This window comes from Oceanobacillus kimchii X50, assembly GCF_000340475.1.
Taxonomy (GTDB): Bacteria; Bacillota; Bacilli; order Bacillales; family Amphibacillaceae; genus Oceanobacillus; species Oceanobacillus kimchii.
The window spans coordinates 2,538,264-2,595,934 of the sequence record NZ_CM001792.1; the positions used below are offsets into that span (position 1 = coordinate 2,538,264).

Below are 57,671 nucleotides of genomic sequence, written 5' to 3' on the forward strand. Positions count from 1 at the left end.
AGCGATGGACCCAAAATCGCTACAATCGCTATTGCTAATAGAATACTAGGAAACGCAAGTAAAATATCAAAAATACGAGATATAATCATATCAATCCATTTCCCAAAAAATCCCGCTACAATACCAAGTAAAGTTCCAAAAAAAAGCGCACCCGTAACAGCATAAAAACCTACCTGTAGTGAAACAGAAGCCCCGTATATAATTCGTGTAGCTATATCTCGACCAATATGATCCGTACCGAGTATGTGTTCATTTGATGGAGGCTGAAGTCTATTCGTAAGGTCTTGTTCTGCATAATCATACGGCGTTAACAAGGGACCTATAATTGCAATTACTAAAAATAGAAACAATATAATAATACCGATCATTGCTAACCGACTTCTAAATAAACTAGAAAGTGTCTCCTTCCAAGGGCTAATTTCTTCTATATGATCTTGTTGTAATTGTCCTACAAGAGATGGATTAGCAGTTTGCTGTTCTGCATGTGAATTTTTGCTCGCCATTATATTCCATCCCCCTTAATAATTAATCCTTGGATCGATTTTCTTATACAGAATATCTACAATTAGATTAATGATGACAAACAAAAATGCAATTACTAAAATACCCGATTGAATAACAGGATAATCTCGGAAACTAATTGCTTCATACACATATCTTCCTATTCCAGGCCAACTAAATATAGTTTCTGTTAATATTGCTCCACCTAATAACACTCCGGTTTGTAGTCCAATAACAGTAATTACAGGGATAATCGCATTTTTTAATGCATGTTTATAAACGACTAAAAATTGTCCTGAACCTTTTGCTCTTACTGTTCTAATATAATCCGATTTCATTACTTCTAACATACTCGATCTGGTCATTCGAGCAATAATTGCCATTGGTATAGTTCCTAAAGCAATACTAGGTAACACTAAATGCTTTAAAATAGTTAATGTACGTTGAAAATCAAGGTGTATTAATGAATCAAGAACATAGAAATGAGTTATGGCGGCTATTGGATCTCTTGGGTTCTGCCTACTATTTGCAGGTAACCACCCGAGTTCTTGTGCAAATACCCATTGTTCCATAAGCGCTAGCCAAAATACTGGCATTGATACCCCTATTAATGCAAACAACATTGCAAGAAAATCAAACCAGGAGTTTTGCTTCCAAGCACTAATAATTCCTGCATTTACTCCGATTACAATCGCAAAAAGCATGGCAAAAAGAGTCAGTTCAAATGTAGCAGCGATATATGGCCAAATTTCGTTTGAAATATCTGCCTTAGTACGTAATGACGTACCTAAATCTCCTTGTACCAAATCACCAAGATAGCGAGTATACTGTACAAGATAAGGTTCATTTAATCCCATAGATTCTTCTAGACTCTTAATTGATTGTTCCGTAGCTGTTTCTCCTAGAATAACCTTAGCTGGATTACCAGGAATTAAATGAACAATGGAAAAGGTTATAATCGTCATCCCGAGCAAAACTGGTATGAGCATTAATAATCTACGACCTATGTATGCTAGCATTTCATCACCTCAGACTATAATGGTTTTCAGTTTGTTCTAAGTATTAAAGGTCCATAGATAATCAAAATAGATGGATATTATTTTTTCTCCCTTATTCCTGCAGTTATTTAGCAAACACAAAACCCCATATGTCTACTTCCTATATCTCCAACTAAATGAAAATGGTAGAGTGCTTGTTCGAATCTAAACATTTTACGTTTATATAGTAAGGAAAAGAGATTGAGACAAAAGTATATACCCAAATAAATACCGAATGAATTTGTTTATAATCCGCCTCAGTAATATACTTTGCTTATCCAACGGCAGCTGGTGAGCGCCCGGATGCTTATGCATCGGGGTCTCGCCTTTGCCTCACTCCCATAGGACAAGGAAGACCTCGACAGCATTGCATCGCACGTAGAAAATCGATTTTTGATTTTCAAGGAGTCTCCGTATATTTCTTACGGTTAATTTAATGATCATTCGTCTTTTTGACCAAAACTTATCGTTGTGTCCCAACCTCTTTCCTTTATTCTCCTAACTGTACTTCTGCTAACGATTCACTCGTTGATGGGTGAGGTACATAATTTTGTACATTTGATGAAATAGCCATGACTGGTGTTGAGTGTACAAGTGTCACCATTGGTGCATCTTCAGATATTAGTTCTTGTGCCTGCATGTATAAATCAGCACGTTCTTCTTGATCAACAGCACGTTTAGCCTGATTCAGTAAATCATCCACTTCAGTGTTTTCATAGAACGTATTATTACTACTTCCTATATTTGTACTATGCAATAAGCTACTTAGGAAGTAATCTGGATCACCATTTGTACCAGACCACCCTAAAATGTACATTTGGTGTTCTCCTTGTTCTGTTAACTCTAAATACGGAGCCCATTCGTGTGAGGTAATTGTTAATTCAATACCTACTTCAGATAAATTTTCTTGTACAATTTGAGCCACTGTTTCAGGATCTGGCATGTAAGGACGAGCAGTTGGAGAAATCATTAATTCAATTTCAAGACCATCTGCATATCCCGCTTCTTCTAACAATTCTCTCGCCCGATCTGGATTATATTCATACCCCTCTACCCCATCGTTATATCCCAGATAACTTGGTGGCAGTGGATTCTTTGCTGTAGTTGCATAACCTGCATATAATGCATCAGCGATTGCTTGTTTATCGATCGCATAGCTAATCGCTTGTCTCACTTCTTTTTGATCAACTGGTTCTTTTTGGGTATGGAATCCTACATATCCAAAGTTATTTTCTCCACGAGTTAATAATTCAATTCCTTCTTCCCCTTCTAGACCAGCAGCATCATCTGGATTTAATCCATCCATCATATCAATTTCACCTGACTGTAAAGCAATTAAACGTGCTGAATTATCAGGTATCACTTGGAAAATAACTTGATCTAGCTTAGGTTGATCCTCAACTCGATAATCTTCAAACTTGTCTAATACTATGGAGTCATTTTTACTCCAACTATTAAATTTAAACGGTCCCGTACCCACTGGGTTTTCAGTAATATCTGGGCCATATTCCTCTAATGCAGCAGGAGAAGTTATCGCAAAATAAGACATCGCTAGATTTTGTAAGAAGAATCCTAATGGTTCTTTTAATACGAACTCAATTTCATGATCACTTACAGCATTAATTTCGTCTATTACATGTCCTTCATCACCTTCAAACCCACCAAACATTGTTCCGTAAATATTGTACACAAATCCTTCATCAGTAAATGCATACTCATGATTTGGGTCTGCCCAGCGTTCAAAATTCGTTTTTACAGCTTCAGCATTAAAATCTGTTCCATCATGGAAAGTAACCCCCTCTTCTAAATAGAAGGTGTATGTGAGACCATCTTCTGATATATCCCAATCATGTGCTAAACCTGGTTTTATCTCGAACGAATCTTTATCAAAATCAAGTAAACTTTCTAGAATTTGTCTGGTTACTCTTGAGGATTCTCCATCGGTTGTACTTCCAGGATCTAAACTCTCGGAATCTCCACCTCTGGCAAATACAAGCACTTGATCTTCAGAAGCTGAAGCATCAGATCCATTATCTTCTGTCCCTGCACTATCATCTGCAGCATCTTCCGGATTTGCTCCACCATCACCAGAACATGCAGCCATTATCAATACCACAAGCGTAAGTATTAACAAAATCAGATATTTCTTTTTCATACTAGTTCCCCCTCTTTTTGTTTTGATAAATGTTGTTGCTCATCATTATATAAATGACATGCTACAACATGATTATCCTCAACTGGTAAAAACTCTGGTAATTCTTTTTTACAGATGTCCATTGCCACGGGACATCTTGTATGGAATGGACAGCCACTAGGTGGATCTTGTGGACTTGGAACGTCTCCTTCTAAAATGATCCTCTCTCGCTGAATATCGGGATCAGGATCTGGCACAGCAGATAACAACGCTTGAGTGTACGGGTGTTTCGCATTATCGTATAGTTGGTCTTTAGGTGCAATCTCTACCATTTTCCCTAAATACATCACACCTACACGATCACTAATATGCTTTACTACACTTAAATCATGGGCTATAAATATGTACGTCAGCTGGAATTCATCACGAAGATTCTCCATTAAATTTAATACTTGAGATTGTACGGAAACATCCAGTGCAGATACAGGTTCATCACATATTATTAGTTTTGGATTATTAGCAAGTGCTCGTGCAATCCCGATACGCTGCCTCTGTCCACCGCTAAATTGGTGCGGATAACGTGAAGCATGATAGGAACTAAGCCCAACAACTTCTAATAATTCTTTTATCCTTTCTTTTCTTTCCGCTTTTTTTGCATCGGTATGAATCATTAATGGTTCATTAATGATTTTCTCCACAGTATGTCTAGGATTTAATGATGCATAAGGATCTTGAAAAATAATCTGCATATCCTTCCTCAATAACCTCATTTGCTCAGCGTTCAGTTTCGTAATATCATTTCCTTGAAAAAGAACTTCTCCTTCAGTCGGTTCGATTAATCGTAAAATTGATTTCCCGGTTGTTGATTTACCACAACCTGACTCACCAACTATTCCCAAAATCTCCCCAGGATATACTTCAAAGCTTACATTATCAACTGCTTTCACTTCTCCTACCGAGCGTCCCAAGACGCCACCTTTAACAGGAAAGTATTTCTTAAGATTTCTAACCTCCAAGAGGGGTTGATTGTCTTGAATCATTTGGCAGAGCTCCCCCTTCTTTTTCATCTTGAAGAAAACATCTACTAGTTCTACCTTCACCAATATCATATAAATCTGGGTTCTCTTTAAAGCAACGCTCATAAGCAAATTCACATCTAGGTGCGAACCTGCATCCAACATGATTAAGATTTGGTTTAGCAACTGTTCCTGGTATAGAATATAATTGCTGTTCTTTTTTCCGTAGATTTGGTAGAGAGCGGATAAGTCCTTTAGTATAAGGATGCTTCGGATCTTTTAATACTTCGCGCTTTGTTCCTTGTTCAACGACTTGTCCAGAATACATCACTACTACACGATCACATATATCAGCTACTACCCCTAAATCATGCGTAATTAATAAAATTGCTGTACCTTGTTCATCATTCAAGCTTTTCATTAAGTCTAGAATTTGTGCTTGAATCGTTACATCCAATGCTGTTGTTGGTTCATCCGCTATCAATAAATCTGGATTACAAGCCATTGACATGGCAATCATAACTCTTTGTCTCATACCTCCAGAAAGTTGATGCGGATATTCATTAACAATAGATTCTGCTCTTGCTATACCTACTAATTTAAGCATTTCTACAGATTTCTCAATTGCCTTTTTCTTTTTCATCTTATGGTGTAAACGAATTGCTTCACACATCTGATTACCAATCGTAAATAATGGATTCAAAGAAGTCATCGGCTCTTGAAATATCATCGAAATTTCATTACCACGTATTTTCTTCATTTTTTTCTCTGTTGTCTTTGTTAAATCTACCCCTTTAAACATAATCTCCCCTTCCACAATTTCTCCTGGAGGGTTAGGTACTAATTTCATTATTGATAGCGATGTTACACTTTTCCCGGAACCAGATTCACCTACAATGCCAACTACCTCTCCTTTTTTTATTTGCAAACTCACACGATCGACAGCGGGAACCTTTTCCTTCTTCGTCGTAAAGTGTGTACTGAGATTCTTTAATTCAAGAATAACTTCAGACAAAGATTCTCCCCCTTTTTAATTTTCTATATTGAACAGAGTTTCTTATAATATACTGAAAATTATTTAAAATTGCAACATATATATTATTTAGTATGTTACTAAAATTTTGTACTATTTTATTTTTATTAGAAATTCTTATATACTGAGATAGTGTTTTTAAGTTTACAATTTGAGGTGTTCATATTGATTGAGGTATATACAGATGGAGCAACATTAGGAAATCCCGGCGTTGGCGGGGCGGGAATTTATATAAAAGTTGGTAAACAAAGTTATCAATATTCCATTCCACTTCCAACCATGTCAAATCATGAAGCAGAATTCCATGCGATTATTCATGGATTAGAAATATGTAAGAAACATTTTCCTAATGAGATATTGTCGTTTCGTACAGATTCCAAAGTTGCAGCGGACTCAATTGAAAAAGGATATACTAAAAATAAAATGTTTCAATCTTTCTTACGTACAATAAATCAAATTTCATCAGAGTTTCCATTCTTCTTCATCAAATGGATTCCAGAAAAGCAAAATTATCATGCGGATAAACTCGCAAAAAAAGCCATTCAGGATCACTCATAAAATTCGTGCAAACTATCATATATTCCATTATACTAGCGTAAAGATCGTATGTAGGAGGAACAACATGGGGAAGTTTCCATTAAGAGAACAAAGTATAGTTTTAATAGGTTTTATGGGAGTTGGAAAAACTACTATCGGTAAAACCGTAGCAAAGAAATTATTCCGTGATTTTATAGACATAGATGAAAAAATCGAAAAAAGATTTGAGATGCCAGCCAAAGATATTTTTCGACTATATGGAGAAGAAACATTCCGTAAAGCGGAAAAAGATATTATATCTGAAATATGTCAACAGCGACTCAAAGTTGTATCTTTAGGCGGAGGGGCATTTTTACAAAAAGAAATACAAGATATATGTCTAAATTCTAGTATTATATTTTATCTGGATTTATCTTGGGAACGTTGGAAAGACCGTATCGAACTATTAATGGAAAGTCGACCTGTACTTCAAGGTAAGACGATGAAGGAAATGAAACAATTATATGAAGACAGAAGACCAATATATGAGCAACATCATTCAAGAATAGATACCGACTACCATGAGATAGAAGAAGTTGCCGATTATATCGTCGAATCTTTAAAATTAGCATGGGATATATATGAACCTACTTCATGAGAAAAAAGAAGAGCTAATGCCAAATAAAGCGGTTATTGCTCTTTTTTATATTGCATGAATCTTATCGCAAAAGCGCTATATATCCTGAATAATAGTGAAGGTTCAATCCTACTATCAGTCCACTTGGATTTATGAAGCAAATGAATTTAATAAAAATATGGTTAAATGAAAAATACTTATGTAATTTCAAATAAAATCGAGATTAATAGAGCGAATCCTCCACTAACCATTAAGGGAACGTTAGTAGAGAGATGACAGTACATCTCTCTCTATATATTTTTATAAAACACATTATGAAAATGATATCTATCACTATTCTGCAGCTAACCAAGGTGTTAATTGTAGTGACACATCACTCGTATTAATTACTTGACCTACATTAAAATTGGTTAAATTTTGAGACCTGAAGTTAATTGGTGCTACTTCTTGAACACTCCCAAATCCAGCTACTTTTCCGGCTATCGCTGAACCATTGACTTGATTATATATTGCTAAATAATAGCTTGAATCATCATTTAAGACAATTGATGAAAGTAATGGTAATGTTATTAACCCACTTGACACGGTTGTAACTACATCCGTGATAGCTATGACAGTAGTCGTAATATTCGTATCCGGCTCCAAAATGGCCATTTGAAAATCTCCAGTTGCAGCTCCATTTTGAATTATATACACCGTCATTTCCGTGACTGTTATTTCTTCTTGTATAAATACTAATGCTCCTAAAGCTTGATTATTTCCTCCACCTTGGTCAAACGATATCTCTGAGTCAACGGTCCCTAGTGTTGTAGTTTGAACAAAAAAAGGAGTTGCTCCCGTTGGACCTGCTTCTCCTGTTGCTCCCGTTGGGCCTGCTTCTCCCGTTGCTCCCGTTGGACCTGCTTCTCCTGTTGCTCCTGCTGGACCCGCTTCTCCTGTTGCTCCCGTTTGGCCTGCTTCTCCCGTTGCTCCTGCTGGGCCTGCTTCTCCCGTTGCTCCCGTTGGGCCTGCTTCTCCTGTAGAGCCAGTTACTCCATTTGCTTCATTACCACAATTAATGATAATTTGTGGATTACAATAATCTTTTACACAAGTACATTTTTTACAATACTTATCTTTATTGTGACAAATAAATTGCGAATCATTATTAACCGGATATTTACATCTTTTACTAAAGTATCTACTCATAACACATTAGCACACCTTCCATTCCCAAAAATCTATATATATTAATTAATAGTATTAAGAATAGTAATTCTCGTATAAACAGATGTCATATATTTTTATAAGTTTATAAAATAAAAAATCAAAAAATCCCTCAGTTGAGAAATTATCTTGACGGAAATATTGTTTATTTACTAGGTAGTTTCTCTCTCATCGTTTCGGCCTTTGCTGAAAATACTAAGAAAAACTTGGATTTACAGAAGAAATAAGGAAACGATTGATTAAAGGGAAATTTATTGTGTATAAAATTCAAATAGTAAGAGATAAAGTCGAAGCATTTCATTTCATTCAGAGGATACAGATGAAATGACATTTGAATCTTACCAAGAAGCGGAAGTCTATAAACTTAAAGCTGAGAAAAATTGCTCGTTATCAGATAAATTCAAATTACAAATTGAAAAGGATAAATTAATATAGTCCTTTTGTTAAAGTAAAATAAAGCCCTCACTGGGAGGGCTCTGTTTTAGTAATATCTGTTACAACAATAACAGAATTTCTTCTTACTACACTTTCTATGATAGTTATCATCTCGATATCTATCATGAAATCGATTATCATAGTTGTCATTTTCTCTAAAACAACCACAATGATTCTCTTTTTTCTTGTAGCAGTGACATTTACAACATTTTTTGTGTTTCTTTCTACACTTATCATCATAATAACACATAGTTTTATCACTCCTTTCATAATCAACATACGCAATTAATAAAAAGGAGATTGGACAAATCTAATAGTAGATAACACATTTTATTTAAAGCCCTCGCTAGGAAGGCTTTTTTAATTTTAAATTCCCTGCATTAAGCCTACGTTAATTTTCCTTCTTCTATTTGCCTAACCTGTTAATTTCGCAAAAGAAAAGGCCTCCTTTAAGAGACCAATAAATCAATATTTTTAGTAGTACCTGTTCTTTATCTAACATTAAAGCTAATAGTACCACTAGATGTTACCGTTCCGGTAACTACATCTCCATAGTATGTCCCAGGTAACATGTTGGTAAAAGTTCTGGTCAAGCTTGGCTGCCTTAATGGACCAAACCCAGTACAATTTCCGGATGCTGCATTGCATAAACGAACCATTGGGTCTCCAGTAAAGTTCAACTTCCTTACAGTCACCGTAACGTCTGCACCTCCAGATGGAACTACTAATTGTCCATCCCACTGCCCATCTTTTGTTTTAAATTTGTATGGTCCGAATGTTTTCAAAAGAGTCGAATCATCTATAGCGGTGACTTCAGAAGCATATGATGTGTTTCCAAATAAAAAAGCGGACATAGCAATTACTAGAACTAAAGACGTTTACGATAACGGCTCTATCATCCCAGTATTAGCAGTATTGTACCCACACAATGAATGGGCAATAATTTCTACATACGCTTGACCTTTACTCCCTCCAAACTTTTTCTTTAATCCAAAGTGTGATGCAATAGCTTTTGCTAAGTCTTTTCTGTTTTAATACGCTACTACAACGCATCTTTTAATGTCAGTCGTTGACTCCATAAATCCATCCTCAATAAGAATCGCAGACATTGCTAATTCACGTAACATATGAAAAATTAAATTTCGAAATATTATTTCGAAACACGAAGGTTCGCAATTCGTTTGCATCAAGTATTTTTCAAATAAAAAAGACAAGGGAAGTATTTTCTTACTCCCTTGTCATTATTGCTTTTGAGTGATGCGCCCGGAGGGATTCGAACCCCCGGCAAACCTGGTACCGGAAACCAGTGCTCTATCCAACTGAGCTACGGGCGCAAATATAAAATTTTGAAGACACATCCATTATTATACAAGCGTTCTTAGAGAGAAACAAGGATTTTTTAATGCTTTTATAAAAAAAGGAATACGTTTATAATTAAATAAATGGGGAATCATGGAAATGGTTATTAATTAGTTAAACTTTTCGTTTGACCTTTATTGACCAATGAGCTATGATAAGTTTATACACATTCCATGGAAGAACTATTTCACTTGGAAATTAAAGGAGGATGTATGATGAATTTAGTACCTACAGTTATTGAACAAACTAACCGTGGAGAGCGCGCATATGATATTTACTCTCGTTTACTTAAAGATCGTATTATCTTATTAGGAAGCGGCATTGATGATAATGTCTCGAATTCTATTGTAGCACAGCTACTTTTCTTAGAAGCCGAAGACCCAGATAAAGATATCTCCTTATATATTAATTCACCTGGTGGATCAATTACGGCTGGGATGGCAATTTATGATACAATGAATTTCATTAAACCTAACGTATCCACTATTTGTATCGGTATGGCAGCATCTATGGGTGCTTTCCTACTTACAGCTGGTGAAAAAGGTAAACGATTTGCTTTACCAAATAGTGAAATCATGATTCACCAACCATTAGGTGGTACACAAGGTCAAGCAACTGATATTGAAATTCATGCAAAACGTATTATTGATATTAAACGTCGTATGAATGAAATCATGGCTGAGAAGACAGGTCAACCTCTTGAGGTTATTGAGCGTGATACAGAACGTGATAATTTCATGACAGCTGATCAGTCTGTTGAATATGGCTTGATAGATAAAATTCTAGAACGTAAATAGTCATAAAAAATGTTGAGCTTACTCAAGCTCAACATTTTTTATGTCCTTTAAAATTAATATTCTTTGCAGCCGCCCACGGTTATATCGTTGAAGAATAATTATAGGGAAATTAAACAAACAAGCATATAATACCATTTAATAAAAGTAACTAATTATATCTATATCCAAATTTATGTGTATAAATCTCTTTCTAAATGTTGCTTTGTTAGCATTAAAAATATAATTAATATTACTTCAAATCCATTTGTGATTGCTCCACTATCAATAGGAAATGATACGATACTACCAATTGTCATTAAACTAGCCCCAACTAACAACCATACCCATTTGTCAAATATCCATAAAAGCACACCTGTCAATAGAAGTATAAGGGTAACAATTAGAATCATTATAGGTGGTCCAGAAGAAGTTTCTATAGGTACATAACGTAAAACACCAAATTCCCACTGTGGTTGTAACATTAAATTTATTAGTTCGGTTTGTACTTCAACTACAATTAACAAAACTGTGATTAATGTAGCTCCATATAGAGCAGTTTTTCTTATGGAAATATATTTAGACCCTTCTAAAGCTCCAATACAGTATAAAACTAATGTTGGTGTTAAAAATGCATGACTCCAGTAACGAAGGTAATTTAGGTTTTCTAATAAAGCTCCTTCTCCTATGAATCTACCTATTGCAACAATTGCATTATCTACTATAAGTCCAACAATAACTAAATAAATAAATGACCGACGTGAAAAATAGGAATCGATCTTTTTTTGATTTAAAGAAAAGATTAATATACCAATATAAATTAGTGTATAGATAAAGTATAAATAACTATCCATTTATTTCCCTCCTTACATTGGTTTATAGATTATGTAACTATTCATTATTTACCCAATCTAAAATAGACTCTATGACGATGTGTTGCTGCTCAACTACCGAAATTGTCGCCTCACCATCACCCTTTTGTTTACCATAAACACCAAATTGAGAGTGATTTCCTCCCCTTATCTCTTTCATTACCGTGTTATCAGATAGTAAATTACCCGTTTCATCTATTTTATCGAGTGTAGTAAGGCCATCTTTATCTGCAAACAAAGATAAGGTTGATATGGAAGAGTTACTGAAATCATTATTATCACTTGGAAAAGAACCCAAGAAAAAAACACCTGTGATTATATCTGAATGTTCTTTTGCATAGCTTGATGCAGCAACGCCGCCTAATGAATGACCTCCAATAAACCAATCTTCCGCAGTAGCATATTTATCAATGATTTCTTCCGCTTTATCAACTTCTAAAATCGGTAAATTTAATCGAACATTAGGTATTGCTACTAAATATCCACGTTTAGATAATTCTTGACCGTAATAGCTGTATGCTTCTGGCTCTACTTTAGCTCCTGGATATATTATGATTCCACCTTTAGTTTGTCCTTCTCCCTTTGAGTCAAAGACTAGCCAATCTTCGAAATATGTTATCTCATCTTCATCCACTAATTTAGTTAATGTACTAGATGGCGAATAGGTTTGTTGAGTCCAATAATAAAAGGCTAAACCGCTTACGATAATTAATAAAAGCAATACTAGTAAAATAATTTTTGATACTTTTTTCATATAAATCTCTCTTTCACTGTTATTAAAAGCTAATTTCTTTATAACACAATGAGGTTTACTTATCAATTGATAAGTAAACCTCATAAAAAAAGAGATTAAGGCAAAAGTTATTAACTAGATGAATTCAAATTTGAAATCTAAAAGCTCTCTTCTAAATTAAATATTTGGTCTGCCTTAACCTCTTAAGATTTATATACTATGAATTTACAGTACCGTGAAGGATAAAATCAACAAGCAAATCATACTGAGTGGATAATGAATGAGTGTTATTAGTCCAAGTTGATATTGTTTGTCCCATCGTTAACAAACAAAATCTTGCAGCTTCTTCGGGGGCAATATGTTTTCTTAGTTTACCTCTCTCTTTCAATTCTTCAAATACGTTAATAAAAGGTTCTAAGTATGCTCCTCTCCACAATAAATAAATTTTATGTTTGTTCTCATGTTTAAATTCAACGGAAATATCATGAACCATTATCATAATACTAGTAGGATGTTCATCCGCTAAGATTTCCAGCATTAATCGCAGTCGTTGTTCCAAAGGTTCATCAGATATCACATTTAATTTAGATTTAATTCTCTTTACAAATCTTGTTAACATTGCAATATATAATGATTCCTTATCTGGGTAATGATAATATAATGCAGGCTGAGATATCTTACATTTAGCTGAGATTTCACGAGTAGTAACAGAGCGATACCCTTTCTTCATAAACAATTCTTCAGCAAACTGTAAAATTCGTTCTTTTGAATCTTCATCTTTATTGCGAGGCATTTTTAATCTTACTCCTTTAAAATTGTTATACTTTATTTTATCTAGAACGTTTGTGTATTTTAAAGGAGACTGTATATCATATACATAAAATCAGCTACCATTAACCTTTCATATTGGTAATATAGTAGCCTTTTAAAGATATAGTAACTATCTACAAAATTGATATTTTAATCTTCTTCGTTATATACATATTTTTCTAAATGTTTTATTGCTGTATCCTCATCAGGTCCCTCAGCAATCAATTTTATTTTTTCTCCTTTTGTAATCGCTAAACTCATTAATCCCATTATACTTTTAGCATTTATTTTCTTATCATCTTTTTCCAAAAAGATATGGGATGAAAAACGATTTGCTTCTTGAACAAATTGTGCTGCCGGTCTAGCTTGTAATCCGGTTTCTAATTCAACCGTTACAAATTTTTCTACCAATACTCTCATCCTCCCCTAAAATTCGAAAACGCTATCATATGTTTTCTGATAGAGAATCCTCTATCAGAAAATCACTTAATTAAATTATAAATATTATGAAATTAATCGTATTATATCATAATACTCTATTTACCGCATTACTTGTCTAAGATAAGGTTTCTCCTCGTTTAATCTTTTCAGCGAACTCATCGATTTTTTTCAGTCGGTGGTTCACACCAGATTTTGAGATCGTACCACTGGTCACCAGTTCACCTAGTTCTTTTAATGAAACATCTTCATACTGAACCCGAAGTTTTGCTATTTCTTGTAATTTATCAGGCAATTGATCCAGTCCAACGGTTCGCTCTATTAATTTTATGTTTTCAATCTGTCGAAAGGCCGCTCCTATTGTTTTATTCAAGTTAGCTGTTTCACAATTCACAAGTCGATTAACAGAATTTCTCATATCTCTAACAATTCGTACGTCTTCAAATTTAAATAATGCTTTATGTGCTCCAATTATACTTAGGAATTCCGTAATCTTTTCCGCTTCCTTCATATATACGATGTAGCCATTTTTTCGTTCTAATAATCGCGCATGAAGGCCATACGAGTTCAGTAATTTCTGTAAGGATTCAGCATGCTCCTCATAATAATTAAAGATTTCTAAATGATAGGAAGATGTTTCAGGATTATTCATCGATCCTCCTGCTAAAAAAGCCCCTCTTAAATAAGACTTTTGACAGCATTCTTTTTCCAAGTACTTATTTGAGATTGTCCGAACAATTGTATATTGGTTTTCAATTAAATCTAGATCTTCTAAAAGTAATTGTACTTCCTCTTTTAATCGTACAATATAAACATTATTCTTTTTTAATTTCATTTTTTTACGGACGAGTAATTCCACTGCTATCGAATAGTTCTCCTTAATCAATGTATAGATGCGTCTCGCTATTGCTGCATTCTCAGTCTGAACATCTAGAGAATAGCCTTGGCGTGAAATAGAAATTGCTCCGTTCATCCTGACCAAGGCTGCAAGTTCTGCTAGTTGACAACACTTGTCTGATTCTATCGCTGTCAATTCTTTTTTAATTTCCGATGCGAAAGACATGTTACTCCCCCCTTTTTCTATCATATTCAAATCAACTAAACAAAATCAAATAGTAAAGATGCTATCTTTTCATTATCATGTCGTAAAGTTCCATTTGATTCAGCTAAAATATTCCCAGCAATTACATGTAAGCCCATCTTGTTTAATCTTTTTTCATCAAACGTTACTGGTGTTGCGTTCTCACTTTTGTACAGAGCCTGAATTTTATCTGGAATTATCTTATTATGAACAACTATTGCATCTATACATGGTTCACCAATATGATCATGAATAGCTTTTACATGGTCAGCAGCTGAGTAATTCGTTGTTTCACCGTCCTGTGTCATTGCATTACATACGTAGACTACTTTTGCTTTTGAAGAAGCGATTGCTTCTTTTACTTGTGGAACAATTAAATTAGGCATTATCGAAGTGTATAAACTACCAGGAGAAATCACTATAAGATCCGCGGATTTAATTGCTCTAACAGCATTTGGCAATGGCTTAACAGGCTGAGGTTCAAGAAATACTCTCTTTATTTTCTTTTGAGCTAGTGGAATATTTGACTCTCCTGATACAATTTCTCCGTCTACCATTTCTGCGTGTAAAGACATATTTTCATTGGATATTGGATAGATTTTTCCTTTTACGTTTAAAACTCGAGAAATTTCTTTAATTCCATTGTTAAAGTTGCCAGTAACTGAAGTCATTGCCGCTAACAAAAGATTCCCCATAGAATGCCCGGACAATCCATTTCCTTGTGTAAAACGATGTTGGAATAACTCTAATAGCATTGGTTCAGCATCAGAAAGTGCAGCAATCACATTCCGAATATCTCCTGGTGCAGGTATTTCCATTTCGTTACGAATTCTACCAGTGCTACCACCGTCATCCGCTACAGTAACAATTGCTGTTAAATCAATAGGTAGTTTTTTCAAACCTCTTAATAATACAGGCATTCCTGTTCCTCCACCAATTGCTACTACTTTTGGATTGCTTACTGTCCCCATATTATAAAACCTTCCTTTTATCTATATCACGATGGCTAACATGAGTTGTATAATCATTACTTAACATCTTAGAGAAATGCTCTGATAATGCTACAGAACGATGCTGTCCACCTGTACAACCAATTGCTACTACAAGTTGTGATTTTCCTTCTTTTTTATATTGAGGGAGCATAAATTTAAGTAAATCTGTGACTTTATCAATAAATGTTTGTGTGTCCGTCCATTTGAATACATATGAAGATACATCTGGATTTAATCCCGTTAGCGGCTGTAAGTTCGCGACATAATGAGGGTTTGGTAAGAATCTCACATCAAATACGAGGTCGGCATCAATAGGAAGCCCATACTTAAAACCAAAAGATAAAAAGTGTACGGAAAATACTTCTTGCTTTTCTTCTTTATACACTTTCAATATTTTCTCTCGTAAATTTCTCGGCTTTAAATTTGTTGTATCAATAATTCGTTGAGCTCTTCCTCTAAGTTCGTCCAAGATTTCTCTTTCCTGTTTTATTCCATCTAATGGCAAACCATCGGTAGCTAACGGGTGAGAACGTCTTGTCTCTTTGTAGCGTGTTACTAAAGCTTCGTCTTTTGCATCTAAAAATAAAATGTGACCTTCAAGCCAATTCTCTTTCGCTAAAACATCTAGGGCTTCAAAAAGTGAATCAAAAAATTCTCTGCCACGTAGATCCATGACTAATGCAACCTTTTGAATATTATTTGTTGCATCTCTCATCAATTCTAAAAATTTTGGAAGTAATGCAGGAGGTAAATTATCAACGCAATAATATCCTAAATCCTCAAAGCTCTGGATAGCCACTGTTTTCCCTGCACCTGACATTCCAGTAATGATTACGAGCTTCGTTTCTTGTTCTTGACTCAATATCCTCGCCCCTTTATTACTTTCGTTTATATAGATTAGGTATTTAAATTTTTAACTCTACTTATATTATACAATGAAGCAATTCACCACAACAAGCAATTAAAAGAACTTCGAATACACGACAAAACAGGACAAGTTATAGCAAAAAAAAGCACAGGTTATAACAACCTGTGCAAAATAACTAATCTATCTATTAAAAGGGGGTCAATTAGTTATTTATAGTGTACCCCATAAATGTTTCGTGCGTATTACAACAGGATTAAAAAGTAGTTACTATTGGTAAATTTTTCTATAAATTACTCTAAGATTGCTTACTTTTTAACTTTTCTTCTAAATCTTCGACATATTTTATTGCAGCCTCTGCAGCAATGCTTCCATCTCCAGTTGCTGTAACAATTTGTCGAAGTTCTTTGTCTCGAATATCCCCAGCAGCAAAAATTCCAGGAATTGATGTTTCCATATTTTCATTCGTTGCAATATATCCCTCATCATTCGTAATTCCTAATGAAAGAAATGCTTCATTTAATGGAACCATTCCGATATAAATGAAAACACCATCTGCATCAAAATCATTTACTTCATTTGTTTTTGTGTTTTTTAATGTGACACTACTTACTTTTCCATCAGTGCCATTAATGGTTTCTGCAACAGTATCCCAAATAAAATCAATTTTTTCATTATCAAAGGCACGATCTTGTATTATTTTTTGCGCACGAAGGTTATCTCTGCGATGCACTATAGTCACTTTATTGGCAAACCGTGTAAGATAAATACCTTCTTCAACTGCTGAATCGCCTCCACCAATTACTACAAGATTACGATTCTTAAAGAATGCACCATCACATACTGCACAATATGATACACCTCTACCGCTAAGTGATTCTTCACCTTCGATACCTAGCTTTTTATATTGAGCTCCAGTTGCAATAATTAAAGCACGAGTATGATACTCTTTATTCCCTGCTTTTATTAACTTATAATCACCGTGATCTTCTACTTCTTTGATATCACCATATGCATATTCAGCACCAAATTTTTTGGCATGTTCAAACATTTTATTAGATAAATCCGGACCTAATATATTATCAAAACCTGGGTAGTTCTCTACGTCTTCTGTATTAGCCATTTGACCACCAGGTATTCCTCTTTCTAACATTAATGTCTCTAGATTTGCACGTGATGCATATACTGCTGCTGTCATTCCTGCTGGACCTGCTCCAGCAATAATAACATCATACATTTTTTGTTCGGACATATAAATCGCCCCCGTATTCTATTTAATTCCAACATCTAGTTTAATTAATCGATTGTTTTACGTCTATCTTTTTGCTCATTACTTATTTATTATTCCAAGGACCTTCTTCATCAGATAATCGTGGATGTTTTTTGCAGCCTTCTTCCCAAATATCCAGGGCTTTTCCTGGATCTCCACAATTATATGCACAAATGCTATACCATTTATAATATGATAGATGAGTTTTCACTGGTTCTTTTGCAAGTTGTTTAAATCTATTATACGCTTCTTCTGAATTCCCCGTTCGTGCCAATGTTACTGCAACACGCAGTTTTTGCTGCACATGTATTGGATATATATTTAGTAATGCCTGAATATGCTTTTCATATGCAGGGTTCTTTTGTTCATAATAAAATAAAGCTAAATTCATATGGCTGTACAAAGAATTTGGATCTTCTTCCAAAATATCCTTCTCAATCTTAATAGCTTCATTTTGCTTTCCTGTATAAAAAATCGCTTGTGCGTAATCATGTTTTGCTAAAATATGATCTGGGAACAAATCAATCATTTCTTCAATAATAGGAATAGCTTTTGTCCATTCACTATTTTCCATATGATAAAATGCGGTTTCTTGATAAATGAGTAATTCATCTTCATCCTCTAAATCCAAGTCATCAATATCTTCATCGATTTGAATTAATTCAAGTAATCTATTCGCATCCTCACTAAAATCTCCGTCTGGTTCTTTATCTAAATAGAACTGAGCATATTTTCTTGCATCATACAACAGACCAAGATGGGCGTAATTATTTGCAATCAAATAATAGCAATCTATATAATCACTAGATTGCAAGACTTCGGTTAATAATTGATTCGCTTTATGATAAGATCCTACTTCGGTATATATAATAGATAATTGGCATTTATATAAAGGGTCTTTAGGTTTTTGTTCCATGGCTTTCTTCATCCATTTAATAGCGATGTCGAATTTACGTTTTTTAAACGCTTCAACACCTTTTGTATAATAAAAATCTCCTTCAGGGATAAAAGGGATCACCTTATTATATTCAGCTTTTTTACCTTTAGATTGCATGTGTATCCCCCTATTTTCTAAACATTCGTCCAAAGTATATCACACTATATATGATATCACCATAGTGTCTACTCACATTGCAAAATTTGTTCGAATTTTAGAAGCTAAATCATTAAACTCTCAAGTAAAGAGATTGAGATAAAAGCATTCCCACAAAAGATAATCCCAATGATTGGCTTTTGAATACCCGCTTCAGCAATATACTCCGCTTATCCTTAGGCAACTGGTGAGCCTCCGGATGCTCTGCGTTCCGGGGTCTCGCCTAGACCTAATCTCCGTATATTTCTTAGGCTTATTCTAGCTATTATCCATCTTTTGAATGCTAATTTTTGTTATATTCCAACCCGTTACCTCTATTATATGATAAAAAGCACCTCCTAATCGCCGTTACAGCTTCACGACTTTGGAGATGCTTTCTTTACTCTATTTAATAGGTAGAAACTTAAACAGAAGTCTTCAACTGCATCAGTAATTAATGTGCAGTTATACCATTTACTTTAAGAAGCATTATTTAGCAGGATGAGTTGTTTCGTATAACAATTCTTTTAGTTGCGTTGTATATTCATTATACTGCTCATCTGTATATTGTAATTTCTCTTTCATATATGGAAGTACTTTATCCATATGTGCTTCTACCCAAGGGCGCTGGAAGAATAATGCACCAGTTCGACGTATAAAGAAGTCTACAGGTTTGTATGCAAGTTCGTACTCTATTGCATATACCAATTCAGTAAATACGGTATGGTCAATATTATACTTGTTTGCTTCTTCTTTTTGGTTTTTATAGATATCTAATACAATTTCTATATTTGAACCATAACGTTGGATCAATTGAAGCGCTTCTTCTTCTGAAAGACCTAATTGAACAGCTTCTTTTAGTTTATCTTTTTTGTAAGCTTCAAACCCTTTAGATCCTCCAACATCTCCACCAGATATTGGTAAGTGCTTTGTTTGACTATCGGTATAAAGAATATTTTCTTCTTCTTTTAACTGTTTAGTCACTAAATCCACTGCGTGTTGAGCCATTTTTCGATATCCAGTTAATTTTCCACCTGCCATTGATAATAATCCCGAATCAGATTGGAATATCTCATCTTTACGTGAAATTTCACTTGGACTTGTCGCACCCTCTTGAGCAATTAATGGACGTAATCCTGCCCAACTTGATTCTACATCTTCTGGTTTTAACTGTAGAGAAGGGAACATATAAGCAATAGCTTTTAATAAATACTCACGATCATCCTCAGTCACAACTGGATGAGCAATATCACCTTCATAGGTTGTATCAGTTGTACCAACATACGTTTTTCCATCGCGTGGAATGGCGAAAATCATACGCCCATCAGGTGAATCAAAGTATACTGCTTGTTGTAAAGGAAATGTTGTATGATCGAAAACAAGATGGACACCTTTTGTTAAGTGAAGCGTCTTACCTTTTTTAGAACCATCTAATTCACGTACATCATCAACCCATGGTCCACCAGCATTTATTATTTTTTTCGCATAAATTTTGTGTTGTTCACCTGTAATTAAATCTTCTGCAATAACACCAACCACTTTACTGTCTTCATAGATAAAGTTAACGGCTTTGGTGTAGTTTATAGCATGTACACCTTCTTCTACAGCTTTCTTCATAACTTCAATCGTTAAACGGGCGTCATCTGTTTTATATTCAACATAGTATCCGCCGCCGCGTAATTCATCTTGTTTTATTAATGGTTCACGTTCAATTACTTCTTTTGGTTTGAACATTACTCTACGTTCGTCTTTTTTAACACCTGCTAAAAAGTCATATACTCTTAATCCAATATTTGAAGTCAATGGTCCTAGTGTACTTCCTTTGTGGAATGGAAGTAGCATCCATTCAGGTGTCGTTACATGTGGACCATTTTCATAGACGATCGCTCTTTCTTTACCAACTTCAGCAACCATCTTCACTTCAAATTGTTGTAAATAACGCAGTCCACCGTGAACCAACTTAGTAGATCGACTTGACGTACCAGCTGCAAAGTCTTGCATTTCAATTAAGCCTGTATTTAACCCACGTGTTGTAGCGTCTAAAGAAATACCTGCTCCAGTAATACCTCCGCCAATCACTAGTAAGTCTAACTTTTCCTTTTGTAAAGCATCTAATGTATCTTTTCTTTTATAGCTTGAAAATTGATTCATTCTTATAACACTCCCCGTTTAATAGTTATTCTTATAATCACTTTACCCGTTTTTAATATAATCATGTAGAGAAAAAGAAAAAACCGCAAAATCACTGGTGTATACACTACCAGTAAATTGCGGTTTTCTCCTAAATTCTCCGTCCATCATTATTAACTTAACCTAAGTTTAACATACCTCTCGGGCAATGTACAGAGGTTAATTCCGTTCTTTTGAAAAAGATTGAGTTACAGCTTTCATAATTGCTTGTTTTTCTTTCCCCATCCCAGCTTCAACTGCTGCCACATAGGCACCCTCGACTATTGGTGCCTCAATAAGTTCCACATTATCCACTTCGGTCATTTCTATTGCCATTTCTGCATTCATTTTTGCGCTACCAATATCATATAAAAGGAGAACTCCATCATCGTTGTTCGCCTTGTTAATTGCTCTGAGGATTTTATCAATACTTGTTCCAATCTCTCCCTCATCGGTCCCGCCTGCTACCTCAATAGAAACATCTTTCATTACTTGCTGTACTAACTCTTTTGTACCTTCTGCTATTTTTACACTGTGCGAAATAAGCACAATCCCAACTTGTCCCATGTTATCTACGCTCCTTGTAAAGAAGTTGATAGTGCTGAGAATATATAATAAGAAGAGGCTGATCCAGGATCAATATTACCGATTGATTTTTCTTTAAAATAGGACGCTCTCCCTTTTGTAGCTTTTAAATCCTTGGTATTATTCATTGCTTGCTTTGCTGTTTCTTCAATTAAAGAAGGGTCAGTAATATCATTTTCACTAAATAACTGTACAACAGGATCCCAAACATCAATCATCGTTTTCTCACCTGAAGTTGCTTTTCCTCGCTGTTTAATCCCATCTAGGCTAGCTTGTAATCCATCTTTAATATCATTTACCTGAATTTCGCTTTTATTTTTCCAAGCCATCGATAATATAAGGAAAGCAGTACCATAAAGTGGTCCAGCTGCCCCTCCCACCTTAGACATTAATGTCATCGCAACATCTTTTAACATATCTGATGGTGTCGAGTAGGATTGATCTTGAATCTTTGTTATAACTTCTTGAAAACCTCTTGCCATATTTATTCCATGATCGCTGTCACCAATAGCTTGGTCCAATTCTGTGAGATAGGACTTATTCTCTTGAATAAGTTGGTTTGATAAATTCATCCAATTTCTTATATCGTTTACCTGTAATTTCAATGAATATTCTCCTTTCTTTAGACGCGAAATGCTGTAGCTTCACTTTTTGCTTCTAAAAGTGATTTTAATTGATTGTCCACTTTTAATAGTGTAACCGAACACCCTGTCATTTCTAGGGATGTCATAAATTCACCTACATACGTACGAAAAACAGATAAATTATTGTCCTTAAGCAATTGATTCACATGTTGTTGTAGAATAAATAGCTCCATTTCTGGAGTTGCACCTAACCCATTAATCATCACTGCAACCTCATCACCTGATTGCAATTGAAGATCATCAAGTACTTTTTGGGTAAGCTCATTGGCAATATTTTCAGCTGATGTTATCGGTTTTCTCTCAATACCTGCTTCTCCATGAATTCCAATACCAATTTCCATTTCATTATCTTCTAATTGAAAACTTGGTTTACCTGCAGCAGGTACTGTACATGGAGTAAGTGCCATTCCCATCGATCTTACATGTGTAATTGTTTTTTCAGCAACTTCCTTTACTTCATTTAATGTTGCTCCTGTTTCAGCCATTGCTCCAGCAATTTTGTGCACAAACACTGTACCAGCAATTCCTCTACGACCGGTAGTAAAATCACTATCTTCTACAGCTACATCGTCATTAACAATAACTTGTTCTACCTTTATTCCCTCAGACTCGGCCAATTCACTCGCCATATCGAAGTTCATAACATCTCCTGTATAGTTTTTTACGATTAAAAGAACTCCATGCCCAGTGTCAACGGCTTTTATTGCTGCCAAGATTTGATCAGGGGTAGGTGAAGTAAATACTTCTCCTGCAACTGCTGCATCTAACATTCCTTTACCAACATATCCAGCATGGGCAGGTTCGTGGCCACTTCCTCCACCACTAACAAGACCAACTTTATTTGAAGATAATTCCTTACGTTTAATTATCATTGTTCCATCTATTTGTTCTAGTTTTTCTGGAAAAGCTTGTATCATCCCAGAGACCATATCCGACACAACATCATTTGGATTATTAATGATTTTTTTCATAAGTATTATCTCTCCTTTTTCATAATTTAGGAATAAAATTATAGCAACGGAATAGAAACTCGTGAGTTGGAGTATTCAGCAAGTCTTCTATATCGTAGGTCGCTTTCATGAAATCTCCTAGTATCTGTAGCCTACACTGGACAATTCTATCTACAAACGATATCAAGTCCATATTTATATACTTCCTTAATCTTTGTACAAGAAAACTGCCTCTTAATCGAGACAGTTCTCTTTTTTATTATGATTCAAATTTAAATGAACGAGTAGCTTCAACGGCCTTTTGCCATCCTTTATAAAGATGTGCACTTTCTTCTTCATCCATTTTATTTTCAAATGTCTTTTCATTTAACCATTGTTTTGCAATTTCATCTTTATCTTTCCAGAATCCTACTGCTAATCCTGCTAAATAAGCCGAACCAAGTGCAGTGGTTTCTTGAACGACAGGTCTTTCAACAGTTACACCTAGAATATCACTCTGGAACTGCATCAGTAAATTATTTTTAACTGCTCCGCCATCGACGCGCAATGTCTTCAAATCAATATCAGAATCCGCTAACATTGCATCCATGACATCTTTTGTTTGATATGCCAAAGATTCTAATGTTGCACGAACAAAATGTTCCTTCTTTGTCCCGCGAGTTAAGCCAAATACAGCTCCACGAGCATCACTATCCCAGTAAGGTGTGCCAAGACCAACAAACGCCGGTACCAAATACACACCATCTGTAGTCTCAACTTGCGATGCTAATTTTTCACTTTGTGGACTTGATTCAATAAGTCTTAATCCATCCCGAAGCCATTGGATTGCAGATCCAGCAACAAAAATACTACCTTCCAGTGCATACTCAACCTTACCATCTACTCCCCAAGCAAGCGTAGTAAGTAGCCCATGTTTAGAGCGTACCGGTTCTTCTCCTGTATTCATTAATAAGAAACAGCCAGTACCATACGTATTTTTAGCCATACCTTTATCGAAACAAGCTTGACCGAATAATGCAGCTTGCTGGTCACCAGCTACACCTGCAATAGGTATTTCTTCACCAAAGAAATGATAGGAAACAGTATGCGCATATACTTCAGAAGATGGTTTTACTTCAGGAAGCATACTTTTCGGCACATCCAATATTTCTAATAACTCATCATCCCATTTTAAATCATAAATATTAAACATTAATGTACGAGAGGCGTTGGAATAATCTGTTACGTGTGTTTTACCACCAGATAATCGATATATTAACCAACTATCAATTGTTCCAAATGATAAATCTCCAGCTTCTGCTTTTTCTCTAGCTCCATCTACATTGTCTAAAATCCATTTTACTTTTGTGCCAGAGAAATAAGGGTCAATTAACAATCCTGTCTTATGACGGATTGTATCTTCATATCCTTGTTCTTTTAATTCCTTACAAATGCTTTCCGTTTGACGAGATTGCCAAACAATGGCCTTATATATTGGTCTACCCGTATTCTTATCCCAAACTACCGTTGTTTCACGTTGATTGGTAATTCCAATTCCTTCAATTTGATTTGCTTCTATATCTGCTTTTCTTAATACATCAGCAATACAAGCTAATACAGACGTCCATATCTCATTTGCATCGTGTTCCACCCAACCTGGTTTTGGGAAGAATTGCTCAAATTCCTTTTGAGCAGATTCAACGATTTCACCCTTATGATTAAAAAGTATTGCGCGAGAGCTTGTTGTTCCTTGGTCAATGGACAAAATAAATTTTTCTGACATGACAAACTCCTCCTATCTTAATTTTTGATTCAATTTTTCAGCAGGATTTGAACCCGTTTTCAACTCACTCACTGCTGCTCCTATAAATAATATTAATACAAAAATAGTCATTACCCAAAACGGGAAGGTGTAATTAGCTAGAAAAACACTGTCATAAAACATTGCACCATAAACTCCACCAATAATTGGTCCTACTATTGGGATCCATGCATAACCCCAATCAGAACTACCTTTTCCTGGAATTGGTAAGATTGCATGTGCAATACGTGGTCCAAGGTCACGTGCCGGGTTAATTGCATAACCAGTTGTACCACCTAAAGACATACCGATAGCTGCAATAAGTGCACCGACAATTAACGGATTTAGACCTTCTGTAAAATCATTCGATCCAATAAACATTAATCCTAAAAGTAATGCAAATGTCCCAATCATTTCACTTATTAAATTTGAAAATGGACTACGAATTGCTGCTCCAGTTGCAAATACACCTAGTTTATCTTCTTTGCTCTCTGTTACTTTCCAATGCGGTAAGTAATTCAGGAAAACAATAATTGCACCGATAATTGCACCGATTACTTGGGCAAGAATATAAAGAGGAACTTTACTCCAAGGAAAATCTCCTACAGCCGCGAATCCAATAGTTACCGCTGGATTAATATGTGCTCCTGTAAAATTACCTACAGCATATACACCAAGGGCAACTGCTAATCCCCAACCAAGAGTAATAAGTACCCATCCTGTGCCTTCTGCTTTCGATTTTTTTAATACAACGCCTGCTACAACGCCGCCACCGAAGATGATAAGTATCATTGTACCTACTAACTCTGCCATGAACTCAGTCATACATACTACCTCCCTTTTAATCAAGTACCCTTTGTAGTAATAAAAAAACCCACACTTCAATAACATACCCTAAATATTTGAGTACGATTGAAATGCAGGTCTCCTAGTCTCCACCACAAATTAACTTGTACCTAAATAGTACAAAATACTGAAAGCGTTGTCAACACTTTTTCCTATAAGAAATTCTTTCCAGTTCATCATTATTCGACAAAAGGCCCAACCGCATCAAAAGATAGTTGGACCTTTCCTTTTATTTCCATAATGTTGTATTTGAAGTAGATACCGCTATTGCTCCAGCTTCTATAGCGTTATTCACTTCTTCATTTTTTCGAATAAGGCCACCTGCAATAATTGGTATTTTTGTCTGTGTCCCTACTTGTTGAATTATATTCGGTATCAACCCCGGAAGTAATTCAATACAATGGGGTTGAAATTTACGAACTAATTTCATGTTTTGATCTAATGCAAGACTATCTAAAAGAAATATTCGCTGAATAGCGAGTAACTTATATTTTTTTGCTAAAGCAATAACATTCCCCCGAGTAGATAAAACACCATCTGGCTTCATTTCTCTATTTAAAAATTCCATTCCATATTCATCTGCTTTTAATCCCTGAATTAGATCAAAATGTACTAATACTTTCTTTCCGTTACGATGACTATATTCAATCAAGCTTTTTAACTGTACGAGTCTAGATTCTAGTATAACAATATACTCATGGTCTGTTTCTAACGCCTTATCGAAATCTTTCATCTGACGAACGGCTGGTAAAACTCCTTTAGGAAGTTCCATTATATACCACCTATTCTTCGTTAATAATATTATTATTTCTTTCTATCTCATCTTTCGTATATATAATCTTCATAGGATTTCCTCCAACAAAAGCTCCTGCTGGTACATCTTTATGTACTAATGTTGCCGCAGAGATAATTGCTCCATCGCCAATAGTTACACCAGGGAGAATGGTAGAATTCGCACCGATCATTACTTCATCACCAATGTGAACATCACCGAGGCGATATTCTTTTATAAGATACTCATGAGCTAGAATTGTTGTATTATACCCGATCACACAATTATTACCCACTTTTATTTTCTCGGGAAACATAATATCAGGCATTACCATTACAGCGAAGGAAGTGGTTTCTCCAATTTTCATATTTAATATATTTCTATATAACCAGTTTTTCACTTCCAGGAAAGGAGTATACCGCGCTATTTGAATCACTATAAAATTTCTTATGACCTTCCAAAACGGCACAGTATCATATATTTGCCATAACGAATTCGCACGTTTTACAGCATAACGCTCTGTTTTACGCACATGAATCACCTACTATTGATAAGATATCATTCATATCATTAATAAAATAATCTGGATGAAAACTTTTTAGATAGTTCGTATCTTTTAATGACCATTCTACTGCTACTGTTTGTACATTCGCTCTTTGACCCGATACAATATCATGATGATTGTCACCTACCATAAGCGTTTGCTCAGGGTTAGCATTTAGCTTTTGCATTGCCATCTGTACTGGTTCTGGATGCGGCTTAGCATGAGTTACATCATCATATGTTATGACCGTAGAGAAGAACTTAGATATACCTGTTAAATCAAGCCCCATTTGTACCGTATGACGCATTTTTGTACTTACTATCCCTAGAGATATATTTCTTCTCTTCAGTTCTTCTAAAGTTTCATATACATGAGGAAATGCTGTGACAAACTTATCATGTTCACGAATGTTATGCTCACGATAAGTTGAAATCATCTCGTCGGCTCTTGTTACATCAATTTTATTAAACGTATCTATAAGAGGTGGGCCATTAAACTTCAGTATTTCTTCATTACTAAAATTTAGATTATATTGTCTAAATGTATGCTCGAAGGAAGCAGTTATTAATGCATTTGTATCAATAAGCGTTCCATCAAGATCAAAGAGTATGGTACGAATGCTCATGAATCATTTCCTTTCTTTTCTTGTTGTCTCGTTTATTCCAGAAATAAGCAATGGTTATTGTTAGAATAATTGCTGTTAACAACCGAATAATGAGTAACGGCCATACAGGTATCCCCAGTGGAATAAATACCAGTGTATCTTCCACGACAGCATGACAAGACACGAGAAAAATTAATGCGAGAGACATATCCTTTTTAGATACATTATCTTCTTTCACAGCTTGAATCATTAATCCAGCTCCATACGCTAGACCAATGGTTAAACCTGCAACCATGGTCATGGAAGCACTCTTATCTATACCTAGCAAACGCATAAAAGGAGCCATCTTATTCGACATAGCATCTAACCAGCCGCGGTCACGCATCAATTGCATCACGATCATTAGGGGAATTACAATGCACGCTAACTGCACAATTGCAATTATTGCCGTTTGTGCACCATGCAATATAATTTCTCCCCACCCATTTGGAGCAGATTCAGAACCTGACACAAATCCATATTGCGCCATTTCTGATCCACCATTCCATACCAGGTTAATAATAAATGCAGAAAACAATGCTAAACCCACACGTACACCAACGATTATCCACCACTTTACACCCACACTTGTCGCAACCGCAGATTCAACAAATAAATTATGAGAGAAGGATAACATGATTGCTATAATAAATACTTCTTTAACTGTAAAGTCAAACGAAATAATGGCAGCAATACCTGCATAAAGATTTAATGCATTCCCTAAAACTAACGGCACCGCAGCTTCTCCTGACAAACCTAATAATCCCATCATTGGAGAAATAAGCTTTATAAACCAAGGTAAAACTGGAGTAAATTGAAGTATCGTAACAATTAATGTTATCGGGAAAATAATCTTCCCTAATTTCCATGTAGTATTAAGTCCTTCCCAAAACCCTCTTTGTAGCGTACCAGACATGTTATTCATCCCCTGACTAGTCGTGTTGGACTTTATTTTTTCTTTTTCTTATTTGTTTTTTTATTCTTCTTTTTGTTTTTTGGTGGTGCATCTAAATAACGCTCGCTAACGGTTTTACGGCGATAAATAATAAAAACAATAGACACAATGATAGTTAAGATTGAAATAAATTGTGCTGTACGAATTATATCGAACATATACAGACTATCGGTACGTAATCCTTCAATAAAGAATCTTCCAATTGAATACGTAATTGCATAGGTTAAGAATACTTCCCCTCGCACAGGATTGTACTTTCGTAAAAGCAATAATCCCACAAAAATTAATATATTCCATACCGATTCATATAAGAATGTCGGATGATACATTACACCATTAATAGTCATTTGGTTCATAATAAAATCAGGCAAATATTGATGAAAACTTTCATATGTAGCTTGTGAAATCGGTCCACCATGAGCTTCTTGGTTTACAAAGTTCCCCCATCTTCCAATCGCCTGTCCTAATATTAGACTTGGAGCAACAATATCAGCTATTTGCCAAAAAGAAACTTTTCTTACTCTAGCAAAAACAATCGCCGTTAGTACTCCTCCAATTATTGCTCCATGGATAGCAATTCCGCCTTCCCAAATTGCAAATACTTTCCACCAAGGACCATTAACATACTGATCAAACTCAAAAAATACATAGTAAATTCTTGCAAAGATTATTGCAATTGGAACGGCAAACATGACAAAATCTAACATTAAGTCTTTTGTTAACCCAAGACGATCTGCCTCTTTTGAAGCAAGGTAAATTGCTAATATCGCACCAAATGCAATAATTATGCCATACCAATATATCGAAATGGGGCCAATTTCAATAAATACTCTATCGATTGGTGCCGCAGTTTGTAGCATATTTTAATCCTCCTTTATTCAAGTTCTCCTTTTTCAATCATTGTAGACAATCTTTCTGAAAATTCTTCTGCTGTATTCACTCCCATTCGTTTTAATCGGAAGTTCATTGCAGCTACTTCTATTATTACTGCAAGGTTTCTTCCAGGACGAACAGGTATGGTTGCTTTTGGTAAATGCACATCCATGATTTTCATCATATCTTCATCCAAACCAAGACGATCATATTGTTTTTTCTCATCCCAATTCTCGAGATTAATAACTAAAGAAATTCGCTTCTTACTGCGTACAGATCCAGCTCCAAATAGGGTCATTACGTTAATAATACCAAGACCTCTGATCTCTAATAAATGCTCAATTAAGGGAGGAGCATTTCCAATTAGGCTATCATAATCTTCTTGCCGAATCTCTACATTGTCATCTGCGACTAATCGATGGCCTCTTTTAACTAGTTCTAAAGCTGTTTCACTTTTACCTACTCCACTTTGACCAATAATTAACACACCAACTCCATAAATATCTACGAGAACTCCATGTATAGCAGTAAATGGAGCAAACTTTGATTCTAAATAGTTGGTTAATCGGCTAATAACACGAGTAGTTTTTCTAGGAGATTGAAGAATAGGTACACCAGATTTCTCAGATGCTTCTTTCAATTCTTCAGGGATATCCATTCCTCTAGAAACAACTATCCCCGGAGTGATATCAGTACATAACCGTTCAGCACGATCTCTTCTTTGAGCCGAACTTAAATCTAGAAAATAAGCCATTTCTGTTTTACCAATAAGTTGCAAGCGTTCTTTAGGGTAATATCTAAAATAGCCAGTCATCTCTATTCCTGGTCTAGAAATATCACTTGTTATAATTTCACGTTGTATTCCATCTTCTCCTGATACTAAAGTCAGGTTAAAATTATTCAATAAATCTTGAGTACGGACCACCGCTACCATAATTGCAGCTCCTTCCATTGCTTGTTAACTGAATACCATTTTAGCATAGTCAAACAAAAAAACGTAGACAAGAGTCTACGTTTCCAATAGTTTATATGAATTATTTCATCTAAGTAAAGAAAACCCGCTTATTCTGCCCACAGAAAGTTAATATTTCTTCAAGGAACTGAGACAAACAAAAGGAAGATAGCTAAATTAGCGTAAGAAATATACGGAGACTCCTTGAAAATCAAAAATCGATTTTCTGCTTGCGATGCAATGGTGTCGATGCCTCCCATGTCCTGTGGGAGTGAGGCATAGTTGAGACCCCCAATGCATAAGCATCCGGAGGCTCACCAGCCACCGATGGATAAGCGGAGTATATTTCTGAAGCGGGATTTCAAACCCTATTGCGTAAATACTTTTGTCTCTCCATTGTCCCAAAATTATCGAACGGAGTCTCTTACTAAACTATTTAAAATCATTGTAATTAAGGAAATAATAATCGAAGCAATAATAGCAATTCCAAAACCATCAATCACAAATGAAGAACCTATCAACGCTTGAGTTATCATTAACGTAATCGCATTAATCACTATTAAAAACAATCCAAAGGTAACTATTGTTATAGGTAACGTTAAAATCACTAAAATTGGCTTCACAATTATATTTAAAATAGCTAATATAAAACTTGCTAAAACAGCTGTGCCAAATCCTTCTAAATGAAACGAGTCAAATAATTGAGCAACAGCTATTAATGCAACAGCATTTAAAATTAACGAAACAATCCATCTAATAATCATTAATAGATATCCTCTTTAGGCATAATCATCGCAACAGCGATATAAATTAGCGAAAGTGTAAAGAAACTAGGAATAAGTAAAATAATAAAGCCAATACGTAAAATCGTGGAATCAATATTAAAATAATTTCCTAATCCTCCAAATACACCCGCTACATACTTATCTGAATCTGAACGAAATATCTTTTTCATGTTATACCTCCTACTCACTTATATTTATACATATACCCGTTTTTTCTATTTATATATACGTAAAAAGAGGTATAAAGTTTCATTTTCGATTATTAATAAATTTCATAATAAGATATTTTATATAAAATCCAAATGTTGATCTCTTTGATTTCCATTTAAATCGGTTTTTCCCAACAGGACTGGTTTCCAACTAACCAGGGAAAGAAAAATTCTTTCCGTTTTTAAAATGGAATTTTGCAATTATGAAATTGACTTATTTATCAAATTGCCAAATATAGAATCTTTCCTTACCAAAGTTTGCTACAATTTCTCTACGCTCTTGCTCATCTAATTCATCCAACATTTTAAATTTGCCAAACATCCCTGCTACTTGAGAGTCATGAGATAAAATAGCTTCTAACTTTTTCCCAAAAAATTCATTAACATCTGTTATCACATCTGGACTCCCTAGATCCAACTCATAATCATTGGAAATAGCTTGAGCCCATACAGTTGGACGTTCATTAGGATCCATTAAACGAACTGCCTCTATGGCCGCTGCCCCGAGCGCATTATGATCAGGATGAACAGCATAATCAGGATAATGCGTGATCACAAGTGTTGGACGAATATCTTCTAATATTCCTTTTAAACGTTCGGCTACTTCTGTTCGATCTTCGAATTCGATTGTTTTATCACGATATCCTAGCATTTGTAAATCTACATCTAAAGCATCACATGCCTTGATTAATTCACTTTTTCTTATTTCTGGTAATGTTTCTCGATTTGCAAATGTAGGATCTCCCATATTTCTTCCCATTTGGCCTAATGTTCCACAAAGATACGTAACTGGAATACCTTCAGAACGGAACTTAGCCATTGAACCAGCCGCTCCAAATGACTCATCATCTGGATGTGGATAAATTACAACAACATGCTTCTCCATTATTTTCACCTATCTTTCTTTAATTATGAAATGGATTTTCACTAATTTCTAATGCAACCATCAATCTACCTTCTCGATCATGGCCAGCTAATAGTAATTGTTCTTTGTGAATGGTCCAATCGGTAAGCCCTTCGGCATATACCCAGCCAATTCTTGTTTTTAATCCTATACGATACGACTTTCCATCCCCAACAATTTTAGCTTGCTCATATATAACTTTAGCATTTCGTATGTATGCCCCAACATTATATGCTTTATCGTCAAAATGACTTGCATAAGCTCCATTTGTTGTTTCAAGGTGAATATATACTTCTTTGTTTACATACTCATCCAGTAAACCCTGAATATGATTTATTTCAATTGGTTTCATATTTCTAGCCTCCAATTCATCTCAACATTTACTCTATCGAAATGATCATTTTACGTCAATCAGATAGCTTAGCATCTTTATCATGATAAGAAAAGAAAACAGGTAGCAATTTAATACTACCTGTCTTTTCAAGACTTATGATTTTGATACAGTCTTTGCTTCAAGAATTTCTTTCATCCTCTGTCTATCCCTATCTAAAACTGGACTTAGATATTTTCCTGTGTACGAAACATCTTGTTGCTCAGCAATTTGTTCAGGTGTACCAGTAGCAATAATTTGCCCACCACGATCGCCACCTTCTGGCCCCAAATCAATGATATGATCAGCACTTTTAATAACATCTAAATTATGTTCTATGATAAGTACTGAGTCACCATTATCTGCTATTCGTTGTAAGACAGTGAGCAATCTACGAATATCATCTACATGTAGTCCAGTTGTTGGTTCATCTAAAATATAAAAGGACTTACCACTAGAACGTTTGTGCAATTCACTTGCTAATTTAACACGTTGCGCTTCTCCCCCTGAAAGGGTAGTTGCTGGTTGACCAAGTTTTACATATCCTAAACCAACATCATATATCGTTTGTAACTTACGTTTAATCTTTGGAATTGCCGTAAAGAATTCCAATGCTTCTTCAATTCGTAAATCGAGAACTTCAGAGATATTTTTTCCTTTGTACTTAACTTCTAAGGTTTCACGGTTATAGCGAGCCCCACCACAAACTTCACAAGGAACATAAACGTCCGGCAAGAAGTGCATCTCAATTTTTAAAATACCGTCACCTCGACAAGCTTCACATCTTCCGCCTTTCACATTGAAACTGAATCTACCTTTTTTATATCCTCTTACTTTTGCTTCGTTGGTTTGTGCAAAAACATCACGAATATCATCAAACACTCCAGTATAGGTAGCAGGATTAGAACGAGGTGTACGTCCAATTGGTGATTGATCAATATCAATCACTTTATCTATATGTTCAATTCCTTTTATTTTCTTATGCTTACCCGGTTTTACTTTCCCTTTATATAATGACTTTGCTAAAGATTTATAGACAATTTCATTGACCAACGTACTCTTCCCTGATCCAGAGACCCCAGTCACTACTGTCATTAATCCAATCGGAATTTTTGCTGATACATTTTTTAGATTATTCTCAGAAGCTCCCATTACTTCTATCTTGCGTTTATCTGCTTTTCTTCGTTTTGTAGGTAATGGAATATATTCTTTTCCAGATAAATATTTACCAGTTAGAGACTGTTCATTATTCATCACGTTTTTGGGTGTATCACTTGCTACAATTTCTCCACCATGCTCACCTGCTCCAGGTCCTATATCTACTAGCCAGTCTGCTGCAAGCATAGTATCTTCATCATGCTCGACTACAATTAATGTATTATCTAAATCTCTCATTCGTTTTAATGTATCAATTAATCGGTCATTATCACGTTGATGCAAACCAATCGACGGTTCATCAAGCACATAGAGCACACCCGTTAATGCAGAGCCAATTTGTGTTGCTAATCGAATACGTTGTGCTTCACCACCAGATAAAGTTCCCGCCGTTCTTGATAATGTTAAATAATCAAGTCCTACGTTATTAAGAAATTCCAAACGATTATCAATTTCCTTCAAAATTAATCTAGCTATCTGTTGTTCTTTTTCAGTAAGATTGAGTTGTTGGAAAAGTTGTATTGATTCTGCTATAGAAAAGTCGGTTACATTACTGATATGTTTTCCATTAATTAATACTGCTAAGGCTTCCTTCTTCAAGCGGTGTCCTTTACAAGTAGGACAGTTTTTTTGAGCCATATACTTTTCTAATGTCTCTCGTATAAAATCAGAACTCGTTTCTCTATAACGTCTTGCTACATTCTTTAAAACACCTTCGAATGGTGATTCTGATCTCCTTATACTTCCAAAATCATTTTCATATTCAAATTTTATCTTTTCTTTGCCACTTCCTTGTAAAATGATATCCATTTGTTGCTGTGGAATTTCCTTTACTGGGATATCCATATCAATACCAAAATGATTACAAACACTTTTTAATAATTGTGGGTAATATTGAGAACTAATTGGTTCCCACGGTGCAATTGCATTTTCATTTAATGTTTTATCCCAATCTGGAATGACAAGGTCGATATCAACTTCTAATTTTGTACCTAAGCCATCACAACTTGGACAAGCACCAAATGGGCTATTAAAAGAAAACAGTCTTGGCTCTAGTTCGCCAATGGAAAAACCACAAATGGGGCATGCGTGATTCTCACTGAAGGTCAATTCTTCCTCACCAATGACATCGACTATAATATTACCTTCTCCAAGCTTTAATGCAGTTTCAATAGAATCACTTAATCTCGAAGCCACACCGTCTTTTACTACAATACGATCAATTACTACTTCAATCGAATGCTTCTTATTTTTTTCCAATTGAATATCATCTGTTACTTCTCTCATTTCATTATTTACACGAATTCGTACATAACCTTCTTGTTTTAAGTTTTTTAAGATTTTTACATGCTCACCTTTTCTTCCTGATACAACTGGCGCAAGAATTTGAAGTTTTGTACGATCCGGATACTCTAATATCCGATCAACCATTTGTTGGACAGTCTGTGAACTGATTTCAATACCATGATTGGGACATGTCGGCCTACCAATTCTTGCATATAACAGACGTAAATAATCATAAATTTCTGTAACTGTCCCAACCGTTGATCTTGGATTTTTACTTGTTGTTTTTTGATCAATAGATATTGCTGGAGATAGTCCTTCAATAACATCTACATCCGGTTTATCCATTTGTCCTAAAAATTGACGTGCATAGGAAGATAAGGATTCTACATATCTACGTTGACCTTCTGCATATATGGTATCAAATGCAAGAGAAGACTTACCTGAACCCGATAACCCTGTTAATACCACTAATTTATTTTTAGGAATATTGATATCGATATCCTTTAAATTATGTGTTCGTGCTCCTTGAATTTTTATAGACTTACTTGGCATTCCTAAATCATCCTTCCACTTTTAGTTCCAAAATGACATCTCGTAATTCTGCTGCTTTCTCGAAGTCAAGATCTTTTGCTGCTTGCTTCATCTCTTTCTCCATTTGTTCAATTACTTTTTCTTTCTCTTTTTTCGTCATTTTGTTAATCTGTTTCGTTTTCGGTTCATATGATTCTGTTTCTTCTGCTGCGGTCGTTGCTTTAATAACATCTCGAACATCTTTTCGAATCGTTTTAGGAGTAATGCCATGTTGTTCATTATATTCTGTTTGTATTGCTCGACGTCGATTTGTCTCATCAATTGCTTTTTTCATTGAGTCCGTTATTTTGTCAGCATACATAATTACTTTTCCATTTTCATTACGTGCAGCACGACCCATGGTTTGAATCAGAGATCGTTCTGAACGTAAAAATCCTTCTTTATCAGCATCTAAGATGGTAACAAGAGAAACTTCAGGTATATCTAGTCCTTCTCTTAACAAATTAATACCTACTAAAACATCAAATTTCCCGACTCGTAAATCACGTATTACTTCTATACGTTCTAATGTTTTAATCTCGGAGTGCAAGTAAGCAACTTTCATACCTATTTCTTTTAAATAATCGGTTAAATCCTCCGACATTTTCTTTGTTAATGTCGTGATTAATACACGTTCATTTTTTTCCATTCGGATCCGTATTTCCTCTATAAGATCATCAATTTGTCCTTCAATTGGACGCACCTCAACTACTGGATCTAATAATCCTGTAGGTCGAATAATTTGTTCTGTCATTTCAGGAGTATGTTCAAGTTCATATGGTCCAGGAGTCGCAGACACATAAACCAACTGTTTTGTTTTATCTTCAAACTCTTGAAATCGAAGTGGGCGATTATCCATCGCAGACGGTAATCGAAAACCATGATCTACAAGCACTTGTTTACGCGCTTGATCCCCATTGAACATTCCACGAATCTGTGGAAGAGTTACGTGCGATTCATCAATAATTACTAAGAAATCCTCTGGAAAGAAATCCAATAATGTATATGGAATCGCTCCAGGTCCACGGAGTGTTAGGTGACGTGAATAATTCTCAATTCCTGAACAGAACCCCATTTCTCGCATCATTTCTAAATCATAATTGGTTCGTTGCTCTAATCGTTGTGCTTCTAATAATTTTCCTTTATCACGCATTTCTTTTAGTTGTTCTTCGAGTTCTTTTTCTATATTTTGAATAGCGATTTTCATTTTTTCTTCTCTCGTAACAAAGTGAGAAGCTGGAAAAATAGCTACATGTTCTCGATCACCGATTATTTCACCGGTTAGCGCATCAACTTCACGTATACGATCAATTTCATCACCAAAGAATTCTACACGAATACAATACTCTTCATGAGAAGCTGGAATGATCTCGACTGAATCACCGCGAACTCGAAATGTACCCCGTTGGAAATTAATATCATTTCTAGCATATTGAACTTCTACTAAATCACGAAGTAATTGGTCACGATCTTTCTCCATTCCCATCCTTAATGACAACACTTGACTTTTATATTCTTCTGGATTACCTAAACCGTAAATACAAGACACACTTGCTACAATTAATACATCTTCTCTTTCAAATAATGCAGAAGTTGCAGAATGTCGTAATTTATCAATTTCATCATTGATACTCGCATCTTTTTCAATAAATGTATCTGTAGACGGTACATATGCCTCTGGCTGATAATAATCATAGTAGCTAACAAAGTATTCTACAGCATTATTTGGAAAAAACTCTTTAAACTCACTGTACAACTGTCCAGCTAATGTTTTGTTATGCGCAATTACTAGTGTCGGACGGTTTATCTCTTTTACAACATTGGACATGGTAAATGTCTTCCCAGTACCTGTAGCACCAAGCAATGTTTGATGACGTTGACCAGCCAGTACTTTTTCCGTTATCTCTTTTATAGCATTTGGTTGATCACCAGCTGGGTCATAAGCAGATACTAATTCAAATTTCTCCTTCACAACAATGCCTCCGTTCTTTTCGAGCTAATATCTATTATATCTCTTTATAAAAAAACGAACAAGTATTCGTTTTTTTATATTATCTTATCTTTTATTCTACCCATTTAAGCATAATGGAAATCATATCATACCAATTGAGTTGTATGAATTCTTAAGCTTGAACAAGGAAGTGTATTGTTATATAAAATTAAAACGAACAATACTTCAGATATATTTACATATACCTTCCAATTATTGTTCGTCATACTAGTCATATTTTTATTGCTCTACTTTCCTCAGTTAGCCAGTTTGCTTTTGTTTCTGTTTAAAAGGTTCCTTAGGAAATAATAACCCTAAAGCATGATGCTCTCCTTCATATAGAGATCCTTGAACAAGTCTAATTTCTTTATGATAATCAATAATTTCTAGTTTAATAAATGCACCATTACCTTGAAGTGCTTCATAAAAACTCTGACTATTTGTTACCTTTCGGCCGTTTACCCGATAGATAGATTCACCAGGAGATATTTCAAGTCTATTTGCTGGACTGTTAGGTAAAACCCCCACCACACGTAGTCCTTGATCATGTGGCTGATAATAAGGACGACGAAGTCTATCTCCCTCTCTATAGCGATAATTTAAATATTCTTTACCTATAATAGCTAAAATGACTGAAGTCAGTGATAAATAAGGCACAAATATACCTGCTACAGCAACCATTAATATAACAATAGCTAACATATAATTAGCTTTTGAAACTTTCTTTATCGCATCCAAATGATAATGACCTTTTGCAGTATAATCAAATCCAATTATAAAGGGAACAAAAGCTAGTCCTAGTGATGTTTCACCAATAGATAAATAAGGCCACCAGGGTGCAAAAGAAGTAATAAGTCCTTCTGGAACTAATACAAGTAGCGGAATCAAAGCTAATCTTTTTACTTGATGTTGGCCTACCCATATTCCCCTGTCACTAAGGGAAATCCGCGGAAATGTTGATTGTTTTTGAATTCGTTGGATTATGATCGATTCTACAATTAGTAGCAAAGCACCTATTACTGCTAATGATTTAAAACTTAACCCATAATCAAAATTATAATTAACCTGACTTTGCATTTCTAATAGAGGTGGAATAACTAATAACAGTAAAAATGTCAATCCAATAATATAACTGGGTGACAATAGTGTGAATTTTGTACTAATACTAAGTATAATTGTAACTATTGCTAATAATACTAATACCTCATAAGAAAATACCATACCTGTGCCAACTGCAATTACTGATAGAACTAATCCTGTGATTAAAGAAACAACGAACGTTCCCTTCCACTCGATAAATTTCTGGTATACTTTTATTCCAAAGTCCTGTCTCTCCCTTTTTATGCGGAAATAACTAGCTACTGTCAAAATAAACATAAACCAATACAATGTCGGATTTAGAAAAAATCTGCCGACTGCTTTCGCTCCTTCTAACAACCAAGACTCAACCATTCTGTCACCTACTTTACTATGCCTAATCAAAATGTCTATATAAAAATATTCGATTCTTCTATCGTTTTTCCTGCTTTTTTGTAAAAGAAATAGGAAAAGAGATTGGGACAAGTATTTACTCAAAAGATAAATCCGAATGAATCGCTTTTAATTACCCGCTTCAGAAATATACTCGTGTTCTCGTAGGAGACTAATGGGCGCCTTGGATTGCTCATGCATCAGGGACTACCCTTTGACCTTCTTCCCAAAGAACTATCGAAATATGTCTTACGCTCATTCTACTAATCATCCGTCTCTAGATAAATACTTTTTATTATGTCCCAACCTCTTTATCCTAAGAATTTATCAGAGTGAGTAGTCGTATGTTTACTTCACTCAAAGACTTAAATCTTTTACTGATGAAAATCTCTGTTTATTGATACAATTCTTCTAATGATGTATCCAGTTGTTGATCATCTTCACCGTTTCTTATTTTTTCAACGAGTTGTGATTCAATTAAGCCTCCTGTTTCGGTATCTACTTCCCCAGTAGCTTCTAAATCATTATCTGCTTGAAAATCTTTCACTGCTTTCTCTGTCTGGTCATCAAAATATCCATCGGTGCGTCCAGTATCATAACCTAATCCAGAAAGCATTACTTGCATATTAGCAATTTCCTCACTAGTCTCATCCATAGAAAATGGTTCTTCTACTTGAATTGGAATAGAATAGTAATATTCTGGTTGTTTTTCTTCAATAGTAGGCTCTACTCCTTCTTCATTTATCCATTCACCTTTAGGTGAAAGCCATTTTAACGTTGTTAACTTAATAGAACTTCCATCTCCCATTGGCACGGCTTGTTGAACTGTACCTTTACCATAGCTTGTTTCACCAACAATATCATATCCAAGATCCTTCATTGCAACCGCAAGAATCTCAGAAGCTGACGCACTTCCTTCATCAATCAGAACACTAATTGGATAATCTTTTTTCGCTTCTAATTCAGAATAAACTTCCTCAACTTGTCCTTCTCCATCCTCAATTTGTAGAATCGGGAGATCTTTTGGCACTAAATGTTTAAGAATATCTTCTGCTACATTTAAAAGTCCACCTGGATTACCACGAACATCAATAACTAATCCTTCTACTTCTTGATTCTCTAATTCATTTAATTGTTGATCAAATTCTTCTCCCGTTTTCTCAGAGAAATTAGTGATCTCGATTATTCCAGTTAATTTTCCATCTACTTCTTTTGTTTCACTATATACCGTTTCAACTGGAATCGTATCTCGAACGATTGTTACTTCAAATGGTTCAGTTACACCTGCCCTTTGTATCTCTAATACAACTTCTGAACCCTTTTCACCTCTAATTTGCGCTACAGCTTCATTTAAGTTTAACCCATCTAAACTTTCACCATCTACCGTTAATACTTGATCATTTGGTCGCAGACCAGCCCCTTCTGCTGGGGAACCTTTCATCGGTGATACAATAGTAACATTTCCGTTCACCATACTTACTTCTGCTCCAATTCCTTCAAATGAAGATTCGATTTGTTCATTAAATTGTTGCATCATCTCAACATCTAAGTAAGATGTATGCTGATCGTCTAGGGTTGCTAACATCCCTTCAATAGCACCTTCGACTAATTGTTTATCTTCTACATCCTCTAAGTAATTTTCTTTAATAATATCGTATGCTTGAGAAACTTTGTTTAAATCCCCCGTCAATTCAGACTGTTCATTACTTTCATCTTCATTCGATGATGAATTTTCAACAGTCGATTGTAGTGTTTGTTGATTATTATCTTGTGCTAATTGAATTCCTGCATATGCACCAATGAATCCTAATAATAATGCACCTACAAATATAAGCACTATTTGTTTTTTATTAAGCTTCATGTCTCCACCTCTTAGTTATTAGTACAAGCCATTGCTTGCTTCTATATTTAATAATTATTCAGATATGAAAATACTTCAATAAGAAAAGGATACCATGTTAAGAATTGAATGACTATGGATTTGTTCATAAAAATTCTAATGTATTCTTAATGCTAAATTTAAAATTATGTCCCAACTTCTTTTTTAAGATTAATTCTATAATCAAGAGACCGAATTATAATCCGTTATTTGCGAATTATAATTCGGTCTCTTATTTGCATATTTTAATATACTACTAATTAATATAATTAAATGGATCTACTGGATTTTTATAGCCACCTGGATGAATTTCAAAATGAAGATGTACACCAGTTGAGTTACCAGTATTCCCCATTACTCCAATCTTGTCACCTTGTGATACAGTTTGTCCTGTTGAAACTGACATACTGTTTAAATGTGCATAAAGTGTAGTAAAGGTTTGGCCATTCACATGATGTGTAATCATTACTGTATTACCATAACCACTTAATACGCCAGCTTGATATACAACTCCATCAGCAGAAGCCATAATATTACGGTCTCCAGCATTAGAAGCTCCAAAATCTGTACCAGTATGCGGTCTTAATTCATTAAAGATTGGATGCATCCGGTTTGGGTTAAATCCAGAGGTAACCGGTCCGGTAGTTGGACGGATAAAATCTCCGCTAGGAACAGAACTGCTTCCTCCTGCTGATGCTGTTGAATTACTACCTTGATTCGATGTATTTTGTTTTTCTTTCTCTTTTTTCTGCATGTTAGCTTTTTTTTCTTGAGCTAATTTAATAGCTTGTTCTTTAGCAGCAGCTTCATCAGAAATTAGTTGTTGTTCCTCTTCAGCTGAAAGCTTAATCTCTTCTAGCTCTTCGTGTTCATCAACTAGCTCTGCCATTAGTGTTTCTTTTTCAGCAATTTGATTATTTAATTGATCTTTTAACGCTAGTAATTCATCGTGCTGTCCTTCAAGAGATTTCTTCTTATCTTCAACCGCCAGCTTTTTCTCTTCTATCTCACCTTTACTAGCTACAACTTCTTTTTTATTTTCTTCTAGAGCTTGTTTATCTCTTTCTTGTTCTTCCATTATTTCTTTATCTTGATCCATAATAGTATTTACTGCAGTACTTCGAGAAATAAAGTCTCCAAAACTAGATGCACCAAAAATCACTTCTAAATATTTAATATCTCCACCATTTTGTTGAATAGAAAGTAGGCGATTCTTTAATAACTCGTCCCGCTTCTCAATCCGTTCTTTTAAGAGTTTAATTTCTTCCTCTAGTTCTTTAATTCGTTCTTTTAATTCTTCAACTTTTTCTGTAAGACTATTAATCTCATCATTTGTTTCATCAATTTCTGTTTGTTTCGTTTCAATTTGTTTTTGCGTGTCCTCTAATTCAGAGTCAATGTTATTGATTTCAGACTCTACTGAGTTTTGCTCTTGTTTATTTTCTTCCATTTTACTCTCGGTATCTTTCTTAGAGTCCTCAATATTCTTTCGTTCTTTCTCTAAATTCGATTTTTCTTTTTCAAGATCTTCAATTTGTTTTTGAACATCATCTGCAGATTCAGCAGAAACTTTTAAATTAGGTCCAAACACCGTTAATGTTAATAAAGTAATAACTAGAATGGAAGTTATCTTCTTCAATCATATTTCCCCCTCTGCATGGATTCCTTAACCTTTTATTATACTTTTAAGAACTTACGAACACTCATTACGCTACCCCATACACCAATTACCGCACCAATTAGTAGTACCATTCCAGCTAGTTGCCAAGCAAATGGATTAAATGGTAGTAACTCAACAAATGGAATTGTTATAGCGTCATTAAAATTACTATATATATAATAGTAACCACTTAATATGACCGTGATTGGTATTACTGAACCAAGTATCCCAAGTAAAGCTCCCTCAATAAAGAAAGGCCAACGAATAAAGCTATTCTTAGCACCTACTAGTTTTTGAATACCGATTTCGGTACTACGTGCAATAATCGTGATTTTAATAGTATTTGAGATTAGGAAGATTGCAGTAAATACAAGAGCTATAATCAACCCTAATCCAATTGTTCTAGCATAATTATTAAACTCGAATAATTTTTGTATTACATCTTGTCCATAAAGAACATCATCTACATAGTTTAAAGATTTAATTTGAGAAGCAATTTGTTCTGTTTGTTCGGGATTTGTTGGATCAACATAGTATGTATGATGCAGTGGGTTATCTTGTTCAAACATCCCCCAAGCTTGGCCTTCTTCTCCCATACTATCCATCAACTTCGTTAGTTCATCATCTCTTGAGGAAAATTGAACTTTTTCAATACCTTCTATTTGTTCTAATTCTTCCCCTAACTCAACTATCTGTTCTTCATCCGCAGTACGGTCTATAATAGTACTAATTTGAACATCTTTTTCGATGTTGGTTGCCATTTGATTTAAATTTAACACTAGTGCTAAAAATACAGCTACAAGTATTAGCGTTGTGGTAACAGCTGCTACTGATGCAAAAGTCATCCAGCCATTTCTGAATATATTTTTTATTCCTTCACGAATATGTCTCATTAAAGTTCTAAACTTCATAGCCGTAATCACCTCGTTGCTCGTCTCTCGCAATGACACCATCCTCAAACGCAATAACTCGTTTTTTCTTCCTGTCTACGATATCTTTACTATGCGTCGCCATGATGATAGTAGTGCCTCTATCATTTATTTCTTCAAAGAGTTCCATAATTCCCCATGAAGTTTCGGGATCTAAATTACCTGTAGGTTCATCGGCAATAACAATTCTAGGTTTATTCACAATTGCTCTCGCTATAGAAACACGTTGTTGTTCTCCACCAGAGAGTTCTGACGGTATCATTCTAGCTTTATTCTTTAAACCTACCATTTCTAGAACATCCATAACCTGCTTTCGAATCACTTTAGGCGATTCTTCAATTACCTCCAATGCAAAAGCAACATTCTCATACGCAGTCAATTTTGGTAGTAATTTAAAATCTTGGAAAATTACTCCAATATCTCTTCGCAAAAAAGGAACATGCTTTTCTTTCAAATCACTTAAATCTTTTTCACCTATTATAATTTTCCCTTTGGAGGGTTTCTCTTCTCGATACATTAACTTAATAAATGTTGACTTACCTGCCCCACTGGGACCAACTATGTATACAAATTCACCTTGATCGATATTTATATTAATACCATTTAACGCAGTTACACCATTTTTGTATGTTTTATATATATCTTGCATTAATATCATTGGAATACTCACCTTTATCGTTTTTGTTAAGCAAAAGCTAGTTCATTTGTAACTAATAACTAGCAGAATACTAATTAATTATAACATTTATCTACAAAATTTTTAGGACAATAATATTACATTTTCATTTCAATTCGACATATTATGTAACAATTATACAAAAAAACAGACCACTTTCCCGATAATGATCGGTTGAATGATCTGAAATACCTATTACTTATATTTATAGTTATTGTTTATTGTTCAGAAAGCCAGTTTGTTAATTCTTCTAAGTTCTGACCTTCGACATTCATAGGCGGCATACTTCCCTTACCTTCTGTAACGATTTTAGCTATCTCATCTTGAGAATATTTCGAACCAACATCAACTAGAGCTGGGCCTCCTCTACCCGACAAATCATTTGCATGACAAGACGCACAATTATTCCGGTAGACTTCTTCACCAGGATCTAGATTCTCAGTAGCAGTATCATTATCTGCACTACCACATGCTCCTAAAGCAATTACAACTCCTAATAGCATTGTAACTAGCCACTTCTTCATATAACTCCCTCTTTTCAACAATTATGTATAGTTTCATTATAGCCTTTTTGTAATATAAAAAAACTAGTTAATTCTTATTAGAACACCTATACATATTGTTATATAAAGGTTTTATGGAATTTATGGCAAATTTATGAAAAAGATTGGATAACTTAAAGCGCGTGTGTATAAAAAATTTTTAAGAGAATGAATAGGTTTTGAAAACCGGCTTCAGAAATACTCTCCGCTTGCCCTAAGGCGGCTGGTGAGCCTTCGTATGTTCCGCATTCGGGGTCTCACCTATTCCTTGCTTCCACAGAAGTCCCCGTATATTTCTTACGCTTATTTTAGAGCATCCGGCCTTCGACAAAAACTTTTTTCTCAATTGTTTTCCTAAAAACCTCCGTTTAACTTTAATCCATTTGCGAACGTAGATAAGCATCAATGAAAGGAGTTATATCTCCATCCATAACAGCTTGTGTATTACCAGTCTCTGTATCTGTTCGATGGTCTTTAACCATAGAATACGGGTGGAATACATACGATCTAATTTGACTTCCCCAGCCAATCTCTTTTTGTTCTCCACGTATATCGTCTAATTCTTGTCTTTGCTTTTCTACTTCTAATTGATATAGTTTTGATTTTAACATTTTCATTGCTGCTTCTCTGTTTTTTATTTGAGAACGTTCATTTTGACACGTAACAATGATGTTTGTTGGTAAGTGGGTAATTCGAACAGCAGAATCAGTAGTATTGACATGCTGCCCACCAGCACCACTTGCACGATACGTATCCACTTTAATATCCTCTGTTCTAATATCTACATCGACATCGTCTGACATTTCTGGAGTAATGTCACATGAAACAAATGAAGTATGTCTTCTACCAGAAGAATCAAATGGTGAGATACGTACGAGACGGTGTACTCCTTTTTCAGCTTTTAAATATCCATATGCATTATGGCCTTTAATTAGTAGCGTTACACTCTTTAGACCAGCTTCATCGCCTGGTAAATAATCTAAAGTCTCCACCTTAAAACTACGTTCTTCCGCCCAGCGCTGATACATTCTAAGTAACATACTAGCCCAATCCTGAGATTCTGTACCTCCTGCACCTGGGTGCAATTCCAGAATAGCATTATTCGCGTCATATGGTTCACTTAATAATAGCTGTAACTCAAATTGATTTATATCTTTTATAAACTGTTGAAGTTCAGCATGTAGATCTTCAAATAGTTCTTGGTCGTTCTCTTCTTTTACTAACTCATAAGATACTTCAAGATTTTCGAGATTTTCTTCAATTTCTTCAAATCCATTTACATATTCTTTTAGACCATTTGTCTCTTGTATCACACTTTGGGCTTTATTTTGGTCATCCCAGAAAGAAGGATCTGCCATTTCTGCCTCTAATTCAGCAATCCTGGCCTTTTTCACATCTAGGTCAAAGAGACCCCCTAAAATCTTCAACGCGTGAAGCTATTTTATTCAACTCTTGTCTTATCTCTGTTAATTCCACTTATATCTCTCCTTAAACATTATAATCATAGAATAGCCTCCTAGTGCATTTTTGATTACACCGGAGGCTTTACAGTTATATTTTAGGTCATCTTTATTGACCGTGGCAATTTTTATACTTTTTACCACTACCACAAGGGCAAGGATCGTTTCTTTTTACCGTGTTGGATTTTACAATCGGTTTTTTCGATTTTTTCTTACCACTATCTTCTCCACCAGAAACTGCTTGTGTATTTTTCACAACTTCTTGCCTTTGTAAGTTTTCACGAATCTGTGCCTTCATAATGTACTTAGCAACTTCATCTTCAATGTTTGCTACCATTTCTTCAAACATCGAGAAACCTTCCATCTGATACTCACGTAAAGGATCATTTTGTCCATAAGCTCGTAAATGAATACCTTGTCTTAGTTGATCCATTTGATCAATATGGTCCATCCACTTGGAATCTACAGTACGTAACAGAATAACTTTTTCAAATTCACGGAATTGTTCTGGTGTTAATTCCTCCTCTTTAGCATCATATCTCTCTTTTACCTTTGTCATAAGGAGTTCTGTAATTTCACTTGCTTCTTTATCTTTTAGATTATCCACATGAATGGTATCTGGATCAAATAAGTTACCATTGGAATATTCAACAATCGCTTCTAGATTCCAATTTTCTTCATCATTGTCTTGTGTATGCGTATCTACCACACGTTCAATCGATGATTGAATCATATTTTCAATGATCTCTCTTAGGTCGCTATCAGCATCAATAACTTCAAATCGTTGTTTATAAATAATCTCACGTTGTTCACGTAATACGTCATCATACGAAAGAATCGTTTTACGAGCATCGAAGTTATTTCCTTCTACTCGTTTTTGAGCTGATTCCACCGCTCTTGAAACCATTTTACTTTCGATTGGTTGAGAGTCATCCATTCCCAGACGTTCCATCATTGATTTTAAATTATCTGAGCCAAATCGACGCATTAATTCATCTTCCATGGAAAGGAAAAATTGAGATATACCTGGGTCACCTTGTCGACCGGAACGTCCACGAAGCTGATTATCGATTCGTCGAGATTCATGTCGTTCTGTACCGATAACGGCTAAACCTCCCAAATCTTTAACACCTTCACCTAGTTTAATATCTGTACCACGTCCAGCCATGTTGGTAGCAATCGTTACTGCCCCTCTTTGACCAGCATGTTCAATGATATCTGCTTCTCTAAAGTGGTTTTTCGCATTAAGCACCTCATGCTTTACTCCTGCACGTTTTAACATCTTAGAGATTAACTCAGAGGTTTCTACTGCAACAGTACCTACTAGTACTGGTTGTCCATTTTCATAGCGTTCTTTAATATTTTCCACAACAGCCCGGAACTTACCTTCCATAGACTTATAAATCAAATCTGCTTTATCGTCACGAGCAATAGGTACATTAGTAGGAATTGCGATAACATCCATATTATAGATATTCCTAAACTCTTCTTCTTCTGTTTTAGCAGTACCAGTCATACCTGATAATTTATTGTACATACGGAAGTAGTTTTGGAAAGTAATTGATGCTAATGTCATACTTTCATTTTGAATTTGCAATCCTTCTTTTGCTTCTATTGCTTGATGTAGTCCATCACTATAACGACGACCTTTCATTTTTCTTCCTGTGAACTGGTCAATAATTACCACTTCACCTTCTTCAACCATATAATCAGTATCACGATGCATCGAGACATGTGCTTTCATCGCTTGATTTATATGATGTGTCAAAGAAACATGATCTAGATCAAATAAATTCTCAATTGAAAAGTATTTTTCAGCCTTATTTATACCTTCCTCTGTTAGCTGAACTCCTTTTGTTTTCTCGTCATAGGTATAATCATTTTCTTTATTTAATGTTCTTACAAATCCATCTGCCTGCTGATAGAGTGCTGCTGATTTTTTCGCGGAACCAGAAATAATCAATGGTGTACGAGCCTCATCAATGAGAATAGAATCCACCTCATCAATAATTGCATAGTTTAAAGGTCTCTGCACCATTTGCTCTTTATATAAGACCATATTATCACGCAAATAATCAAAGCCAAATTCATTATTTGTTCCGTAAGTGATATCTGCTTGATAAGCTTCTCGTTTGTCATCTTTTGAAAGGCCATTATGATTTAACCCTACTGTTATACCAAGAAAATCAAATAATTTCCCATTCTCTTTCGCATCACGTTCTGCTAAATAATCATTAACAGTGATAATGTGAACACCCTCATCTGTTAATGCATTCAAGTATGCAGGCATCGTGGAAGCAAGTGTTTTACCTTCCCCTGTTTTCATTTCAGAAATATTTCCCTCATGAAGGGCAATTGCACCTACCAACTGTGTACGGAAAGGGCGCATTCCAAGCACACGCTTAGAAGCTTCTCTAACTACTGCATAAGCTTCCGCTAATAAGTCATTCAGAGATTCCCCGTTTTTATAACGAATTTTAAACTCCTCTGTTTTATTTTTAAAATCTATATCCTCGAGCTTTTCCATCTCAGGTTCTAGCTGTTCAATTAAATCTACTTGTTTTTCTAATCGTTTTAATTCTTTTTGGTTACCATCACCAAATATTTTGGTTAAAATGCCTGCCATATCTAACGCTCCTCAATAATTTCAATCATTGAATTTTCTATATGATACCATTATTATCATAACACTTTATAAACTGATGTGACAACTAAGCAAGTAGTTAAATAGTACGTAAATGATATTATGCATAAAAAAATAGAGCGATAGGATTCTATCAACTCTATAAAAGAGGAAAGTATTGCGAGGTAGTTGAAAAGGGGAACCAATTTTAAGTAGGAAGTTTCTCTTTTTCATGAGGGGAGATTTCGGAAACTTTTTTGTTTGTAGTGGCAATGATTCGAAGTAATTGAATAACTTTTTCTTCTTGTTTATCTAGTCGTTGAGCTAATTCATGAAGTAATTGGCGTTCATTTTCACTCAACTTCTCACCCCCTTTCAACGTTTAGCTCATTTATATCATGTATCTAGTTTGTTTCCAAACTGGTATTTTTCTATTTAATATATTAGAAATGGAATGAACTGGCCATAAGTATGTAAAAACACTACTTGATTAATTTCAAATATTGGATTCCTATAAAATTCTACCTTTAAAACCGTATTTTCATTTTTTATTCGACATTTTTTGACAAAGTGTTCTCGTATAATTACATACAAAATGAGCTTGGGACAAAATAAATACTTTGTCCCAAGCTCATTATTATCTATATAATTAAAAGTTTTAAACATGTGGTTCTATTAAACCATATTTTCCATCTCTTCGTTTGTAAACTACATTTGTTTCACCAGAATCATCATTTGTAAATACGAAGAACTCATGTCCTAACATATCCATCTGTAAGATAGCCTCTTCGGAATCCATCGGTTTTAAATTAAATCTTTTTGTACGTACTATTTCTAATTGATTTTCATCTTCTTCACCTTCAGCTAATCTAGCTTCTTTTTCCATTTCTGCAAAAGCATGTTTAGGAGAACCATTTTGTCTGAACTTACGATTTATTTTTGTTTTATGCTTACGAATTTGTCTTTCTAACTTATCAACGACTAAATCCACTGCGGCATAGAGATCAACATGCTGTACCTCTCCACGGAGGAGCAAATTGGTCATTGGAATCGTAACTTCGATTCGTTGCTCATCATTGTAGACACTTAAATTGACATGTACATCCGTATTTGGAGCTGAATCAAAATATCTCTCTAGCTTGCTAATCTTTTTCTCAACATATTCTTTGATTGCTCCAGTAACTTCAATATTTTCGCCTCGAATATTAAACTTCATACAAGTGTCCTCCTTTTGTACTTTATATATTTATTATATCACTATATCACAAACATCTCTTCTCTAAACTTGTATTTCATCACAAAATCGCAAATTACTGGTTTATGATTGTAAATAATTATGATATTAAAAATACAACACACAAGATAAAAGAATGCCAATTAACTCTATTTTTATTCGAGACGGTTAATATTTATGATAGTAAAATATTGTCGGATTTAATTATGAATAGTAAATTACTTCTGTCCCTGCTAAAAAGCGTCCTTTTGCAATGGTAATCAAAGACCAGCAATACTCGGTTTTTATACAGGATATATTATTATGAAATTTTTCATTATAGCTATGCTTCACCGCTACCGCTATAAGATTATTTTTTATTATCCATAAAATATCCATCGCTGGATTGTACATGTTGATAAGGGTTCGTATAGGAGTGATTCGATTTCTTTTTCTTCTTCATTAGTTTTAATTCTACTTTAATTTGATCAAATATTACATTCATTTTAATTTCAATTTGCTGATTAAGTTTAACAACTTCAGCACCTAAAGTTTCCTCTTTAATACTATATGGTTCAGTTAAATCTTGTAGTAATTGACCACGTTCTTCTATTTTCTGTTGCAACATTTCAATAACTTGTTCACGATTCTTAACTGTTATTTCTTCATCCAACAATAGTTGCATACTTTTTGTTATATTAAAAATTGGCTCCACACGATTCATTATACAGAAGCACCTTCATTATATTGCTGTTGGCGATTTTTAATTATCACTTGCTTCCATGTATCACGAAATTCAGTAACAAACCCTAGGACTTCGTCTAATTTAGAAGTATCATTATGAACATTAGCTTCTTTTAATTGGTACTGCATATATTCATACAAAGGAAGAATTTGTTTTGAAATAGCAATTTTCGAATCTAAAGTAATCATCAACTCATGAATAATATCTTGCGCTTTCTGGATGTTCTTATTTTTACCTGCGAAGTTATCTGCTTGTATATCCTTTTTCGCCTGCTTAATAAATTTCATACACCCATTATAAAGCATTAAAGTTAGCTCTCCGCTTGATGCTGTATTCACTGAATTATTTTGATAGGTTTGATATGCTTTGTTCGCTACCATAAGCCTCTCCTCCTTATCTATCCTTGTGCCATTCCAGAACCAAAGTTAGACATTAACATAGACGACTGCTGATTCATCATGGAAATTGCTCTTTCCATCTCGGAGAATTGTCTCCAGTATCTTGCTTCTGTTAGCTCTAGACGACGCTCAAAATTTGTTATTCTACTATCAATATCTTTCATACGCTTACCTAAAGTATAGTTATCCAAAGATGTATCGGTTGCTTTACCTGCACGCTGACTGATTTGTGCCATGGTGGTATCTACAGCATCTTCTAAACGATTAATTAATCCTCTATCTTCTCCATCACTACTGTTAGAAAATAGCTTTTGCACACTTTCAGGATCTTCTGTAAGTGATTCTCTTAATTTAGATTCATCGACAACTAACTTACCACCGTCCAAATAATTGTTTGAGGTAGTAATACCAATTTCGGTTAAACTTGAAAATGCTCCCTCACCATTTACAGAGCTATACCAACTCTGTCGCATATTATACAATCCGTTAGTTAACGAAGATTCCCCTTTGAGAAGCCCACTTTTGGCTTTTTCTTCCCATAGTTCAATTTCTCTTTCTGTCATTTCTTTTTTCTGTTCTTCTGTTAAAGGAGGAAAATCACGATATTTTTCTTCCTGTTGAGAACCATTTATTGTTTCAACAATTTCATTGTATTTATCAACAAATTTCATGATATTTTCAACAGAAGCATCCACATCATTATTGACGGTTAAGGTTGCATTACCATCAGTTGTATCATAGAACTGAAATGTCACTCCATTTAAGGAATATTGATTATCGCGAGATTCAGTTTCATACGCATTATTGTACGTAAATTTTGCATTTTCTCCGCCTTTTTCCTCACTCATGGAAAGATGTAAACTATCCGTAAGAAAACTATCGGTAAAGACAATCTCATTATCTATACCATTTTCCGCTTTCGTATTGTATTTACCTGTACGTGTTGTCTCCATAATGACTTTATTCGCATTTTCATCAAATGTCATTCGGACCGGACTATCTTTGTCATCATTAATTTTTTTAAATAGATCACTTAATTTATCGCCTTCATTAATTTGATACGTATGCGTTTGAGCATTTCCTTCTTTATCAAAAGTAGTAAATACTACATCTTCTGTAATTCCTTGTTCATGTAACGTTTGATCTTGATTTAATGTTAATTCATTCTCACTTACGTTAATCGCCGACGTAGCTAATTGACTTACATTTATCGAATACGTTCCATTAGATGCCCCTGCGTTTGCAGTAGCTTTCACCGCATCACTTTGCGTAGAGGAAATCATTTTGGAATTATACGTAGAACTCAATTTCATATCGAGCATCATATTATCTAATTCGGATAATAGTTTATTTACATCACGAAATGCATCACGTTGCCATTCAAGTTTTGTTTTATCCTGTTCTAATTTATTTAAAGGTATTCTTTCTGCTTGCATTAGATCTTTAATAATCGATTCTGTATCAATTCCACTGGCTAATCCGCCAATTCGCATACCATCACATCCTTAGATTTTTTCGTCAATTAAGAATCCCATAAATTCTGCTAACTCTGCGTACATATCTAGCATTTTCTTTGGAGGTATTTCCTTAATAATCTCACTTGTTTCTGAATCTACTACTGTTACATAGTATCGTTCTAACTTTTCATGCATCTCAAATTTGAGATTTCTTCTTATTGGTTTTAACAGTTCATTCATCTGATCTACTGCAACTTCTAAATCTACTTTGTTTACAAGTTTTTCGGCATATCCACCCTGTATTTGATGACTGTTTTCGTTTGTTATACTTTTTGTTTGGGATAATGCAACTTCTTTCGTTGGTATACCAACAACAGCTGGTTTACTAGTTCCAATATTATTCACTGTCATTGTAGTTACACTCCTCATTGATTTATTTATATATCGGTCAATTTAGGTTTTGTTTTAAGATGCATTTATGGTTTATTACTTTTATCTTTCTGACCATTAATAAAAATCTATCTTAAACATTCGTTTAACTATGAAGTTGAATCACTTTTTAAAAACTGAAGTAAATTTCTATCTAACTTGGCAGCTTCATTGTTTTGATTCGTAATGTCCACATATATTTCTTTTCGATAAATATCTACAGACTTTGGAGCACGGATTCCTAATTTTACTTGGTCTCCTTCAATCGCAATGACTTCAATTTCTATATCTTCCCCAATTTGAATAGCTTCACTTTGTTTTCGCGATAATACAAGCATCATTCTCCCTCCTTTAATGGAGGTATATGTATAGGTGCTTGTGATGAATAATCTTCAGAATTTATTACATATTGCTTCGCTAATTGTCTCTCCATATTTATTACAATCGGCGCCTTTAAGTTAATCGTACTTTTTTGAAATGGATCTTTTAATGTCATAATCGTAAAGACAGCAACATCTTCTTGTGATGTGATTTGTAAAGATTCAATCGTATAATCATCCAGTTCGAATGTATAAGAAGTATAGATTTGATATGGATCGGTAATTACAAAAGCAAGGTTCGGATTATGTATGGATTGTAAAATATGGAATAATTGATTTTCTGGAATTTCTAATACGACAAACTCTCTTTCTTCTGCAAATCCTGGTAATCCTGCTTGAAATTGGAGTATTTTTTCTTCATCAATAACAATATTCCCTAAATAACTAGACTCAATTTGCATGATATATCACCTCTTAATTTTCTAGGCTTCTAGCCAAATGTCTAATTCTGGTTGCTGTTTTAAAGAAATCTCCACATCACCCGGTTGGTAGGAAATTTGTGGTTGATTCACCTTTGCGCGTATAATGGGTTCATTTCTTATAACGGTTATATCTATTTCTGACGGTTGATAATTTGTCTGTACAGCAAAAGTAGAAGGAATAAACATAATCCCTAATGACTTGTAGTGCTCGTACGCATTCGCAATACTTTGTTGTTGAATTGGATTCGATTGATGTTCGATTTTCATTAATTGATTTCCTTGCCGGGCTCTTCTAGCAATTCCGTTCATCACTTCTTGTTTACCTTGCGCAGCTATTTTTTCCGTCCGACGCAATATCCCCATTAGATTCATATCTTCCCAAGCTTTTGATTGATCAATAGTCAGTTTGCTTGGTTTTGTTTGAATTTTTAATTCTGCTTGAGGTTGTTGTATCGTTAAATCTGCTTGGCGTTGTGAAATAAATTGCTTTGCATTATTTGTATTTATTGCAATTTGTCCTAGTTGAGAACGCATCTGCAATTGTGGAATTTGCATGTAGTTCACCCCTTCAAATCATCTCATTTACACTCATTATTCGATAAAAGACCCTGAACCTTTTGGCCAGGGCCTTTTCATTATCTTAAGAAATCAATTAAAGATGGTTGAATAATGCGTGAACCAGCTGATAATGCTGCTCGATGGAGACTTTCCTGTGTAATTAGTTTTGTGATTGCTTCTGCAAAATCCACATCTTCATTATCAGACATCGTTTGTGTCGCCACAATTTCTTGCTCTGATAAACGATTTTCAATTAGTTCTAATCGATTCATTCGCGCACCTAGTTCAGCCCGTGAATTAATTATTTGGTTGATGCCTGCATCGATTTCTCCGATACTTTCATCGATGTTCTCTCCATTTTCCAGATTTGTAATAAAATTATCTACTGCTGTAAATAAATCTGGTTCTCCACCAAACACATCTCCACCATTTACATTTGCTTTAAGTTTTGTTCCAGCAGATACTTCGATAACGACATCATTATCTTGAAAAGCAGTCGTTATATTTCCATCTTCATCCACAGTAACTGGTGGTGTATTCGTATTGGTGCCATTAAAAATATATTTACCATTTACATTTGTATTGGCAATATCCGTAAGATGTCCTTTTAATTCATTGGCTTCTTGAAGAATACTTTGCAACTCATCTTCACTGTTCGTACCATTATTTGCTTTTACGGCTAATTCTCTAAGACGTTGCATTGCTGAAGTAGCCTGGTTTAGGGCAGAATCAGTATTGTCCATCCAATTATTTACTTCAGATGTATTACGTTGATATTGTTCTACACGCACTAACTCTGATCGATAACCAATACCTTTCATTGCAACTACGGGATCATCAGAAGGTTTGGTGATTTTTTTTCCTGTATAGAGCTGCTCCATATATTTGTTCATTTGAGCATTACTATTGGTTAAATTTCGCAACATATTATTCGATAACATTGACTGTGTAACACGCATTTAAATCACTACCTTCCTACTAATCCCATACGATTAATAATCGTATCTATCATTTCATCCATTGTCGTCATTCCTCTTGCCGCAGCATTGTAAGCATGCTGGAATTTAATCATATTCGACATTTCTTCATCAAGTGATACTGCACTTATTGAATGACGCTGATTTTGCACTTGATGTTGTAATGTCATTGTATTTTCTTGCATTGTATTCGCTTGTTCAGCTTTTACTCCAAGATCCCCAATAATTGATCCAAAATAGTCATTAATTGAAGCCCCATCTAGAAGGTCATTCGCATTCGTAAAAATGTCCGCTAGTGCACTCGCGCGATCTCCATTTCCAGCTTCACCTTCAGCACCAACATTAATATCTTCATAGTCTTCAAGTATGACCGATATTGCTCCTGCTGCACCTTTTTCATCTGTTAAATCTGTTAAATCAGCAAAGAAAAGTGCCCCTCCATCTTGGGAGTGAATCTCATTAAAAGAAGTAGCAATAGCATATGCTAATTCATCTAACCGATTCATCATTTCCGGATAATCTCCAACTCTCTCTTCACCATCCAAGTAACCATAGGACTCAACAAGTCCGCTCAAACTACCTTTTGATGATAGGATGCTTTCGCCGTTCACTTGAATATTCTCAATAACTGTTAAATCATTTTCTTCCCCTTCATTATATAGAGGAGCTTCAATATGATTGACTGTGCCCTCTACTCCATCAACTAACGTTGCAATCGGATCACCGCTATCATTGAGAACTTCTACTTTAGCTACGCCATCTGCTCTATTTTTTGCATGACTATTATCATAGGAAACTTTTATATTTACAATTCCAGATAGCTCATCTAATAGAACGTCCCTTTTATCATATAAATCATTCGCATCATAACCATGTGTTTCCAAATTCTTGATTTGTGCGTTAAGATTATCAATACTGTCTATTAGAGAATTGGCATCTTTTACCGTCGTATCAATTTGGTTACTTAAGTCCGAACGGATGGTACTCATGGATGAAGATAAATAATTAAATGTATCTGCTAATGCATGACCGCGTTCTAATACAACAGAACGCGCACCCGCATTATCTGGATTTACTGCTAAGTCTTGTAAAGATTGCCAGAACTGATTCATCGTTTTTGATAGCCCCGAATCACTTGGTTCATTCATTACATTTTCCATTCTGCTTAACGCATTTGCTCGTTCTGTCCAATATCCAGAACTGTTGTTTTCACTACGAAACTGGTTATCTAAAAATTGGTTGCGAATTCGTTGGACAGAACCAGCTTCCACTCCTGTTCCCATTTGTCCTGGAATATTTGGACGATTTCTAGAGGCATACGGAAATCCATTCATCGCTTCTAAGTTAACCCTTTGTCTTGAATAGCCTTCCGTATTTGCATTCGATATATTATGTCCGGTTGTATACAGTGCACTCTGTTGTACGGCTAATGCTTGTCTTGACATTTCTAATCCATAAAAAGTACCCATTTCTTTAGCTCCTTTTTCTCACTAAGCTTTTGAATCAAAGACAGATCTGCTAGTATCCTTCGTTTCTTTTCCAGACCCATAGTTCATCGTTTTAATAGTTGGACTCATTAAATCTAATGATAATTGAACAAATTTCATCGATTCATTTAATAACACTTGATTCAATTGTTCTTGTCTTTTAAATTCCTTAATTGTATCGGTTAAAGATGTTGCAATTGTTAAAAGCTCTTCTTGCTTATCTTCATCTATATAATCAATGATTTCTGAAATAGTCGGGGTTGGGTTTGATAATTTAACTTCTAAAGCCCACTCTTGAACAACCTGCATTCTTTCTTCTTCACAATGTTGCAATTTCCGAGCAAGTTTTCTTTCTTTTACTAGTAAAGACTGAAGATTATCAATATGACCATCTTTGATTTCGACTGTTTTTTCCTTCGATAGCTCTAAAATTTCTTGATGCATCACTAACAACTTATTTATTGCAGAAATTATTTTTTCCGACAATCTCTATCCCCCCTAACTTTATTTTTTCCAGAAGTTCATCAACTTTTGAGCAGTTTGATCATAATCAACTTTATATTCACCAGCATTGACTTTCTTTTTTAATTCTTCTAGGAAAGC

General features: G+C 34.9%; 60 protein-coding genes and 1 tRNA gene (2 of these 61 cut by a window edge). 3 read left to right on the plus strand and 58 right to left on the minus strand.

Translation table 11 applies throughout. The annotated features are described in order from the left end of the window. The 5 genes from C794_RS13310 to C794_RS13330 form a co-directional block, all read right to left on the minus strand. On the minus strand, nucleotides 1-503 hold the 5' portion of the coding sequence (locus tag C794_RS13310; RefSeq protein ID WP_017797638.1) for an ABC transporter permease. It extends 421 nt beyond the left edge of the window; 503 of the gene's 924 nt are visible here — the first part of the coding sequence; the start codon lies at nucleotides 501-503; its stop codon lies off the left edge, out of view. 15 nt (nucleotides 504-518) lie between these two features. Continuing rightward, entirely contained in the window at nucleotides 519-1,520 is a 1,002-nt protein-coding gene (locus C794_RS13315) for an ABC transporter permease (RefSeq protein ID WP_017797639.1), read from the minus strand. A 508-nt stretch (nucleotides 1,521-2,028) separates the two neighbouring features. Then, nucleotides 2,029-3,693 carry an ABC transporter substrate-binding protein gene (locus tag C794_RS13320; RefSeq protein WP_017797640.1) on the minus strand — a complete coding sequence of 555 codons (1,665 nt, stop codon included), beginning with the start codon at nucleotides 3,691-3,693 and terminating at the stop codon, nucleotides 2,029-2,031. Next, on the minus strand, nucleotides 3,690-4,712 hold the full coding sequence (locus tag C794_RS13325; RefSeq protein WP_017797641.1) for an ABC transporter ATP-binding protein: 1,023 nt from the start codon (nucleotides 4,710-4,712) through the stop codon (nucleotides 3,690-3,692). Before C794_RS13325 ends, C794_RS13320 begins: the two co-directional genes overlap by 4 nt. Further along, a complete protein-coding gene (locus C794_RS13330; RefSeq protein ID WP_017797642.1) occupies nucleotides 4,678-5,703 on the minus strand; it encodes an ABC transporter ATP-binding protein in 1,026 nt (341 codons plus the stop codon). Before C794_RS13330 ends, C794_RS13325 begins: the two co-directional genes overlap by 35 nt. 183 nt (nucleotides 5,704-5,886) lie before the next feature. On the opposite strand from C794_RS13330, the gene C794_RS13335 reads away from it, so the two are divergent. Together C794_RS13335 and C794_RS13340 are read left to right on the plus strand one after the other, a co-directional pair. Next, on the plus strand, nucleotides 5,887-6,279 hold the full coding sequence (locus tag C794_RS13335) for a reverse transcriptase-like protein (protein ID WP_017797643.1): 393 nt from the start codon (nucleotides 5,887-5,889) through the stop codon (nucleotides 6,277-6,279). A gap of 64 nt (nucleotides 6,280-6,343) precedes the next feature. Next, nucleotides 6,344-6,895 (plus strand): shikimate kinase, encoded by a 552-nt coding sequence (locus tag C794_RS13340; protein ID WP_017797644.1) that lies wholly within the window; start codon nucleotides 6,344-6,346, stop codon nucleotides 6,893-6,895. A 312-nt stretch (nucleotides 6,896-7,207) separates the two neighbouring features. Here the strand turns inward: C794_RS13340 and C794_RS20860 are convergent, their stop codons facing one another. The 4 genes from C794_RS20860 to C794_RS13365 form a co-directional block, all read right to left on the minus strand. Then, entirely contained in the window at nucleotides 7,208-8,062 is an 855-nt protein-coding gene (locus tag C794_RS20860) for a collagen-like protein (RefSeq protein WP_017797645.1), read from the minus strand. A gap of 480 nt (nucleotides 8,063-8,542) precedes the next feature. Beyond that, the gene (locus C794_RS20180; RefSeq protein ID WP_175618776.1) at nucleotides 8,543-8,752 is read right to left on the minus strand and encodes a hypothetical protein; all 210 of its coding nucleotides are present in this window, start codon (nucleotides 8,750-8,752) and stop codon (nucleotides 8,543-8,545) included. A gap of 254 nt (nucleotides 8,753-9,006) precedes the next feature. Then, nucleotides 9,007-9,300 carry a hypothetical protein gene (locus C794_RS13360; protein WP_017797648.1) on the minus strand — a complete coding sequence of 98 codons (294 nt, stop codon included), beginning with the start codon at nucleotides 9,298-9,300 and terminating at the stop codon, nucleotides 9,007-9,009. A gap of 473 nt (nucleotides 9,301-9,773) precedes the next feature. Further along, nucleotides 9,774-9,849: transfer RNA gene (locus tag C794_RS13365), tRNA-Arg, on the minus strand. Between the two features lie 240 nt (nucleotides 9,850-10,089). On the opposite strand from C794_RS13365, the gene clpP reads away from it, so the two are divergent. Continuing rightward, nucleotides 10,090-10,671 (plus strand): ATP-dependent Clp endopeptidase proteolytic subunit ClpP, encoded by a 582-nt coding sequence (gene clpP, locus C794_RS13370; RefSeq protein WP_017797649.1) that lies wholly within the window; start codon nucleotides 10,090-10,092, stop codon nucleotides 10,669-10,671. A gap of 18 nt (nucleotides 10,672-10,689) precedes the next feature. On the opposite strand, the gene C794_RS21370 is transcribed toward clpP, so the two are convergent. The 49 genes from C794_RS21370 to flgM form a co-directional block, all read right to left on the minus strand. Beyond that, nucleotides 10,690-10,806, minus strand: coding sequence for a glycosyl-4,4'-diaponeurosporenoate acyltransferase CrtO family protein (locus C794_RS21370; RefSeq protein ID WP_353048071.1), 117 nt, complete (start codon nucleotides 10,804-10,806; stop codon nucleotides 10,690-10,692). A gap of 35 nt (nucleotides 10,807-10,841) precedes the next feature. After that, nucleotides 10,842-11,501, minus strand: coding sequence for a hypothetical protein (locus C794_RS13375; RefSeq protein ID WP_017797650.1), 660 nt, complete (start codon nucleotides 11,499-11,501; stop codon nucleotides 10,842-10,844). Nucleotides 11,502-11,538: 37 nt separating this feature from the next. Further along, nucleotides 11,539-12,273 (minus strand): alpha/beta hydrolase, encoded by a 735-nt coding sequence (locus C794_RS13380; RefSeq protein WP_017797651.1) that lies wholly within the window; start codon nucleotides 12,271-12,273, stop codon nucleotides 11,539-11,541. Nucleotides 12,274-12,469: 196 nt separating this feature from the next. Beyond that, nucleotides 12,470-13,045, minus strand: a complete 576-nt coding sequence (locus C794_RS13385; RefSeq protein WP_017797652.1) for a TetR/AcrR family transcriptional regulator — start codon at nucleotides 13,043-13,045, stop codon at nucleotides 12,470-12,472. Between the two features lie 167 nt (nucleotides 13,046-13,212). Then, nucleotides 13,213-13,473 carry an HPr family phosphocarrier protein gene (locus C794_RS13390; RefSeq protein WP_017797653.1) on the minus strand — a complete coding sequence of 87 codons (261 nt, stop codon included), beginning with the start codon at nucleotides 13,471-13,473 and terminating at the stop codon, nucleotides 13,213-13,215. 145 nt (nucleotides 13,474-13,618) lie between these two features. Further along, nucleotides 13,619-14,563, minus strand: coding sequence for a DNA-binding protein WhiA (gene whiA / locus C794_RS13395; protein WP_017797654.1), 945 nt, complete (start codon nucleotides 14,561-14,563; stop codon nucleotides 13,619-13,621). A 35-nt stretch (nucleotides 14,564-14,598) separates the two neighbouring features. After that, nucleotides 14,599-15,552: a gluconeogenesis factor YvcK family protein gene (locus C794_RS13400; protein ID WP_017797655.1), complete on the minus strand. Its 954-nt coding sequence runs from the start codon at nucleotides 15,550-15,552 to the stop codon at nucleotides 14,599-14,601. A 1-nt stretch (nucleotide 15,553) separates the two neighbouring features. Beyond that, nucleotides 15,554-16,435, minus strand: coding sequence for an RNase adapter RapZ (gene rapZ / locus C794_RS13405; protein ID WP_017797656.1), 882 nt, complete (start codon nucleotides 16,433-16,435; stop codon nucleotides 15,554-15,556). 301 nt (nucleotides 16,436-16,736) lie between these two features. Continuing rightward, nucleotides 16,737-17,690 (minus strand): thioredoxin-disulfide reductase, encoded by a 954-nt coding sequence (gene trxB, locus C794_RS13410; RefSeq protein WP_017797657.1) that lies wholly within the window; start codon nucleotides 17,688-17,690, stop codon nucleotides 16,737-16,739. A gap of 82 nt (nucleotides 17,691-17,772) precedes the next feature. After that, nucleotides 17,773-18,762: a tetratricopeptide repeat protein gene (locus C794_RS13415; protein WP_017797658.1), complete on the minus strand. Its 990-nt coding sequence runs from the start codon at nucleotides 18,760-18,762 to the stop codon at nucleotides 17,773-17,775. Nucleotides 18,763-19,269: 507 nt separating this feature from the next. After that, a complete protein-coding gene (locus C794_RS13420; protein ID WP_017797659.1) occupies nucleotides 19,270-20,931 on the minus strand; it encodes a glycerol-3-phosphate dehydrogenase/oxidase in 1,662 nt (553 codons plus the stop codon). A 198-nt stretch (nucleotides 20,932-21,129) separates the two neighbouring features. Continuing rightward, complete coding sequence (gene dhaM / locus C794_RS13425) at nucleotides 21,130-21,516, minus strand: dihydroxyacetone kinase phosphoryl donor subunit DhaM (protein WP_017797660.1); 387 nt, start codon at nucleotides 21,514-21,516, stop codon at nucleotides 21,130-21,132. Nucleotides 21,517-21,521: 5 nt separating this feature from the next. Then, nucleotides 21,522-22,139 (minus strand): dihydroxyacetone kinase subunit DhaL, encoded by a 618-nt coding sequence (gene dhaL, locus C794_RS13430; protein WP_017797661.1) that lies wholly within the window; start codon nucleotides 22,137-22,139, stop codon nucleotides 21,522-21,524. A gap of 17 nt (nucleotides 22,140-22,156) precedes the next feature. Further along, nucleotides 22,157-23,149 (minus strand): dihydroxyacetone kinase subunit DhaK, encoded by a 993-nt coding sequence (gene dhaK, locus C794_RS13435; RefSeq protein WP_017797662.1) that lies wholly within the window; start codon nucleotides 23,147-23,149, stop codon nucleotides 22,157-22,159. 238 nt (nucleotides 23,150-23,387) lie between these two features. After that, nucleotides 23,388-24,890, minus strand: coding sequence for a glycerol kinase GlpK (glpK, locus tag C794_RS13445; protein WP_017797664.1), 1,503 nt, complete (start codon nucleotides 24,888-24,890; stop codon nucleotides 23,388-23,390). A gap of 12 nt (nucleotides 24,891-24,902) precedes the next feature. After that, complete coding sequence (locus C794_RS13450) at nucleotides 24,903-25,733, minus strand: MIP/aquaporin family protein (RefSeq protein WP_017797665.1); 831 nt, start codon at nucleotides 25,731-25,733, stop codon at nucleotides 24,903-24,905. A 250-nt stretch (nucleotides 25,734-25,983) separates the two neighbouring features. After that, a complete protein-coding gene (locus tag C794_RS13455; RefSeq protein ID WP_017797666.1) occupies nucleotides 25,984-26,526 on the minus strand; it encodes a glycerol-3-phosphate responsive antiterminator in 543 nt (180 codons plus the stop codon). A 10-nt stretch (nucleotides 26,527-26,536) separates the two neighbouring features. Further along, nucleotides 26,537-27,058, minus strand: coding sequence for an acyltransferase (locus tag C794_RS13460; RefSeq protein WP_017797667.1), 522 nt, complete (start codon nucleotides 27,056-27,058; stop codon nucleotides 26,537-26,539). Next, complete coding sequence (gene ppaX / locus C794_RS13465) at nucleotides 27,051-27,695, minus strand: pyrophosphatase PpaX (RefSeq protein ID WP_017797668.1); 645 nt, start codon at nucleotides 27,693-27,695, stop codon at nucleotides 27,051-27,053. The genes C794_RS13460 and ppaX overlap by 8 nt, the downstream gene beginning before the upstream one ends. After that, a complete protein-coding gene (locus C794_RS13470) occupies nucleotides 27,670-28,629 on the minus strand; it encodes a nucleoside recognition domain-containing protein (RefSeq protein WP_017797669.1) in 960 nt (319 codons plus the stop codon). Before C794_RS13470 ends, ppaX begins: the two co-directional genes overlap by 26 nt. 32 nt (nucleotides 28,630-28,661) lie before the next feature. Next, the gene (gene lgt / locus C794_RS13475; RefSeq protein WP_017797670.1) at nucleotides 28,662-29,528 is read right to left on the minus strand and encodes a prolipoprotein diacylglyceryl transferase; all 867 of its coding nucleotides are present in this window, start codon (nucleotides 29,526-29,528) and stop codon (nucleotides 28,662-28,664) included. A gap of 14 nt (nucleotides 29,529-29,542) precedes the next feature. Then, nucleotides 29,543-30,475: an HPr(Ser) kinase/phosphatase gene (gene hprK, locus C794_RS13480; protein WP_017797671.1), complete on the minus strand. Its 933-nt coding sequence runs from the start codon at nucleotides 30,473-30,475 to the stop codon at nucleotides 29,543-29,545. 425 nt (nucleotides 30,476-30,900) lie between these two features. Continuing rightward, nucleotides 30,901-31,257, minus strand: coding sequence for a phage holin family protein (locus C794_RS13485; protein WP_017797672.1), 357 nt, complete (start codon nucleotides 31,255-31,257; stop codon nucleotides 30,901-30,903). Further along, the gene (locus C794_RS13490) at nucleotides 31,257-31,448 is read right to left on the minus strand and encodes a PspC domain-containing protein (protein ID WP_017797673.1); all 192 of its coding nucleotides are present in this window, start codon (nucleotides 31,446-31,448) and stop codon (nucleotides 31,257-31,259) included. The genes C794_RS13485 and C794_RS13490 overlap by 1 nt, the downstream gene beginning before the upstream one ends. 253 nt (nucleotides 31,449-31,701) lie before the next feature. Continuing rightward, nucleotides 31,702-32,373 (minus strand): bacillithiol biosynthesis deacetylase BshB2, encoded by a 672-nt coding sequence (gene bshB2 / locus C794_RS13495; protein WP_017797674.1) that lies wholly within the window; start codon nucleotides 32,371-32,373, stop codon nucleotides 31,702-31,704. Between the two features lie 19 nt (nucleotides 32,374-32,392). Further along, nucleotides 32,393-32,743 (minus strand): YojF family protein, encoded by a 351-nt coding sequence (locus C794_RS13500; RefSeq protein WP_017797675.1) that lies wholly within the window; start codon nucleotides 32,741-32,743, stop codon nucleotides 32,393-32,395. A gap of 135 nt (nucleotides 32,744-32,878) precedes the next feature. Next, nucleotides 32,879-35,755, minus strand: coding sequence for an excinuclease ABC subunit UvrA (gene uvrA / locus C794_RS13505; protein WP_017797676.1), 2,877 nt, complete (start codon nucleotides 35,753-35,755; stop codon nucleotides 32,879-32,881). Nucleotides 35,756-35,762: 7 nt separating this feature from the next. Further along, the gene (gene uvrB, locus C794_RS13510; protein ID WP_017797677.1) at nucleotides 35,763-37,745 is read right to left on the minus strand and encodes an excinuclease ABC subunit UvrB; all 1,983 of its coding nucleotides are present in this window, start codon (nucleotides 37,743-37,745) and stop codon (nucleotides 35,763-35,765) included. A 279-nt stretch (nucleotides 37,746-38,024) separates the two neighbouring features. Beyond that, the gene (locus C794_RS13515) at nucleotides 38,025-39,215 is read right to left on the minus strand and encodes a PDZ domain-containing protein (protein ID WP_017797678.1); all 1,191 of its coding nucleotides are present in this window, start codon (nucleotides 39,213-39,215) and stop codon (nucleotides 38,025-38,027) included. A 412-nt stretch (nucleotides 39,216-39,627) separates the two neighbouring features. After that, the gene (locus C794_RS13520; protein ID WP_017797679.1) at nucleotides 39,628-41,094 is read right to left on the minus strand and encodes a S41 family peptidase; all 1,467 of its coding nucleotides are present in this window, start codon (nucleotides 41,092-41,094) and stop codon (nucleotides 39,628-39,630) included. A gap of 274 nt (nucleotides 41,095-41,368) precedes the next feature. After that, the gene (locus C794_RS13525) at nucleotides 41,369-42,751 is read right to left on the minus strand and encodes a murein hydrolase activator EnvC family protein (RefSeq protein WP_017797680.1); all 1,383 of its coding nucleotides are present in this window, start codon (nucleotides 42,749-42,751) and stop codon (nucleotides 41,369-41,371) included. A 38-nt stretch (nucleotides 42,752-42,789) separates the two neighbouring features. Beyond that, nucleotides 42,790-43,683 carry a permease-like cell division protein FtsX gene (ftsX, locus tag C794_RS13530; protein WP_017797681.1) on the minus strand — a complete coding sequence of 298 codons (894 nt, stop codon included), beginning with the start codon at nucleotides 43,681-43,683 and terminating at the stop codon, nucleotides 42,790-42,792. Further along, complete coding sequence (ftsE, locus tag C794_RS13535; RefSeq protein WP_017797682.1) at nucleotides 43,673-44,359, minus strand: cell division ATP-binding protein FtsE; 687 nt, start codon at nucleotides 44,357-44,359, stop codon at nucleotides 43,673-43,675. Before ftsE ends, ftsX begins: the two co-directional genes overlap by 11 nt. Before the next feature lie 236 nt (nucleotides 44,360-44,595). Beyond that, the gene (locus C794_RS13540; RefSeq protein ID WP_017797683.1) at nucleotides 44,596-44,901 is read right to left on the minus strand and encodes a c-type cytochrome; all 306 of its coding nucleotides are present in this window, start codon (nucleotides 44,899-44,901) and stop codon (nucleotides 44,596-44,598) included. A gap of 392 nt (nucleotides 44,902-45,293) precedes the next feature. After that, nucleotides 45,294-46,395, minus strand: a protein-coding gene (gene prfB / locus C794_RS13545) for a peptide chain release factor 2 (RefSeq protein ID WP_154648751.1) whose coding sequence is annotated in 2 segments (ribosomal slippage) — nucleotides 45,294-46,322 and nucleotides 46,324-46,395 — 1,101 coding nt in all. Because the reading frame shifts where the segments join, the coding sequence is not laid out codon by codon here. 93 nt (nucleotides 46,396-46,488) lie between these two features. Next, nucleotides 46,489-49,005, minus strand: coding sequence for a preprotein translocase subunit SecA (secA, locus tag C794_RS13550; protein WP_017797685.1), 2,517 nt, complete (start codon nucleotides 49,003-49,005; stop codon nucleotides 46,489-46,491). Nucleotides 49,006-49,210: 205 nt separating this feature from the next. Beyond that, entirely contained in the window at nucleotides 49,211-49,363 is a 153-nt protein-coding gene (locus tag C794_RS20865) for a hypothetical protein (protein ID WP_017797686.1), read from the minus strand. Between the two features lie 297 nt (nucleotides 49,364-49,660). Further along, nucleotides 49,661-50,218 carry a ribosome hibernation-promoting factor, HPF/YfiA family gene (gene hpf / locus C794_RS13565; RefSeq protein ID WP_017797688.1) on the minus strand — a complete coding sequence of 186 codons (558 nt, stop codon included), beginning with the start codon at nucleotides 50,216-50,218 and terminating at the stop codon, nucleotides 49,661-49,663. A gap of 367 nt (nucleotides 50,219-50,585) precedes the next feature. After that, the gene (gene fliT / locus C794_RS13570) at nucleotides 50,586-50,939 is read right to left on the minus strand and encodes a flagellar protein FliT (RefSeq protein ID WP_017797689.1); all 354 of its coding nucleotides are present in this window, start codon (nucleotides 50,937-50,939) and stop codon (nucleotides 50,586-50,588) included. Then, nucleotides 50,939-51,340 carry a flagellar export chaperone FliS gene (gene fliS, locus C794_RS13575; protein WP_017797690.1) on the minus strand — a complete coding sequence of 134 codons (402 nt, stop codon included), beginning with the start codon at nucleotides 51,338-51,340 and terminating at the stop codon, nucleotides 50,939-50,941. Before fliS ends, fliT begins: the two co-directional genes overlap by 1 nt. A 17-nt stretch (nucleotides 51,341-51,357) precedes the next feature. Next, nucleotides 51,358-52,851: a flagellar hook-associated protein 2 gene (locus C794_RS13580; protein WP_017797691.1), complete on the minus strand. Its 1,494-nt coding sequence runs from the start codon at nucleotides 52,849-52,851 to the stop codon at nucleotides 51,358-51,360. 12 nt (nucleotides 52,852-52,863) lie between these two features. Beyond that, on the minus strand, nucleotides 52,864-53,226 hold the full coding sequence (flaG, locus tag C794_RS13585; RefSeq protein ID WP_017797692.1) for a flagellar protein FlaG: 363 nt from the start codon (nucleotides 53,224-53,226) through the stop codon (nucleotides 52,864-52,866). A gap of 128 nt (nucleotides 53,227-53,354) precedes the next feature. Next, nucleotides 53,355-53,582 (minus strand): carbon storage regulator CsrA, encoded by a 228-nt coding sequence (csrA, locus tag C794_RS13590; RefSeq protein ID WP_017797693.1) that lies wholly within the window; start codon nucleotides 53,580-53,582, stop codon nucleotides 53,355-53,357. Next, on the minus strand, nucleotides 53,582-54,025 hold the full coding sequence (gene fliW / locus C794_RS13595; RefSeq protein ID WP_017797694.1) for a flagellar assembly protein FliW: 444 nt from the start codon (nucleotides 54,023-54,025) through the stop codon (nucleotides 53,582-53,584). Before fliW ends, csrA begins: the two co-directional genes overlap by 1 nt. Before the next feature lie 21 nt (nucleotides 54,026-54,046). Next, nucleotides 54,047-54,601 (minus strand): DUF6470 family protein, encoded by a 555-nt coding sequence (locus C794_RS13600; RefSeq protein WP_017797695.1) that lies wholly within the window; start codon nucleotides 54,599-54,601, stop codon nucleotides 54,047-54,049. Nucleotides 54,602-54,681: 80 nt separating this feature from the next. Further along, nucleotides 54,682-55,563 (minus strand): flagellar hook-associated protein FlgL, encoded by an 882-nt coding sequence (flgL, locus tag C794_RS13605; protein WP_017797696.1) that lies wholly within the window; start codon nucleotides 55,561-55,563, stop codon nucleotides 54,682-54,684. 8 nt (nucleotides 55,564-55,571) lie between these two features. Further along, the gene (gene flgK, locus C794_RS13610; RefSeq protein WP_017797697.1) at nucleotides 55,572-57,050 is read right to left on the minus strand and encodes a flagellar hook-associated protein FlgK; all 1,479 of its coding nucleotides are present in this window, start codon (nucleotides 57,048-57,050) and stop codon (nucleotides 55,572-55,574) included. A gap of 21 nt (nucleotides 57,051-57,071) precedes the next feature. After that, the gene (locus C794_RS13615; RefSeq protein ID WP_017797698.1) at nucleotides 57,072-57,554 is read right to left on the minus strand and encodes a flagellar protein FlgN; all 483 of its coding nucleotides are present in this window, start codon (nucleotides 57,552-57,554) and stop codon (nucleotides 57,072-57,074) included. Between the two features lie 18 nt (nucleotides 57,555-57,572). Then, nucleotides 57,573-57,671, minus strand: partial view of a flagellar biosynthesis anti-sigma factor FlgM gene (flgM, locus tag C794_RS13620; RefSeq protein ID WP_017797699.1) — the end only. 159 nt of this gene lie beyond the right edge of the window; only the last 99 of its 258 coding nucleotides appear in the window; the start codon falls outside the window, past its right edge — the gene reads right to left on this strand; the stop codon is at nucleotides 57,573-57,575.

Bases quoted from the DNA above. Each gene is read 5' to 3' on its own strand.
- C794_RS13315 (WP_017797639.1), bottom strand. From the start codon at position 1,520: ATGCTAGCATACATAGGTCGTAGATTATTAATGCTCATACCAGTTTTG.
- fliT (WP_017797689.1), bottom strand. From the start codon at position 50,939: ATGAATCGTGTGGAGCCAATTTTTAATATAACAAAAAGTATGCAACTA.
- C794_RS13520 (WP_017797679.1), bottom strand. From the start codon at position 41,094: ATGAAGCTTAATAAAAAACAAATAGTGCTTATATTTGTAGGTGCATTA.
- C794_RS13375 (WP_017797650.1), bottom strand. From the start codon at position 11,501: ATGGATAGTTATTTATACTTTATCTATACACTAATTTATATTGGTATA.
- dhaM (WP_017797660.1), bottom strand. From the start codon at position 21,516: ATGGGACAAGTTGGGATTGTGCTTATTTCGCACAGTGTAAAAATAGCA.
- ftsE (WP_017797682.1), bottom strand. From the start codon at position 44,359: ATGATATTAATGCAAGATATATATAAAACATACAAAAATGGTGTAACT.
- dhaK (WP_017797662.1), bottom strand. From the start codon at position 23,149: ATGAAAAAAATCATTAATAATCCAAATGATGTTGTGTCGGATATGGTC.
- C794_RS13455 (WP_017797666.1), bottom strand. From the start codon at position 26,526: ATGGAACTTCCTAAAGGAGTTTTACCAGCCGTTCGTCAGATGAAAGAT.
- C794_RS13320 (WP_017797640.1), bottom strand. From the start codon at position 3,693: ATGAAAAAGAAATATCTGATTTTGTTAATACTTACGCTTGTGGTATTG.
- C794_RS13420 (WP_017797659.1), bottom strand. From the start codon at position 20,931: ATGAATCAATTTTCAAGCTATAAAAGAAAAGATACATTAGATGCTTTA.
- lgt (WP_017797670.1), bottom strand. From the start codon at position 29,528: ATGCTACAAACTGCGGCACCAATCGATAGAGTATTTATTGAAATTGGC.
- flaG (WP_017797692.1), bottom strand. From the start codon at position 53,226: ATGACAGTGAATAATATTGGAACTAGTAAACCAGCTGTTGTTGGTATA.
- C794_RS13580 (WP_017797691.1), bottom strand. From the start codon at position 52,851: ATGCGAATTGGCGGATTAGCCAGTGGAATTGATACAGAATCGATTATT.
- whiA (WP_017797654.1), bottom strand. From the start codon at position 14,563: ATGTCTTTCGCATCGGAAATTAAAAAAGAATTGACAGCGATAGAATCA.
- trxB (WP_017797657.1), bottom strand. From the start codon at position 17,690: ATGTCCGAACAAAAAATGTATGATGTTATTATTGCTGGAGCAGGTCCA.
- C794_RS13450 (WP_017797665.1), bottom strand. From the start codon at position 25,733: ATGACTGAGTTCATGGCAGAGTTAGTAGGTACAATGATACTTATCATC.
- C794_RS13515 (WP_017797678.1), bottom strand. From the start codon at position 39,215: ATGGTTGAGTCTTGGTTGTTAGAAGGAGCGAAAGCAGTCGGCAGATTT.
- C794_RS13500 (WP_017797675.1), bottom strand. From the start codon at position 32,743: ATGAAACCAATTGAAATAAATCATATTCAGGGTTTACTGGATGAGTAT.
- bshB2 (WP_017797674.1), bottom strand. From the start codon at position 32,373: ATGGAGAAGCATGTTGTTGTAATTTATCCACATCCAGATGATGAGTCA.
- ftsX (WP_017797681.1), bottom strand. From the start codon at position 43,683: ATGAAGTTTAGAACTTTAATGAGACATATTCGTGAAGGAATAAAAAAT.
- C794_RS13385 (WP_017797652.1), bottom strand. From the start codon at position 13,045: ATGCCTCGCAATAAAGATGAAGATTCAAAAGAACGAATTTTACAGTTT.
- C794_RS13540 (WP_017797683.1), bottom strand. From the start codon at position 44,901: ATGAAGAAGTGGCTAGTTACAATGCTATTAGGAGTTGTAATTGCTTTA.
- flgK (WP_017797697.1), bottom strand. From the start codon at position 57,050: ATGGGTACTTTTTATGGATTAGAAATGTCAAGACAAGCATTAGCCGTA.
- flgL (WP_017797696.1), bottom strand. From the start codon at position 55,563: ATGCGTGTTACACAGTCAATGTTATCGAATAATATGTTGCGAAATTTA.
- glpK (WP_017797664.1), bottom strand. From the start codon at position 24,890: ATGTCAGAAAAATTTATTTTGTCCATTGACCAAGGAACAACAAGCTCT.
- hpf (WP_017797688.1), bottom strand. From the start codon at position 50,218: ATGAAGTTTAATATTCGAGGCGAAAATATTGAAGTTACTGGAGCAATC.
- C794_RS21370 (WP_353048071.1), bottom strand. From the start codon at position 10,806: ATGGTATTATATGCTTGTTTGTTTAATTTCCCTATAATTATTCTTCAA.
- C794_RS13400 (WP_017797655.1), bottom strand. From the start codon at position 15,552: ATGGGGACAGTAAGCAATCCAAAAGTAGTAGCAATTGGTGGAGGAACA.
- fliS (WP_017797690.1), bottom strand. From the start codon at position 51,340: ATGGTAGCGAACAAAGCATATCAAACCTATCAAAATAATTCAGTGAAT.
- fliW (WP_017797694.1), bottom strand. From the start codon at position 54,025: ATGCAAATTGAGTCTAGTTATTTAGGGAATATTGTTATTGATGAAGAA.
- hprK (WP_017797671.1), bottom strand. From the start codon at position 30,475: ATGGTAGCGGTGGTCCGTACTCAAGATTTATTGAATAATTTTAACCTG.
- C794_RS13600 (WP_017797695.1), bottom strand. From the start codon at position 54,601: ATGCAAATTCCACAATTGCAGATGCGTTCTCAACTAGGACAAATTGCA.
- C794_RS13340 (WP_017797644.1), top strand. From the start codon at position 6,344: ATGGGGAAGTTTCCATTAAGAGAACAAAGTATAGTTTTAATAGGTTTT.
- C794_RS13415 (WP_017797658.1), bottom strand. From the start codon at position 18,762: ATGCAATCTAAAGGTAAAAAAGCTGAATATAATAAGGTGATCCCTTTT.
- csrA (WP_017797693.1), bottom strand. From the start codon at position 53,582: ATGCTTGTATTATCGCGAAAACAAAGTGAAGCTATTCAAATTGGGGAA.
- C794_RS13470 (WP_017797669.1), bottom strand. From the start codon at position 28,629: ATGTCTGGTACGCTACAAAGAGGGTTTTGGGAAGGACTTAATACTACA.
- C794_RS13485 (WP_017797672.1), bottom strand. From the start codon at position 31,257: ATGATTATTAGATGGATTGTTTCGTTAATTTTAAATGCTGTTGCATTA.
- clpP (WP_017797649.1), top strand. From the start codon at position 10,090: ATGAATTTAGTACCTACAGTTATTGAACAAACTAACCGTGGAGAGCGC.
- C794_RS13325 (WP_017797641.1), bottom strand. From the start codon at position 4,712: ATGATTCAAGACAATCAACCCCTCTTGGAGGTTAGAAATCTTAAGAAA.
- secA (WP_017797685.1), bottom strand. From the start codon at position 49,005: ATGGCAGGCATTTTAACCAAAATATTTGGTGATGGTAACCAAAAAGAA.
- C794_RS13490 (WP_017797673.1), bottom strand. From the start codon at position 31,448: ATGAAAAAGATATTTCGTTCAGATTCAGATAAGTATGTAGCGGGTGTA.
- C794_RS20860 (WP_017797645.1), bottom strand. From the start codon at position 8,062: ATGAGTAGATACTTTAGTAAAAGATGTAAATATCCGGTTAATAATGAT.
- C794_RS20180 (WP_175618776.1), bottom strand. From the start codon at position 8,752: ATGATAAGTGTAGAAAGAAACACAAAAAATGTTGTAAATGTCACTGCT.
- uvrA (WP_017797676.1), bottom strand. From the start codon at position 35,755: ATGCCAAGTAAGTCTATAAAAATTCAAGGAGCACGAACACATAATTTA.
- C794_RS13380 (WP_017797651.1), bottom strand. From the start codon at position 12,273: ATGAAAAAAGTATCAAAAATTATTTTACTAGTATTGCTTTTATTAATT.
- ppaX (WP_017797668.1), bottom strand. From the start codon at position 27,695: ATGAGCATTCGTACCATACTCTTTGATCTTGATGGAACGCTTATTGAT.